57 protein-coding genes (2 of these 57 cut by a window edge) are annotated in these 55,466 nt (G+C 63.1%); 30 read left to right on the forward strand and 27 right to left on the reverse strand.

All coding sequences use genetic code 11. From position 1 onward, the window contains the following. The 5 genes from rsmG to hemJ form a co-directional block, all read right to left on the reverse strand. On the reverse strand, nt 1–99 hold the 5' end (the start) of the coding sequence (gene rsmG, locus KJQ96_RS10845) for a 16S rRNA (guanine(527)-N(7))-methyltransferase RsmG (protein WP_213286622.1). The gene continues 600 nt to the left of window position 1, outside the view; only the first 99 of its 699 coding nucleotides appear in the window; it begins with the start codon at nt 97–99; its stop codon lies off the left edge, out of view. A gap of 129 nt (nt 100–228) precedes the next feature. Further along, complete coding sequence (gene mnmG / locus KJQ96_RS10850) at nt 229–2,112, reverse strand: tRNA uridine-5-carboxymethylaminomethyl(34) synthesis enzyme MnmG (protein ID WP_213286623.1); 1,884 nt, start codon at nt 2,110–2,112, stop codon at nt 229–231. Nucleotides 2,113–2,243: 131 nt separating this feature from the next. Beyond that, the gene (gene mnmE / locus KJQ96_RS10855) at nt 2,244–3,575 is read right to left on the reverse strand and encodes a tRNA uridine-5-carboxymethylaminomethyl(34) synthesis GTPase MnmE (protein ID WP_213286624.1); all 1,332 of its coding nucleotides are present in this window, start codon (nt 3,573–3,575) and stop codon (nt 2,244–2,246) included. Between the two features lie 301 nt (nt 3,576–3,876). Then, nucleotides 3,877–5,142: a transcription termination factor Rho gene (gene rho, locus KJQ96_RS10860; protein ID WP_028348326.1), complete on the reverse strand. Its 1,266-nt coding sequence runs from the start codon at nt 5,140–5,142 to the stop codon at nt 3,877–3,879. Nucleotides 5,143–5,399: 257 nt separating this feature from the next. Further along, the gene (gene hemJ / locus KJQ96_RS10865) at nt 5,400–5,846 is read right to left on the reverse strand and encodes a protoporphyrinogen oxidase HemJ (protein WP_213286625.1); all 447 of its coding nucleotides are present in this window, start codon (nt 5,844–5,846) and stop codon (nt 5,400–5,402) included. Nucleotides 5,847–6,291: 445 nt separating this feature from the next. On the opposite strand from hemJ, the gene KJQ96_RS10870 reads away from it, so the two are divergent. From KJQ96_RS10870 to dnaQ, 4 genes are read left to right on the forward strand one after another with little or no spacing between them, the layout of a single operon-like run. Continuing rightward, on the forward strand, nt 6,292–7,131 hold the full coding sequence (locus KJQ96_RS10870) for a pyruvate, water dikinase regulatory protein (RefSeq protein ID WP_065746322.1): 840 nt from the start codon (nt 6,292–6,294) through the stop codon (nt 7,129–7,131). 10 nt (nt 7,132–7,141) lie between these two features. Further along, the gene (locus tag KJQ96_RS10875) at nt 7,142–7,750 is read left to right on the forward strand and encodes a Maf family protein (RefSeq protein WP_213286626.1); all 609 of its coding nucleotides are present in this window, start codon (nt 7,142–7,144) and stop codon (nt 7,748–7,750) included. Between the two features lie 27 nt (nt 7,751–7,777). Beyond that, a complete protein-coding gene (gene coaE / locus KJQ96_RS10880) occupies nt 7,778–8,377 on the forward strand; it encodes a dephospho-CoA kinase (protein ID WP_213286627.1) in 600 nt (199 codons plus the stop codon). Nucleotides 8,378–8,405: 28 nt separating this feature from the next. Beyond that, a complete protein-coding gene (gene dnaQ / locus KJQ96_RS10885; protein ID WP_213286628.1) occupies nt 8,406–9,107 on the forward strand; it encodes a DNA polymerase III subunit epsilon in 702 nt (233 codons plus the stop codon). 25 nt (nt 9,108–9,132) lie between these two features. On the opposite strand, the gene secB is transcribed toward dnaQ, so the two are convergent. Beyond that, entirely contained in the window at nt 9,133–9,621 is a 489-nt protein-coding gene (gene secB, locus KJQ96_RS10890) for a protein-export chaperone SecB (protein WP_213286629.1), read from the reverse strand. Between the two features lie 428 nt (nt 9,622–10,049). Here secB and KJQ96_RS10895 point away from each other — a divergent pair, with 428 nt between their 5' ends. The 3 genes from KJQ96_RS10895 to KJQ96_RS10905 are packed head-to-tail and all read left to right on the forward strand — an operon-like array spanning nt 10,050 to nt 12,920. Then, nucleotides 10,050–10,751 carry a Tim44/TimA family putative adaptor protein gene (locus KJQ96_RS10895; protein WP_213286630.1) on the forward strand — a complete coding sequence of 234 codons (702 nt, stop codon included), beginning with the start codon at nt 10,050–10,052 and terminating at the stop codon, nt 10,749–10,751. After that, nucleotides 10,729–12,327, forward strand: a complete 1,599-nt coding sequence (locus tag KJQ96_RS10900) for an MltA domain-containing protein (RefSeq protein ID WP_309142396.1) — start codon at nt 10,729–10,731, stop codon at nt 12,325–12,327. The genes KJQ96_RS10895 and KJQ96_RS10900 overlap by 23 nt, the downstream gene beginning before the upstream one ends. Further along, the gene (locus KJQ96_RS10905; protein ID WP_213286632.1) at nt 12,324–12,920 is read left to right on the forward strand and encodes a Smr/MutS family protein; all 597 of its coding nucleotides are present in this window, start codon (nt 12,324–12,326) and stop codon (nt 12,918–12,920) included. The genes KJQ96_RS10900 and KJQ96_RS10905 overlap by 4 nt, the downstream gene beginning before the upstream one ends. Nucleotides 12,921–13,023: 103 nt before the next feature. Here KJQ96_RS10905 and hslU read toward each other — a convergent pair whose 3' ends face one another. The 4 genes from hslU to hslV are packed head-to-tail and all read right to left on the reverse strand — an operon-like array spanning nt 13,024 to nt 16,031. Beyond that, nucleotides 13,024–14,325, reverse strand: coding sequence for an ATP-dependent protease ATPase subunit HslU (gene hslU, locus KJQ96_RS10910; protein WP_213286633.1), 1,302 nt, complete (start codon nt 14,323–14,325; stop codon nt 13,024–13,026). 51 nt (nt 14,326–14,376) lie between these two features. Beyond that, nucleotides 14,377–14,982 carry a DUF2585 domain-containing protein gene (locus KJQ96_RS10915; protein WP_213286634.1) on the reverse strand — a complete coding sequence of 202 codons (606 nt, stop codon included), beginning with the start codon at nt 14,980–14,982 and terminating at the stop codon, nt 14,377–14,379. Next, nucleotides 14,979–15,464, reverse strand: coding sequence for a GNAT family N-acetyltransferase (locus KJQ96_RS10920; protein WP_213286635.1), 486 nt, complete (start codon nt 15,462–15,464; stop codon nt 14,979–14,981). Before KJQ96_RS10920 ends, KJQ96_RS10915 begins: the two co-directional genes overlap by 4 nt. 15 nt (nt 15,465–15,479) lie before the next feature. Then, nucleotides 15,480–16,031: an ATP-dependent protease subunit HslV gene (gene hslV, locus KJQ96_RS10925; protein WP_028348313.1), complete on the reverse strand. Its 552-nt coding sequence runs from the start codon at nt 16,029–16,031 to the stop codon at nt 15,480–15,482. Between the two features lie 190 nt (nt 16,032–16,221). On the opposite strand from hslV, the gene hisB reads away from it, so the two are divergent. The 7 genes from hisB to coaA all read left to right on the forward strand — a co-directional run bounded on the left by hisB (nt 16,222) and on the right by coaA (nt 20,930). Beyond that, nucleotides 16,222–16,815 carry an imidazoleglycerol-phosphate dehydratase HisB gene (hisB, locus tag KJQ96_RS10930; RefSeq protein ID WP_213286636.1) on the forward strand — a complete coding sequence of 198 codons (594 nt, stop codon included), beginning with the start codon at nt 16,222–16,224 and terminating at the stop codon, nt 16,813–16,815. Nucleotides 16,816–16,852: 37 nt separating this feature from the next. Next, entirely contained in the window at nt 16,853–17,386 is a 534-nt protein-coding gene (locus KJQ96_RS10935) for a DUF2628 domain-containing protein (protein ID WP_213286637.1), read from the forward strand. Further along, on the forward strand, nt 17,383–18,033 hold the full coding sequence (gene hisH / locus KJQ96_RS10940) for an imidazole glycerol phosphate synthase subunit HisH (protein WP_213286638.1): 651 nt from the start codon (nt 17,383–17,385) through the stop codon (nt 18,031–18,033). The genes KJQ96_RS10935 and hisH overlap by 4 nt, the downstream gene beginning before the upstream one ends. Next, nucleotides 18,021–18,764 (forward strand): 1-(5-phosphoribosyl)-5-[(5-phosphoribosylamino)methylideneamino]imidazole-4-carboxamide isomerase, encoded by a 744-nt coding sequence (gene hisA / locus KJQ96_RS10945; protein WP_213286639.1) that lies wholly within the window; start codon nt 18,021–18,023, stop codon nt 18,762–18,764. Before hisH ends, hisA begins: the two co-directional genes overlap by 13 nt. 10 nt (nt 18,765–18,774) lie before the next feature. Then, complete coding sequence (gene hisF / locus KJQ96_RS10950) at nt 18,775–19,551, forward strand: imidazole glycerol phosphate synthase subunit HisF (protein WP_028348308.1); 777 nt, start codon at nt 18,775–18,777, stop codon at nt 19,549–19,551. Between the two features lie 83 nt (nt 19,552–19,634). After that, a complete protein-coding gene (locus KJQ96_RS10955; protein WP_213286640.1) occupies nt 19,635–19,958 on the forward strand; it encodes a phosphoribosyl-ATP diphosphatase in 324 nt (107 codons plus the stop codon). A 15-nt stretch (nt 19,959–19,973) separates the two neighbouring features. Next, nucleotides 19,974–20,930 (forward strand): type I pantothenate kinase, encoded by a 957-nt coding sequence (gene coaA / locus KJQ96_RS10960; RefSeq protein WP_213286641.1) that lies wholly within the window; start codon nt 19,974–19,976, stop codon nt 20,928–20,930. Nucleotides 20,931–21,070: 140 nt separating this feature from the next. On the opposite strand, the gene KJQ96_RS10965 is transcribed toward coaA, so the two are convergent. The 9 genes from KJQ96_RS10965 to rsmI form a co-directional block, all read right to left on the reverse strand. Beyond that, complete coding sequence (locus tag KJQ96_RS10965; protein WP_213286642.1) at nt 21,071–23,305, reverse strand: PAS domain-containing hybrid sensor histidine kinase/response regulator; 2,235 nt, start codon at nt 23,303–23,305, stop codon at nt 21,071–21,073. A 219-nt stretch (nt 23,306–23,524) separates the two neighbouring features. After that, nucleotides 23,525–23,992, reverse strand: coding sequence for a hypothetical protein (locus KJQ96_RS10970; protein WP_213286643.1), 468 nt, complete (start codon nt 23,990–23,992; stop codon nt 23,525–23,527). A 170-nt stretch (nt 23,993–24,162) separates the two neighbouring features. Continuing rightward, complete coding sequence (locus tag KJQ96_RS10975; protein WP_213286644.1) at nt 24,163–25,701, reverse strand: YifB family Mg chelatase-like AAA ATPase; 1,539 nt, start codon at nt 25,699–25,701, stop codon at nt 24,163–24,165. 147 nt (nt 25,702–25,848) lie between these two features. Further along, on the reverse strand, nt 25,849–26,031 hold the full coding sequence (locus KJQ96_RS10980; RefSeq protein ID WP_213286645.1) for a hypothetical protein: 183 nt from the start codon (nt 26,029–26,031) through the stop codon (nt 25,849–25,851). A gap of 190 nt (nt 26,032–26,221) precedes the next feature. Then, complete coding sequence (locus tag KJQ96_RS10985; RefSeq protein ID WP_213286646.1) at nt 26,222–27,193, reverse strand: MBL fold metallo-hydrolase; 972 nt, start codon at nt 27,191–27,193, stop codon at nt 26,222–26,224. A 193-nt stretch (nt 27,194–27,386) separates the two neighbouring features. Next, nucleotides 27,387–28,253 carry a hypothetical protein gene (locus tag KJQ96_RS10990; RefSeq protein ID WP_213286647.1) on the reverse strand — a complete coding sequence of 289 codons (867 nt, stop codon included), beginning with the start codon at nt 28,251–28,253 and terminating at the stop codon, nt 27,387–27,389. 232 nt (nt 28,254–28,485) lie between these two features. Next, entirely contained in the window at nt 28,486–29,433 is a 948-nt protein-coding gene (gene gshB, locus KJQ96_RS10995; RefSeq protein ID WP_213286648.1) for a glutathione synthase, read from the reverse strand. Between the two features lie 28 nt (nt 29,434–29,461). Continuing rightward, nucleotides 29,462–29,875: a YraN family protein gene (locus tag KJQ96_RS11000; RefSeq protein WP_213286649.1), complete on the reverse strand. Its 414-nt coding sequence runs from the start codon at nt 29,873–29,875 to the stop codon at nt 29,462–29,464. After that, nucleotides 29,862–30,815 carry a 16S rRNA (cytidine(1402)-2'-O)-methyltransferase gene (rsmI, locus tag KJQ96_RS11005; protein WP_213286650.1) on the reverse strand — a complete coding sequence of 318 codons (954 nt, stop codon included), beginning with the start codon at nt 30,813–30,815 and terminating at the stop codon, nt 29,862–29,864. The genes KJQ96_RS11000 and rsmI overlap by 14 nt, the downstream gene beginning before the upstream one ends. 229 nt (nt 30,816–31,044) lie before the next feature. Here rsmI and KJQ96_RS11010 point away from each other — a divergent pair, with 229 nt between their 5' ends. Beyond that, nucleotides 31,045–32,259 (forward strand): penicillin-binding protein activator, encoded by a 1,215-nt coding sequence (locus KJQ96_RS11010; protein WP_213286651.1) that lies wholly within the window; start codon nt 31,045–31,047, stop codon nt 32,257–32,259. Between the two features lie 38 nt (nt 32,260–32,297). Here KJQ96_RS11010 and hemW read toward each other — a convergent pair whose 3' ends face one another. From hemW to rph, 3 genes are read right to left on the reverse strand one after another with little or no spacing between them, the layout of a single operon-like run. Next, the gene (hemW, locus tag KJQ96_RS11015; protein ID WP_028348295.1) at nt 32,298–33,467 is read right to left on the reverse strand and encodes a radical SAM family heme chaperone HemW; all 1,170 of its coding nucleotides are present in this window, start codon (nt 33,465–33,467) and stop codon (nt 32,298–32,300) included. After that, the gene (gene rdgB, locus KJQ96_RS11020; protein ID WP_213286652.1) at nt 33,460–34,089 is read right to left on the reverse strand and encodes an RdgB/HAM1 family non-canonical purine NTP pyrophosphatase; all 630 of its coding nucleotides are present in this window, start codon (nt 34,087–34,089) and stop codon (nt 33,460–33,462) included. The genes hemW and rdgB overlap by 8 nt, the downstream gene beginning before the upstream one ends. A gap of 11 nt (nt 34,090–34,100) precedes the next feature. Next, a complete protein-coding gene (gene rph / locus KJQ96_RS11025; RefSeq protein WP_213286653.1) occupies nt 34,101–34,814 on the reverse strand; it encodes a ribonuclease PH in 714 nt (237 codons plus the stop codon). A 155-nt stretch (nt 34,815–34,969) separates the two neighbouring features. Between rph and hrcA the strand changes: the two genes are divergently transcribed. Beyond that, entirely contained in the window at nt 34,970–36,058 is a 1,089-nt protein-coding gene (gene hrcA, locus KJQ96_RS11030; RefSeq protein WP_213286654.1) for a heat-inducible transcriptional repressor HrcA, read from the forward strand. A 177-nt stretch (nt 36,059–36,235) separates the two neighbouring features. After that, a complete protein-coding gene (gene grpE, locus KJQ96_RS11035; protein ID WP_213286655.1) occupies nt 36,236–36,850 on the forward strand; it encodes a nucleotide exchange factor GrpE in 615 nt (204 codons plus the stop codon). A 138-nt stretch (nt 36,851–36,988) separates the two neighbouring features. Here grpE and KJQ96_RS11040 read toward each other — a convergent pair whose 3' ends face one another. The 4 genes from KJQ96_RS11040 to KJQ96_RS11055 all read right to left on the reverse strand — a co-directional run bounded on the left by KJQ96_RS11040 (nt 36,989) and on the right by KJQ96_RS11055 (nt 40,158). After that, the gene (locus KJQ96_RS11040) at nt 36,989–37,417 is read right to left on the reverse strand and encodes a VOC family protein (RefSeq protein ID WP_309142397.1); all 429 of its coding nucleotides are present in this window, start codon (nt 37,415–37,417) and stop codon (nt 36,989–36,991) included. Between the two features lie 79 nt (nt 37,418–37,496). After that, nucleotides 37,497–38,348 (reverse strand): AraC family transcriptional regulator, encoded by an 852-nt coding sequence (locus KJQ96_RS11045; protein WP_213286656.1) that lies wholly within the window; start codon nt 38,346–38,348, stop codon nt 37,497–37,499. A gap of 36 nt (nt 38,349–38,384) precedes the next feature. Then, a complete protein-coding gene (pncA, locus tag KJQ96_RS11050; RefSeq protein ID WP_213286657.1) occupies nt 38,385–39,098 on the reverse strand; it encodes a bifunctional nicotinamidase/pyrazinamidase in 714 nt (237 codons plus the stop codon). A 121-nt stretch (nt 39,099–39,219) separates the two neighbouring features. Beyond that, on the reverse strand, nt 39,220–40,158 hold the full coding sequence (locus tag KJQ96_RS11055; protein WP_213286658.1) for a hypothetical protein: 939 nt from the start codon (nt 40,156–40,158) through the stop codon (nt 39,220–39,222). Between the two features lie 557 nt (nt 40,159–40,715). Between KJQ96_RS11055 and dnaK the strand changes: the two genes are divergently transcribed. From dnaK to KJQ96_RS11120, 13 genes are all read left to right on the forward strand, one after another. Further along, nucleotides 40,716–42,617, forward strand: a complete 1,902-nt coding sequence (dnaK, locus tag KJQ96_RS11060; RefSeq protein WP_213286659.1) for a molecular chaperone DnaK — start codon at nt 40,716–40,718, stop codon at nt 42,615–42,617. A 145-nt stretch (nt 42,618–42,762) separates the two neighbouring features. Next, nucleotides 42,763–43,896 carry a molecular chaperone DnaJ gene (gene dnaJ, locus KJQ96_RS11065; RefSeq protein ID WP_213286660.1) on the forward strand — a complete coding sequence of 378 codons (1,134 nt, stop codon included), beginning with the start codon at nt 42,763–42,765 and terminating at the stop codon, nt 43,894–43,896. Nucleotides 43,897–44,105: 209 nt separating this feature from the next. Then, complete coding sequence (locus tag KJQ96_RS11070) at nt 44,106–44,705, forward strand: class I SAM-dependent methyltransferase (protein ID WP_213286661.1); 600 nt, start codon at nt 44,106–44,108, stop codon at nt 44,703–44,705. 49 nt (nt 44,706–44,754) lie between these two features. Next, complete coding sequence (locus KJQ96_RS11075; RefSeq protein WP_213286662.1) at nt 44,755–45,333, forward strand: NADPH-dependent FMN reductase; 579 nt, start codon at nt 44,755–44,757, stop codon at nt 45,331–45,333. A 6-nt stretch (nt 45,334–45,339) separates the two neighbouring features. Continuing rightward, on the forward strand, nt 45,340–46,050 hold the full coding sequence (pyrF, locus tag KJQ96_RS11080) for an orotidine-5'-phosphate decarboxylase (RefSeq protein ID WP_213286663.1): 711 nt from the start codon (nt 45,340–45,342) through the stop codon (nt 46,048–46,050). Between the two features lie 30 nt (nt 46,051–46,080). Next, entirely contained in the window at nt 46,081–46,383 is a 303-nt protein-coding gene (locus tag KJQ96_RS11085) for a DUF1330 domain-containing protein (protein ID WP_213286664.1), read from the forward strand. 406 nt (nt 46,384–46,789) lie between these two features. Continuing rightward, nucleotides 46,790–48,091 carry a calcium-binding protein gene (locus tag KJQ96_RS11090; protein WP_213286665.1) on the forward strand — a complete coding sequence of 434 codons (1,302 nt, stop codon included), beginning with the start codon at nt 46,790–46,792 and terminating at the stop codon, nt 48,089–48,091. A gap of 85 nt (nt 48,092–48,176) precedes the next feature. Continuing rightward, nucleotides 48,177–49,937: a type I secretion system permease/ATPase gene (locus KJQ96_RS11095; RefSeq protein ID WP_213286666.1), complete on the forward strand. Its 1,761-nt coding sequence runs from the start codon at nt 48,177–48,179 to the stop codon at nt 49,935–49,937. An 86-nt stretch (nt 49,938–50,023) separates the two neighbouring features. Beyond that, the gene (locus KJQ96_RS11100; protein ID WP_309142398.1) at nt 50,024–51,271 is read left to right on the forward strand and encodes an HlyD family type I secretion periplasmic adaptor subunit; all 1,248 of its coding nucleotides are present in this window, start codon (nt 50,024–50,026) and stop codon (nt 51,269–51,271) included. 44 nt (nt 51,272–51,315) lie between these two features. Further along, a complete protein-coding gene (locus KJQ96_RS11105; protein ID WP_309142399.1) occupies nt 51,316–52,524 on the forward strand; it encodes a helix-turn-helix transcriptional regulator in 1,209 nt (402 codons plus the stop codon). Between the two features lie 16 nt (nt 52,525–52,540). Continuing rightward, the gene (locus KJQ96_RS11110) at nt 52,541–53,551 is read left to right on the forward strand and encodes a M23 family metallopeptidase (RefSeq protein ID WP_249733939.1); all 1,011 of its coding nucleotides are present in this window, start codon (nt 52,541–52,543) and stop codon (nt 53,549–53,551) included. A 179-nt stretch (nt 53,552–53,730) separates the two neighbouring features. After that, on the forward strand, nt 53,731–54,546 hold the full coding sequence (dapB, locus tag KJQ96_RS11115; RefSeq protein ID WP_213286667.1) for a 4-hydroxy-tetrahydrodipicolinate reductase: 816 nt from the start codon (nt 53,731–53,733) through the stop codon (nt 54,544–54,546). A gap of 23 nt (nt 54,547–54,569) precedes the next feature. Further along, a complete protein-coding gene (locus KJQ96_RS11120) occupies nt 54,570–55,193 on the forward strand; it encodes a 2,3-bisphosphoglycerate-dependent phosphoglycerate mutase (protein WP_065746367.1) in 624 nt (207 codons plus the stop codon). A 110-nt stretch (nt 55,194–55,303) separates the two neighbouring features. On the opposite strand, the gene KJQ96_RS11125 is transcribed toward KJQ96_RS11120, so the two are convergent. Next, a protein-coding gene (locus tag KJQ96_RS11125) for a bifunctional helix-turn-helix domain-containing protein/methylated-DNA--[protein]-cysteine S-methyltransferase (RefSeq protein WP_213286838.1) crosses the window boundary here: on the reverse strand, nt 55,304–55,466 show its 3' portion. Its footprint extends 734 nt past the window's final position; only the last 163 of its 897 coding nucleotides appear in the window; its start codon lies off the right edge, out of view — the gene reads right to left on this strand; it ends in the stop codon at nt 55,304–55,306.

Here is a 55,466-nt window from a genome sequence, read left to right on the forward strand (position 1 = left end):
CCGCTTCTCCGTTTCACGTGAAACGGGAGTGAGGGCCAGAGCGGCGGCCTTGTCTGAGGGCAGGATTGGGGAGAGGCTGGGGGCGGCGGCCTTCGCCATATTGGTCTCGCTGAGCGCATCAATCGTAGGGTGAGGAGAGAAGCGATATCCATCAATCACGGGAGCACCCGGCGATGGGTATCGCTACGCTCCACCCATCCTATATCCTCGTTTCACGTGAAACAGCCTTTACGCGCTCGCCTTCGCATTCTTGCGCCGCGCCTCGCGCCGGAGATAGGCCGCCAGAATACCTAGCGCCGCGGGCGTCAAACCGTCGAGCCGACCCGCCTGCCCCACTGTCCGCGGCCGCGCCGCTACAAGCTTGGCGCGCGCTTCGTTGGAAAGTCCGGGGACGTCGGCATAGTCGATATCGGTCAGGACCAAACCCTCGTCGCGCCGAAAGGCATCAACGTCGGCGGTCTGGCGCTTGAGATAGACATCGTACTTGGCGTCGATCTCGAGATGCACGGCGATCGATGGATCGATGGCCGAGAGCTCCGGCCATATGCTGCGCAGGGCAGTCCACTCGATCTCCGGGTAGGCCAGCAACTCAAACGCCGAGCGCCGATGGCCGTCCCGGTTGAGTGCAAGACCATGCTTGGCCGCTTCGTTCGGAGTGATCATCAGTGACTTGGCCAAAGCCTTGGCGGCATCCAACGCTGCCATCTTGCCGCGATGCCGCTGCGAACGCGGCTGTCCTACGCAGCCCAAGGCAATGCCCTTGTCGGTCAGGCGCTGGTCGGCGTTGTCGGCTCGGAGCGTCAGGCGGTACTCGGCCCGCGAGGTGAACATCCGATATGGCTCGGTGATCCCGCGGGTCACGAGGTCGTCGATCATCACCCCGAGATAACCGTCAGCGCGATCGAACACGATCGGATCGGCCCCACCCGCCATCAACGCAGCGTTCAGACCGGCAACGATTCCCTGGGCCGCCGCCTCTTCATATCCCGTCGTCCCGTTGATCTGTCCGGCCAGGAAAAGACCCGGCAGGCGCTTGGTCTGCAGGGTCGGCTCCAGCTCACGCGGATCGACGTGATCGTATTCGATGGCATAACCCGGCCGAACCATCTTCACCCGTTCGAGCCCGCGAATGGTCGCGAGGATCGCGAGCTGGACTTCCTCCGGCAGCGAGGTCGAGATGCCGTTGGGGTAGACGGTCGCGTCGTCGAGCCCCTCCGGCTCCAGGAAGATCTGGTGGCCATCGCGATCGCCGAACCGGACAATCTTGTCCTCGATCGAGGGACAATAGCGCGGGCCGCTGCTCTTGATCTGCCCGGAATACATCGGCGAGCGATGCACATTGGCCCGGAGCACCTCGTGGGTCGCTGGGGTCGTCCGGGTGATCCCGCACTGGATCTGCGGCGTCGTGATACGATCGGTCATGACCGAGAACGGCTCAGGCGGATCGTCGCCGGGCTGCATTTCAACGGCGGCCCAGTCGATGGTCGTGCCATCGAGCCGCGGCGGCGTGCCGGTCTTCAGCCGTCCAAGCGTAAAGCCGGCGCGCTCGAACGAGGCCGACAGCCCCATCGCAGGCGCCTCCCCGACCCGGCCCGCCGGCCAGTTCTTTTCTCCGAGATGGATGAGACCGCGCAAAAAGGTCCCGGTCGTGATGACCACGGCTCCCGCCGAAAGCAGCCTTCCCTCGATCAAGCGGATTCCAGCGACCTGGCCGTTCGAGACGATCAGCTCGTCCGCTTCACCTTCGATCACGCTGAGATTAGTGGTCTCCCGGATCGCCGTCTGCATGGCCGCAGCATAAAGCTTGCGATCTGCCTGGGCGCGCGGTCCACGGACGGCCGGACCCTTGCGGCGATTCAACATCCGAAACTGGATCCCGCCGGCATCCGCCACCCGGCCCATTAGGCCATCGAGAGCATCGACTTCACGGACCAGATGACCCTTGCCGAGACCGCCGATAGCGGGATTGCAGGACATTGCCCCGACAGTCGCAAACCGATGAGTCACCAAGGCCGTCTTCGCATCCATCCGCGCAGCCGCGCTCGCGGCCTCACAGCCGGCGTGGCCGCCGCCAATAACAACGACGTCGAAGGAGTCTGCTTGGAAAATCATGCCGCGACTTCTATCGCGGAGTTTGAAAACGCGGAAGAAAGAATTGCTTGGATGTTGAGGTTCGGCTGTTTCACGTGAAACATTCCAAGTCCATGGAACTGTTTCACGTGAAACAGGGTGGTAGGGAAGGCTCACTTACCCACACAGAACTCCCGGAAGATAACATCCAGAATGTCCTCGACATCCACGCGCCCCAAGAGCCGCCCCAGCGAGCGGGCCGCCATGCGTAACTCTTCCGCCGCCAGCTCCTCGCCCCGCCCGACTACCTGCACGCAGCGCCGTAACGAGGCCGCCGTCTCCTGCAAAAGTAAGCGCTGCCGGGTTCGGCCGATCAGGCCAGCCTCGCTTCCGCCGAAGTAATTTTGCGCGAAACCAACCAGGGCCGCGATCAGCTCGGGCAAGCCATCGCCTCGGCTCGCCGAGATCTGAAAACCGCCCTGCCCTGACGCATCGGCCAATGGCCGACCTATCTGTTCGAGATCGATCTTGTTTCGCACGCGCCACACTGGCGCATCCCAATCGTGGTCGGTCGCTGCCCCGGGCGAGTCGGAGAGCCACAGCACGAGATCCGCATCCGCAGCCCGGGTTCTGGCGCGACGAACCCCCTCCTGCTCGACCGGGTCGTCCGTCTCGCGAATCCCGGCGGTATCGATCACCGTCACCGGATAGCCATCGAGATCGAGCTGCATCTCAATGACATCGCGCGTGGTGCCGGCGTGCGGCGAGACGATCGCGACCTCCCGGCGCGCGAGCTGATTCATCAGTGTCGACTTGCCGACATTCGGCGGCCCGGCGATCGCGACGACGAGGCCATCGCGAAGCCGCTCACTCCGCCCCTGCTCCGCCAGGACTTCCTCGATCTCAGCTGACAGCACTTCAACTTTCGCCAACGCCGGCGCGATCAATTCTGCCGGCACGTCGCCCTCGTCCGAAAAATCGATCCCAGCCTCGATCAGGGCGGACGCTTCGATGATCCGCGCACGCCAGTCGCGAGCTCGGTCGCCAAGCAGCCCCTTCAATTGGCGCAGCGCCTGACGTCGCTGCCGATCAGTATCGGCATGGATGAGATCGTCGAGTCCTTCGGCTTCGGTAAGGTCGAGTTTGCCGTTCTCGAAGGCGCGCCGGGTAAATTCACCGGGCTCGGCCGGACGCACATTTTCGAACGCAGAAAGTGCCGCGAACAGCGCGTCCAACACCGCACGCCCGCCATGGACATGAAATTCGGCGATGTCTTCCCCGGTCGCGCTGGCCGGACCCGGAAACCACAACACCACGGCATCGTCGATCGGCCGCTGGCCGACATCATGGAGGAGCGCCCGCGTGGCCATTCGCGGCGACGGCAATTTGCCAGCCAGCGCCGTCACGAGCTTCCCGGCCTGCGGACCCGAGACGCGCACCAAGGCAATCGCGCTCGGTGGCCGGCCCGACGATAGTGCAAAAATGGTCTGGTCCCGCGGATGCATAGCCTATTTGTGCGGGAGGTCCTGAAAAGGCAACGCAGTTTCGATATGAGGTCTGAGGATGCAGGGCCAACATTCCTGACCCTTATTGGAGCGAAGGTGCAGCAGCTATGCTGCAAAATCGCGAGGGGCGCCCTGCCCTGATCTCCAGATGGAAGAAACAATATAAAATTCAATACCTTAAATGGTTAACCACTCAATAACAGCAACTTTCCCGTACTGCATTGGCACCGCAACGGTGATCGCAGCATGAAAAAGGCGCCCCGCAGTGCGAGGCGCCCTCCCCTAAGCCTAGCTTGTCGGCTCAGGTATTCATGGAGTCGAAGAACTCGGCGTTGTTCTTGGTGTTGCGGAGCTTATCGAGCAGGAAGTCGATCGCATCCATCGTGCCCATCGGATTGAGGATCCGGCGCAGCACATACATCTTCTTCAGAAGCTGCGGATCAGTGATCAGCTCTTCCTTGCGTGTGCCCGAGCGCGAGATGTCGATCGCCGGGAAGGTCCGCTTATCCGAGACCTTGCGGTCGAGGATCAGTTCGGAGTTACCGGTGCCCTTAAATTCTTCGAAGATGACTTCGTCCATTCGGCTGCCGGTATCGACCAGAGCGGTGGCGATGATCGTCAGCGAACCGCCCTCCTCGATGTTGCGCGCGGCGCCGAAGAATCGCTTCGGCCGCTGCAGCGCGTTGGCGTCGACGCCGCCGGTCAGCACCTTGCCTGATGACGGCACCACGGTGTTGTAGGCGCGGCCGAGACGCGTGATCGAGTCGAGGAGGATCACGACGTCGCGGCCATGCTCGACCAGGCGCTTGGCTTTCTCGATCACCATTTCAGCGACCTGAACGTGACGCACCGCCGGCTCGTCGAACGTCGACGACACCACCTCGCCCTTCACCGAGCGCTGCATGTCCGTGACTTCTTCCGGACGCTCGTCGATCAGAAGCACGATCAGATAGCACTCCGGATGATTGGCCGTGATGGAGTGCGCAATGTTCTGCATCAGCACGGTTTTGCCGGTGCGCGGCGGCGCCACGATCAGCGCGCGCTGGCCCTTGCCGATCGGCGCGACGATATCAATCACCCGTGCAGAAAGGTCTTTTCGCGTCGGGTCTTCGAGCTCGAGACGGAAGCGCTGATCCGGAAACAGCGGCGTCAAATTATCGAAATTGACCTTGTGCTTGGACTTTTCCGGATCTTCGAAATTGAGCGTGTTGACTTTCAGCAGCGCGAAATAGCGTTCGCCTTCTTTCGGGCTGCGGATGTGGCCTTCGATGGTGTCGCCGGTGCGCAGTCCGAAGCGGCGGATCTGCGAGGGCGAGACGTAGATATCGTCGGGGCCGGGCAGGTAGTTGGCGTCTGGCGAGCGCAGGAAGCCGAAGCCGTCGGAGAGAACCTCGACGACGCCTTCACCGATAATGTCGATTTCCTGAATCGCGAGCTGCTTGAGAATGGCGAACATCAGCTCCTGCTTGCGCATGGTGCTGGCGTTCTCGACCCCGCTCTCTTCGGCGAACGTAACGAGCTCGGCCGGCGTTTTCGATTTGAGGTCTTGGAGTTTCATTTCCCGCATTGGGGTGGTCCTGTGGAGTGTCTTTTAAGAAGGATGCGAAGCTGGCTTTGGGGAAAGCCGGACACGAAAAATGGAAGGTCCGCAGGTCTAAGCAAGGAAAGCGCCGGTGAGGCTTCAAACCTGATGCGGCGGCCGGTCCAATGAAGGAGCCGGAACGCAGCCACATCCGCCTGCGTGGGGTGGGATTTCGACAATATAGAAAATCGGCCGCCGCTTCGCAAGCAGGCCAGAAACCGACCGATCCACGAATAGGTCCCCTAGAACGGCTTCACGATCACCAGAATAACGATAAAGATCATCAAGATGGTAGGTATCTCGTTGATAATACGATAGAATTTCTGGCTTCTGGTATTCCGGTCGGCGGCGAAATCCTTAACCCAGCGGGAAAAAAAGCCGTGGACACCCGACAGGATGATCACCAGCGTCAGCTTGGCGTGAAACCAGCCGGAAGTGTACCAATGTCCGCTCCAGGCCATATAGAGCCCGGCCAGCCACGTGATGATCATCGCGGGGTTGATGATCACCTTCAGCAGACGCCACTCCATCACTTTGAAGGTTTCGGACTGCTTCGATCCGACCTCGGCTTCGCAATGATAGACGAACAGCCGCGGCAGATAGAGCATGCCGGCCATCCACGAGATGACGGCAATCACATGCAGCGCTTTGATCCACGGGTAGGCCGTGATCGTGATCCACTCGTACATTGCAGCCGTCCTGATCTCCGGAACATTCCGATCTTCTCAAGCGTCGCAAAGAAGCTCCGCCAGCGTGGGACGCAAGGCATATCCGCAAAGCACCGCTTCCCTAAACTAATAATTTTAGAATCTTAGGTTTGAGTCTTAGTGACGGTGATTTGGACTCATACAAAACCGTCCAGTCTCTTTGCGAGGCTTGTTCACATTCATCACCACTTCGGGCCGAACACCGGATCGTCGTGATAACACCACGTGCATCAATCGCTTGCGATGTTTTGTGGCCAGCTTATGAAGAGACAAATCCACATCTTCTCACTATCATCGCCGCGAGGCGTTGGACTTGTCCTCGCGTGAGGCCCTGTGAAGAAACCAAGGGTTTTCCCGAGGGTGGCGATCCAGGGCCGGACATCTCGGTTATGCTCCACAGGATTCACAGGAATACACAGGGGTTCTGGTGCCCACGACCGGCAACTATTTTCATCTTCATCTGGTCTCGGACTCGACCGGCGAGACACTGATCACGGTGGCGCGCGCGGTCGCCGCGCAATACGCCAACGTGACGGCAGTCGAACATGTCTATCCGCTGGTGCGCAGCCAGAAGCAGCTCGACCGCGTGCTTGACGAGATCGAGGAAGCACCGGGCATCGTGCTCTTCACATTGCTGGAAAAGGATCTGGTCGCCCGGCTGGAAGCCAAGTGCAGGAACATCAACATACCGAGCCTTTCCATCATTGGTCCGGTGATGCAGTTGTTCGAGGCATATCTGGGCGCGGCGACGACGGGCAGGGTAGGCGCCCAGCACGTTCTGAACGCGGAATATTTCAAGCGCATCGACGCCCTGAACTACACCATGATGCATGACGACGGACAGCACGTCGAAGGCCTCGAAGAGGCGGATGTCGTTCTCGTCGGCGTATCCCGCACCTCGAAGACGCCGACTTCGATCTATCTCGCCAACCGCGGCGTCCGTACCGCGAACGTGCCGTTGGTCCCGGGCATTCCGCTGCCGCACCAACTGGAGACACTGAAAAAGCCGTTGGTCGTCAGCCTTCATGCGACGCCGGAGCGGCTGATCCAGGTCCGGCAAAATCGCTTGCTGAGCATGGGCGCCGATACTCCTAATGATGACTACATCGATCGCCAGGCAGTGGCCGATGAAGTAGCCTATGCCCGAAAACTGAGCGCCAGATTCAGTTGGGCGCAGCTCGACGTGACCCGGCGTTCGATCGAGGAAACCGCGGCGGCGGTGCTAAAACTGTTCACTGATCGCCAGCGGCAGCGGCTTCCGGAATGACGCAGCCGAGATGACCATTTGGCGTGGACAACACCCGCTGATTCTCGCCTCGCAGAGCCGCGCGCGGCAAATGCTGCTTGCCAATGCCGGCATTTCCTTCGACGCTGTTCCTGCCGATATCGACGAACGATCCGTGCAGAACAATTCAGGCCTTTCCGCGCCGGGTGAAATCGCCGGCCTCCTGGCGCGCGAGAAGGCGTGTTTCGTATCGTCGAAAAATCCCGGCCGTTATGTCGTCGGCGCCGATCAGACGCTGGCATTGGCAAGCCGCCTGTTCAGCAAGCCGGCTGGCCGCGCTCAGGCCGCGGAGCAATTGCGGCTGCTTGCCGGCCAGACGCACGAGCTGCACTCCGCCGTTGCGGTTGCCCGCGACGGCAAGCTAGTGTTTTCCGACGTCAGCATTGCCAGAATGACGATGCGGCGCTTGGGCGAGAGCGAGATCGAAGCCTATCTGGATCAGGCCGGGCAGGCGGTCACCACCAGCGTCGGTGCCTATCAGCTCGAAGGGCTAGGCGTGCATTTGTTCGAACAGATCGAAGGCGACCACTTCACCATTCTCGGCCTGCCGCTGTTGCCGTTAATGGCGTTCCTGCGCGGCGAGGGGTTGCTCAATGTCTAGAATCCTTACTTTGCCAACGGCGATCTGATGCGGATCCTGGGACTCACTGGCTCGATCGGGATGGGGAAATCCACCACCGCAAAACTGTTCACCGAGGCGGGCGTGCCGGTTTACGACGCCGACGCAGCTGTTCACAAAATCTATGAAGGCGAGGCGGCGCCCGCCATCGAGGCCGCGTTTCCCGGCACGACGGCGGACGGCAAGGTCGATCGCGCCAAATTGTCCGCCAAGGTGGTGCATGACCCTGCTGCCATCAAGCAGCTCGAGCAGATCGTTCACCCAATGCTCGGCGCGTCCCGCCAGAAATTCCTCGATGAGGCCGAGCGGTCCGGCGCGCCGGTTGTCGTCATGGACATCCCGTTGTTGTTCGAAACCGGCGGCGAGAAACGCGTCGATGCGGTGGTCGTGGTCACGACCGATCCGAAAACGCAGCGCGAGCGAATTTTGGCACGCGGCACCATGACATCAGAGGCCCTCGACGCCATTCTGGCGCGGCAATTGCCCGATGCCGAAAAGCGCAAGCGCGCGGATTTCGTGGTGGATACCTCGTATGGGCTGGACCTGGTGCGCGCGCGTATCCGCGACATTCTGGCCGAGGTTGTTAAGATGCCGCAGCGGCGGACCTGATTCGTCGAAACTTCGGCCTTTCACATCTATGCGCGAAATCGTTCTCGATACCGAAACCACTGGCCTCGATCCGCTGCGCGGCGATCGGCTGGTCGAAATCGGCTGCATCGAGATCTTCAACCGCATGCCGACGGGGCAGACGTTTCACCGCTACATTAATCCCGAGCGCGACATGCCGGCGGAAGCCTTTGCCGTGCACGGCCTGTCGACCGAGTTCCTCGCCAGCAAGCCGCTGTTCACCGAAGTGGTCGAGGAGTTCCTGGAATTCATCGGCGACGCACCGCTCGTCATCCACAACGCCTCGTTCGACATCAGCTTCATCAATGCCGAGCTCGACCGCATCAAGCGGCAGCCGATTCTGCGCGAACGGCTGGTGGATACGCTGTTACTGGCCCGCCGCAAGCATCCCGGCGTGTCGAATCGGCTGGACGATCTCTGCTCGCGCTATGCGATCGACAATTCCCGCCGCACCAAGCATGGCGCGCTGCTCGACGCCGAGCTCTTGGCCGAGGTCTATATCGACCTGATCGGCGCGCGGCAGTCGCAACTGATCCTGGCGTCGGAAACCCGCATCACGGTTACCAGCGGGATTGGTGATACGCCACGCCGGCAGCGCGAAATACCGCTGGCGCCGCGAATCACCGAGGCCGAACGCGAAGCCCATCGCGCCTTCATCGCCACCTTGGCCGACAAGCCGATCTGGAACGATTTTCTTCCGGCAATGGCCTAGCGGCAAACAAGCCGCCGCTCGCCTTTTAGCTCGGCTTGGCGCCCGAGGCGGCCTGTGCCGCGGCCTGCCGTTCCATGTTCTGGCGGTACAGGCCGACAAAATCGACGGGATCGAGCATCAAGGGCGGGAAGCCACCGTCGCGCACCGCGGTCGCGATGATCTCGCGCGCGAACGGGAACAACAGCCGCGGGCATTCGATCATAACCAGCGGATGAAGCTGTTCCTGCGGCACGTTGACGATGCGGAACACGCCCGCATAGGCGAGTTCGAAGCTGAACATCACTTTGCCGGCATTTTCAGCCTTGCCCTCGATCGAGAGCGTCACTTCGAACTCGTTTTGCGCGAGATTGTTCGCCGAAACATTGATCTGGATGTTGATCGCCGGCTGCTGCTGTTGCGGTGTCAGCGAGGAGGGCGCGTTCGGATTCTCGAACGACAGGTCCTTGGTGTACTGGGCCAGCACGTTGAGCTGGGGAGGGGCCTGTTCGGGAGGCGCGCCGTTGCCGTTGGTCATGAAAATTTCTCCTGAAGCGCTCGCGAGCGCGGCCCGGGTTCGTCTGAGAATGCGTTTTCCGGGCGAGTGGCTATCATAGCCCCGGCTCATTCCACAAGGACGACGGTTCGGCCGCAGACCAGCCCGGCCGTCAATTGTGGCGGATATGCCTAATACCGTCCCGCCGGCCGCGCAAATGTATCCTAAATAATTGAATGTGCGTGATTTCCGGCCATGATCGGGTTTCCCCTCGTCGCCAAAACGCGCTACAATTGACCCGCGCCAAAACGCGCCATTGGCCGGGCGCAGTTTCATGCCTACATGCTGCAGTCTCGATCGATGATGTAATCTCTGCCGTTCCCAGGGAAATCTCGTAAGAGAGCTTCTCACCAGGGAACGCTCGACCGCCGGAACCGTTGCCGGCGCTGGAACCAGAAAGCGAATACGACGTGGATATTTATACCATCATCTTCCTGGCGCTGGCGGTCTTTATCTTCCTGCGCCTGCGCAGCGTCCTCGGACAGCGCACAGGGAGCGAACGTCCGCCCTATGATCGCGCCGCTCCCAACGTCGTGCAGCGTACGCAGGACAACAACGTCGTTCCCTTGCCGGGTACCGTCATCGACCAGACGCCGCTGGCGCCGAATGCCGATGTTGCGCCGGCTGATCGTTGGAAAGGCATCGCCGAGCCGGGCACGCCGCTCGCCGCAGGCCTCGACGCCATCACCGCCCAGGACTCCTCATTCGATCCGCGGCACTTTCTCTCCGGCGCCCGCAGCGCCTACGAGATGATCGTGCTGGCCTTCGCCAATGGCGACCGCCGGGCGCTGAAGGATCTCCTGTCGAGCGAAGTCTATGAGAGCTTCGAGGCCGTGATCAAGGATCGCGAGAAGCACGAGCAGAAAACCGAAACGCGGTTTGTTTCGATCGACAAGGCCGAGCTGGTGAGTGCGGAAGCCCGCGACCGCGCGGCGCAACTGACGGTTCGCTTCGTGTCGCAGATGATTTCGGTCACACGCGACAAGACCGGCGCCATTGTCGATGGCAACCCCGATAAGGTCGCCGATATCACCGATGTCTGGACTTTCGCCCGCGACACGAGCTCTCGCGATCCGAACTGGAAGCTGGTTGGCACTGGAAGCGCGGGCTAAGACGCGAAGCCTTGCGGGGCTTGCGTTGGGCGTGCTCGCTTTGGCGTGCTCGATCGCACCATCGGATGCCGCAGCAGTGCGGCATTCACGCGCGCAAAGGCCTTCGCATCCGCAGCCCGTCCGCCACCTGCCATACCCACCGCTCGAATTCCCGTTTCAGATTAGCGGCGGCCAGTATGCGCCGGTCGCCTGGTCCGAGATCGCGGGCTGGCGCGAGGACGATCATCTCGCCGCCTACAAGGCATTTCGCACGAGCTGCAGGCCGATAGCGGCGCAGCAGAAGCCGCCTGCCGATCCAAAGGCACTCGGTATGTCGCTCCGCGATCCCTGCCGTATCGCCAAGGGTCTCGAACTATCAGATGGCGTGAAGGCGAGGGCTTTCTTCGAGGAGCACTTTCTTCCCTTACGCATTTCGCGGCTTGGTGAAGGCGAGGGTTTTGTTACCGGCTATTACGAACCCATCGTCGACGGCTCACGGACGGAGAACGAGGTCTACAAGGTGCCGGTCTATCGCCGGCCCTCGAACCTGTTCGTCCGGGGCACCACGCAGAGCTCGGCCGGCCTGCCCAACAAGGGCCAGGTGTTCCGCAAGATCGGCCGCCGCAAGCTAGTACCCTATTACGATCGCGCCGAGATCGAGGATGGCGTAATCGCCGGCCGCGGCCTGGAAATCTGCTGGCTGAAGGACCAGACCGACCTGCTGTTCTCGCAGATCCAAGGCTCGGCGCGGGTCAGCCTCGACGACGGCTCGACCGTTCGCATCAACTACGATGCGCATAATGGTTTTCCGTATACGCCGGTCGGCCGCATCCTGATCGAACGCAACATCATCCCCAAGGATCAGATGTCGATGCAGAAGATCCGGGAATGGATGGAACAGAATCCCAATGAGGCCGAGGAGGTGCGGCGGCAGAACAAGTCGTACGTCTTCTTCCGCGAGGTGCAGCTTTCCGACAAGGATGAGGCGGTTGGCGCCCAGGGCGTGCCGTTGACGCCGGGGCGGTCGATCGCGGTCGACAAATCGCTGCACGTCTATGGCACGCCGTTCTTCATCGAGGGCGAACTGCCGATCGAATCGGAGCGATCGAAGACACCGTTTCGCCGCCTGATGATTGCGCAGGACACCGGCTCCGCCATCGTCGGGCCCGCGCGCGCCGATCTCTACTTCGGCGCCGGCCTCGACGCCGGCAAGGTGTCCGGCCGCCTCCGCCACAATGCCCGCTTCGTGATCCTGGTGCCGAAGAGCCTTGATCCGGTGGCGCGTGGCCGCAAGATGCCGGTGCCGGACGAGCGACCGTCGGAGACGATCGCAAGACTATTCCCGCAAACCGATCCGTTGAAGGATCCGTCCAAGGATCCGAAGAGTGCCGGAAAGCCGTCCGATGTAACGGCGGCGACCAACGCCAAGCCTGCGATGCAGGCGACGACATCGTCCGCAAGCAGGCCCTCGCCGGCGCCGGCCGTCCAGGCCGCCGTAGCAGAGCCAATACCGCTTCCAGAACCGCGGCCGAACGTTGAAGCGGTTTCGGCAAAGCCGCAGCCGCGTCACCTGCGCCGATATCGCCATCGTCGATGAAGCGCCGGTCGTCGAGTTTTATTCCCGAATTGCCGGAGCCGCCGCGCCGCAAGCGCGGCCTGAGCGAAGAGGAGCGCGCGCTGTGGGAGAGCGTCGCCAAGCAGGTCAAGCCGCTGCGCAAGCGGCACCGCGTCTCGAAGCCGTCGGCTGCTCCGGCGGAAACCGAGCACAAGATCGCTCCGAAACCCGCCGCTTCACCGAGGCACGTCGCGCCGGCGCGACTGGTTGCGCCTTCAAAGCCGGAACCACCGCCGCTGGCGCCGATCGGCCGTCGCGAGCGGTCGCATCTGTCGCGCGGTCGCAAGGAGATCGATGCAAGGCTCGACCTGCATGGCATGACGCAGACGCGCGCGCATCGCGCGCTGTTAGGTTTCCTGCAGCGCGCCCATCATGACGGGCTGAGCTTCGTGCTCGTCATCACCGGCAAGGGCAAGGTGGGTACTGAGTCCGAGCGCGGCGTGCTGCGCCGTCAGGTGCCGCAATGGCTCGGACTACCGGAATTCCGCGCCCTGGTGGTCGGCTTCGAGGAAGCCCATATCGGCCATGGCGGCGAGGGTGCCCTGTACGTGCGCGTGCGGCGAGCGCGTTTCTAATCTCGCTTAGAGCGTTTTCAAGCGAAAGCCTGCCCGGGATTTGATCCGGGGTGGACACCGGTTCGCGTCAAGAAAACGCGTCAAAACAAGAAACCGTTGACGGCTACAAAATAAACCGGCTCAGATCCGAGTTCTTGGCGAGATCGCCGATGTGGTTCTGCACGTATTCGGCATCGACCTTGATGGTCTCACCATGACGATCCGGCGCGGCGAATGAAATCTCGTCGAGCACCCGCTCCATCACCGTTTGCAGCCGCCGCGCGCCGATGTTCTCGACCGCCGAGTTGACGGCGACGGCGATATCAGCCAGCGCGTCGATGGCGCCGTCGGTGATATCGAGCGTCACGCCCTCTGTCTGCATCAGCGCGACATATTGCTTGATCAGCGACGCTTCCGGCTCGGTCAGGATGCGGCGCATGTCGTCGCGGGTCAATGCCTCCAACTCGACGCGGATCGGCAGGCGGCCCTGCAATTCCGGCAGCAGATCCGAGGGCTTGGCAATATGAAACGCGCCGGAGGCGATGAACAGGATGTGGTCGGTCTTGACCGCGCCGTGCTTGGTCGTGACGGTGGTGCCTTCGATCAGCGGCAGCAGGTCGCGCTGCACGCCCTCCCGCGAGACGTCGCCGCCGAGGCGGTTTTCGCGCACGCAGATCTTGTCGATCTCGTCGAGGAACACGATGCCGTTGTTCTCGACCGCGGCGATCGCTTCCAGCACGACCTGGTCATTGTCGAGCAACTTGTCGGACTCTTCGTTGACGAGAATCTCGTGCGAGCCTTCAACCGTGAGCCGGCGGGTCTTGGTTCGCCCTCCAAGTTTGCCAAAAATGTCGCCGATCGAGATTGCGCCCATCTGCGCGCCCGGCATCCCCGGAATCTCGAACATCGGCATGCCGCCGGAGGATTGCGTCTCGATCTCGATTTCCTTGTCGTTGAGCTCGCCGGCGCGCAGCTTCTTGCGGAAGGAATCGCGGGTCGCCGGGCTGGAGGCCGGTCCGACCAGCGCGTCCAGCACGCGCTCCTCGGCGGCAAGTTGCGCGCGGGCCTGCACGTCCTTGCGCTTGCGCTCGCGCACCTGCACGATAGCGACCTCGACGAGATCGCGGATGATCTGCTCGACGTCGCGCCCGACATAGCCGACCTCGGTGAATTTCGTGGCCTCGACCTTGATGAAGGGTGCGCCGGCGAGCTTTGCCAGCCGCCGCGCGATCTCGGTCTTGCCGACGCCGGTCGGCCCGATCATCAGGATGTTTTTCGGCAGCACCTCTTCGCGAAGCGAGCCGGTGAGCTTCAGCCGCCGCCAGCGATTGCGCAGCGCGATCGATACCGCGCGCTTGGCGTCGGCCTGGCCGACGATGAAGCGGTCGAGTTCGGAGACGATTTCACGGGGAGAAAAGTCGGTCATGGGTCCTAGGTAGGTGTCCAATGTTGCGAGAGCAAGCGGTGCACGAGGCCGCTAAATGATCGGCGGGCCACCTTGCCAGAGTTTGATCGCCTCGAAGGGGTGAATCAGCATGATAATGTTGAGCGTCAGATTGTCGCGAATGTGGAGCGTCATCACCAGCTCGAACAACATTGCAAGAGCGACGGTGACTGCCACTGGAAGTTTCCTCGCCATCAAGAAGCCACCGATCATGAAGAGCATATCGGAAATCGAATTGACGATGGTATCGCCGAAATAATCCAGCGAGATCGTGCCGGCGCGGTAGCGATTGATGATCCAATCGGAATTCTCGACCAGTTCCCAGCCGCCTTCGACCAGGATGGCGAGTATCAGCCGGCCCTGCCAGGCCAGGCGCGGGAACGCAAGGAAGGCCGCGCCGTAGAACAGGAAGCCGTGCAGGATATGCGATAGCGAATACCAGTCGGCGATGTGCTGGGAGTTTTCCGAACTCTGCACGATGCCGTGCCAGAGCTTGACGTAGCCGCAGGCGCAGATCGGCAGGCGTCCCATCCCGTACAGGATCGCAGCTTGCGCCGCGAGGATGGCGGCTGCGAGTAATGTCCAGTGTAGGCCCGAAAGCGTGACTGGAGCTTTCTCGATACTGTTGGTGGAGGTCATGCGTTGCGGACCATCAATAGAGCGGGGCCATCAGGTGTATCGACCATGCCGACTTTTTCAAAGCCCGCCTTCTCATAGGCACGCACGGCCCGCGTATTGGCCGGATCTGGATCGGTCACAATGCGCGGCGCGCCGCGCTTCAACCGGTTCTCGACGAAGGCCCGGATGAGCGCCGAACCATGGCCGCGTCCGATCATGTCCGGCTCGCCGATGAAGAGGTCGATGCCGCGGGTGCCGCGCGGATGTTCGCCAAAGCCTGAATTCCACGCCGTCAGGTCGTAGCACTGCAGGTAGCCGAAATCGTTACTTCCCGCCGAGACGATGAACTGATCCATCGCCGGTTCATCGAGATCGCCGCTGACCAGTTCATATTGTTCAGAGGGGTCGCCCCACCATTCGCGCACATGCGGCCGCGCGAGCCACTGCCGGATCAACGGCAGGTCGGCCACAGCCATCGGGCGGAAGACATATTCCGGCGCCATGACCGGCGGCTCCCCTCAGAGCGTTTCGATCGTGACGTTCCGGTTGGTGTAGACGCAGATGTCGGCAGCGATATCGAGCGCCCGGCGCACGATGGTCTCGGCATCCTTGTCGGTATCGACCATGGCGCGGGCGGCCGCCAGGGCGTAGTTGCCGCCGGAGCCGATCGCCATCACGCCGGCTTCCGGCTCCAGCACGTCGCCGGTGCCGGTCAGGACCAGCGAGACGTCCTTGTCGGCGACGATCATCATCGCCTCCAGCCGGCGCAGATAGCGGTCGGTCCGCCAGTCCTTGGCGAGTTCGACCGCCGCACGGGTCAATTGCCCCGGATATTGCTCGAGCTTGCTCTCCAGCCGCTCGAACAGGGTGAAGGCATCAGCGGTCGCCCCGGCAAAACCGCCGATCACGTCGCCCTTGCCGATTTTCCGGACCTTTTTGGCGTTGGCCTTGATGACGGTCTGGCCGATCGAGACCTGGCCGTCGCCGCCGATTACCACCTTGCCGCCCTTGCGAACCGTCAAAATCGTGGTGCCGTGCCAGATCGGCAGGTTGTTCTCAGATGCTTGCATGGATCGCCCTCTTTCCAGTCAGATTTAGGGGTTGAGGGGAGGGGTTACAATCGCGCCGTTTCATCCCGAATCCGGTCACCATGGGCCGAAGTTCAGCCCTTCAAACGCCATCCCGCAGTAGCGAAGGTGACATCCGCCTGTTAAAAGGGCCGCGTTTTCGGCCCCAGGCGGCCCAAGGGAAGCAGTTTTCATGCGCACAGCGTCCATCAAGCGCAAGACCAAGGAAACCGACATTGAGGTCGCGGTGAACCTCGATGGCACGGGCGTGTCCAAGATTTCGACCGGCATCGGCTTTTTCGACCATATGCTCGATCTCTTGGCCCGGCATTCCCGCATCGACATCACCGTCAATGCGGATGGCGATCTGCATGTCGACCACCACCACACCACCGAGGACGTCGGCATCGCGCTGGGCCAGGCCGTCAAGCAGGCGCTCGGCACCATGGCCGGCATCACCCGCTATGCCTCGATCCACATGCCGATGGACGAAACGCTCTCGCGCGTCGTCATCGACATTTCGGGCCGGCCGGTACTGGTGTTCAAGGTCGATTTTCCGCGCGACAAGGTCGGTCAGTTCGATACCGAGCTGGTGCGCGAATGGTTCAACGCCTTCACCATCAACGCCGGCGTGACTTTGCACGTCGAGACCTTATATGGCGAGAACAGCCATCATATCGCCGAATCCTGTTTCAAGGGTCTGGCGAGGGCGCTTCGTGCCGCGGTTGCGATCGATCCGCGCGCGGCGGGCGAGGTGCCTTCCACCAAGGGTCAGCTCGGCGGCTGACGCTTGTTCGCGTTTTCGTTCGCGGCGGAGAGATTCGATGCCGGTCTACACAGTGCATGCTCCCATAGCCAATGGCGCCGATCTTCCGGCGACCGACAAATTCGTGTTTGTCCGTGACGGCTTCCATTTCTGGGCTGCGGTCGCGAGCGTGATCTGGCTATTGTGGCATCGGCTGTGGCTGGCGCTGATCGGCTGGATTGTTCTGATGACAGCCGTGCAGTTCGGTATGTGGGCGCTGGGCGCCAGCCGCGGCACGATCTTCGCTGTTGATGTCCTGCTCGCCATCCTGATGGGCCTCGAAGCGGCCAGCCTGCGGCGCTGGACGCTGTCGCGGCGCAAATGGCGCCAGCTCGATATCGTGGTTGCCGACGACGAGGAAGCTGCCGAACACCGCTTCTTCGAACGCTGGACCGGCCGGCAGCGCGGGCTGATCAACGACCAACGGTCGGTCGATCGCGGCGCGCCGCCGCCGACCCGCAACATTCCGGGCCAGTCGTTCTCCAAGCCGCCGCCGCCCTTGCCGCAAGGCGGAATCATCGGCTTGTTTCCGGAGCCGGGAGGGCCACGATGACCGTTGCGATCGTCGATTACGGCTCCGGCAATCTTCACTCTGCGGCAAAGGCCTTTGAGCGCGCCTCGCGGAGCATGGAAGATCCGCAGAAGGTCATGGTGACGCGCGATCCGGACGCCGTGTACCGCGCCGATCGCATCGTGCTGCCGGGCGTCGGTGCCTTCGCCGATTGCCGCCGTGGTCTCGACGCCGTGGACGGCATGCTGGAAGCGATGACGGAAGCGGTGCGCGTCAAGGCCCGGCCGTTCTTCGGCATTTGCGTCGGCATGCAGTTGATGGCGACGCGCGGCAAGGAGCACGTCACGACCGACGGCTTCAACTGGATCGAGGGCGACGTCGAGAGGATTTCGCCGCGCGAGGAAAATCTGAAAATTCCCCATATGGGCTGGAACACGCTCGACCTGGTCCGCGAGCACCCGGTGCTGGAGCGCCTGCCGCTCGGGCCGAAGGGCCGCCATGCCTATTTCGTGCACTCCTATCACCTCAATGCCTCCAATGAGGCCGATGTGCTGGCGCGTGCCGACTACGGCGGGCCGGTGACCGCGATCGTAGGCCGAGACACCGCCATCGGCACGCAGTTTCACCCCGAGAAGAGCCAACGTTTCGGCCTGGCCCTGATCTCGAATTTTTTGAAGTGGAAGCCGTGATCCTCTTTCCTGCCGTCGACCTGAAAAACGGCCAATGCGTGCGTCTCGAGCAGGGCGACATGGCGCGCGCGACCGTGTTCAACCTCGATCCCGCGGCGCAGGCGCGCGCTTTTGCCGAGCAGGGGTTTGAATATCTCCACGTCGTCGATCTCGATGGTGCCTTTGCCGGCAAGCCGATGAACGCGCTGGCGGTCGAGGCGATGCTCAAAGCGGTCACCATGCCGGTGCAGCTCGGCGGCGGCATCCGCGATCTCAAGACGGTGGAAGCCTGGCTCGACAAGGGCATCGCGCGGGTCATCATCGGCACGGCGGCGGTGCGCGATCCGGAGCTGGTGAAGGGCGCGGCGAAAAAATTTCCCGGCCGCGTCGCGGTCGGACTCGACGCGCGCGACGGCAAGGTTGCGGTGGAAGGCTGGGCCGAGACCTCGCAGGTGACCGCGCTCGAAATCGCGCAACGGTTCGAGGATGCCGGCGTCGCTGCCATCATTTTCACCGACATCGCGCGCGACGGCCTGTTGAAGGGCCTGAACCTCGATGCCACGGTCGCGCTCGCAGAGCGCATTTCCATTCCCGTGATCGCATCCGGCGGGTTTGCTTCCATTGAGGACGTCAAGGCGCTGCTCGAGCCGCGCGCCAAGAAGCTCGCCGGCGCCATTGCCGGCCGCGCGCTCTATGATGGGCGGCTGGATCCCGCCGCCGCTTTGACGTTGATCCGCAACGCGCGCGCCTAGGAGTTTTGTGATGTTCAAGGTCCGCGTCATCCCCTGTCTCGACGTCAAGGACGGCCGCGTGGTCAAGGGCGTCAACTTCGTCGACCTGCGCGACGCCGGTGATCCTGTCGAGGCGGCGATTGCATATGACGCGGCCGGCGCCGACGAATTGTGCTTCCTCGACATCACCGCCACCCACGAAAACCGTGGCATCATGCTCGATGTCGTGCGGCGCACGGCGGAAGCCTGCTTCATGCCGCTGACGGTCGGCGGCGGGGTCCGGACCATCGAGGACATCAAGACGCTGCTGCGTTCGGGCGCCGACAAGGTCTCGATCAACTCGGCCGCCGTCGCTAACCGCGAGTTCGTCAAGCAGGCGGCGGAAAAATTCGGCGAGCAGTGCATCGTGGTGGCGATCGACGCCAAGCGGGTCAAGCGCGGCGGTGGCTCGGACCGCTGGGAGATTTTTACCCATGGCGGGCGCAACTCCACCGGGATCGACGCCATCGAATACGCGCAGGAAGTTGTCTCGCTCGGCGCCGGCGAGATTCTGTTGACCTCGATGGATCGCGACGGCACCCGCCAAGGCTTCGACCTGCCGCTGACGCAGGCCATCGCCGACAGTGTCCCCGTACCGGTCATCGCCTCCGGCGGCGTCGGCAATCTCGACCACCTCGTCGATGGCATCCGCCAGGGCCACGCCACCGCAGTGCTGGCGGCCTCGATATTCCACTTCGGCGAATTTACCATACGCCAAGCCAAGGAGCACATGGTGCGCGCCGGGCTGCCGATGCGGCTCGATCCCTGACGACTCCCTGTCACAAAAGTGCTAAGCCCTGCATAGGGACAGCGACCCGGCCTTTGGGCGGGCGCGAGTGTTGAGTTCGGTTGATGTCGCGTTTCACGATCCATGATCTGGCCGCCACCATCGATGCACGGGCCGCATCGGGAGGAGAGGCGTCCTACACCCGCAAATTGCTCGACAGGGGGGCGGAGCACTGCGCCAAGAAGCTGGGCGAGGAAGCGGTCGAGACCGTGATCGCGGCGATCGAGAACGACCGCAGTCACCTGATTGCCGAAAGCGCTGACCTGCTGTTTCACCTGCTGGTGTTGTTGAAGTCGCGGGGCGTGAAGCTGGAGGACGTCGAAGCCGCGCTGGCGCAGCGGACCTCGATGTCCGGGCTTGAGGAGAAGGCGTCGCGCAAGCGCGACTGACCGAGAGGGCAACGCATGGATATCCGGGCTCCCGATCAGCAATACAATCCGTACCGCATCTTCACCCGCGAGCAGTGGGCGCGGCTGCGCGACGACACGCCGATGACGCTGGAGCCTGGCGAATTCGAGCGGCTGCGTTCGATGCATGACCGCCTCGATCTGCAGGAGGTCGAGGACATCTACCTGCCGCTGTCGCGCCTGTTGTCGATCTATGTCGATGCGACCGATCGGCTCTTCCGGGCGCAGCGCCAGTTTCTCGGCATCCGCGACCGCAAGGTCCCCTACATCATCGGCGTCGCCGGCTCGGTCGCGGCCGGCAAATCGACCACTGCGCGCGTGCTGCAGGCGCTGCTGGCGCGCTGGTCGCCGCGGCCGAAGGTCGACCTGGTGACGACCGACGGTTTCCTGTTTCCCAACGCCGTGCTCGAGCGGCAGGGGATGATGCAGAAAAAGGGCTTTCCCGAGAGCTACGATCTGCCGATGCTGCTGGCGTTTCTTTCCGACATCAAAGCCGGTCGCAGACCGGTGCGCGCGCCGGTCTACTCGCATCTGGTCTACGACATCGTGCCGAACGAGTGGATCGAGGTCGATCGTCCGGACATCCTGATCGTCGAGGGCGTCAACGTCCTGCAGACCGGCCGACTGCCGCGCGACGGCAAGGCGGTGCCCGTGGTGTCGGACTTCTTCGACTTCTCCGTCTATATCGACGCCGAGGAGCCGGTGCTGCGCGAATGGTATGTGCGGCGCTTCCTGGCGCTCAGGGATACCGCGTTCCACGATCCGAAATCATATTTTCATCGCTACGCGGTACTCTCCGACGAGGAGGCGACCGCGACCGCGATCGCGATCTGGGAGCGCACCAACCTCGCCAATCTCGAGGACAATATTTTGCCGACGCGTCCGCGCGCGACGCTGATCCTGAAAAAGCGCGCCGATCATCTGGTCGAGACGGTCGCTCTGCGGCGGCTGTGATTGCTGTCGTCCCTGCGAACGCAGGGACCCATACCCCGCGGCTTTTCTTTGGGCAGGTGGGTAGACGACTTTTGCTTATCACTAAGTCTTGGGGTTATGGGTCCTTGCGTTCGCAGGCACGACGTCGAGTTTGTTCGACCTCACGCCGCGATGTGCCGTGACGCGATCAGCCCGGCGAGCGCCTCGGCGAGTTTTTCGCGGTCGAGCGGCTTGATCAGGAATCCGTCCATGCCGGCCTCGAAGCAGGCGTAGCGATCTTCCACCAGCGTGTTGGCGGTGAGCGCGAGGATCGGCGTTCGGCTATTCGGCTCGCCGGATTCGAGGCTACGAATCCGTTTGGTGGTTTCGATGCCGTTGAGCTGCGGCATCTGGATGTCCATCAGGACGAGATCGTAGGGACTGCCCGCGGATTTCGCCGAGAGCCAGGACTCCAGCGCCTCGGCGCCGTCGGTGGTGATGACGGCATGATGGCCGAGCCGGCCGAGCAGCGATCGGATCAACAGCGCATTGATCTGGTTGTCCTCGGCAACCAGGATCGACAGGCCCTTGGCTGACGGCGCGGCGGGCGTCTCGCTCGGGTCGATGGCCGGATCCAGGCTCGGTGCGGCCACTTCCGGCGCGGCCGTCATGCGCGCCGCGAGCGAGGCTGCACGCAGCGGTTTGACCAGATAGCCGGTGAGGGCGGAAGTGGCGGATGGTTGCATTTCGTGCCGCGTCGCCGGCGTGAACATCACTATGCGCTGGGTGGCATGCAGGCGCGCAGCTTCGCCAAGCCGTTCGATTTCGGCGAGCCCCAGCGCGTGATCGATCAGCACGGCGTGCCAGGCGCGCTCGGGCAGCAGGGCCTCTGCGACGTTGGCGTCTGATACCATGCAGGTCTGCCCACCCCAGCGCTGCAGCCGCCGCGCGGTCAGCGAGGCCTCGATGCTCGCGGGCGAGACCAGCATGATCGAGTTGCCGGAAAGATCCGGCGCCGCAAAGGAGATTTGCTCACCGCCCGCGGCGGCAAGGGGCAGCGACACTTCGAATGTCGAGCCCATGCCCGGCGTGCTCTCCAGCGCGATGCAGCCGCCCATGCGCTTGACGATACGGTCGGAGATGCTCAAGCCGAGACCGGTGCCGCCGTAGCTGCGGGCGATCTTGTCGTCGGCCTGCTCGAACTCGCGAAAGATCCGCTCGCGTGCCTCGGGGGCGATGCCGATGCCGGTATCGCGGACCAGGAAACTGATCTCGTTGGGCCAGATGCCGGGTTCGACGATCAGGGCAACACCGCCGGTTGAGGTGAATTTTATCGCATTGCCGGCGAGATTGAGCAGCACCTGCCTCAAGCGAGCTGCATCGCCGATCACGTGCGTCGGCAGCCGCTCGTCGACATAGGCGGCCACCTCGATCTTCTTGGCCTCCGCGCGCGGCGCGAGCAATTCGGTGATGTCCTCGATCAGGCCCGACAAGGCGAACGGACGATGTTCGAGGTCGATCTTGCCGGCCTCGATCTTGGAATAATCCAGCAGTTCCTCGATCAGCGAGAGCAGCGCGTCGCCGGAAGTCTTCACCGCCTTGACATAGGTCGCCTGTTCCGGCGTCAGCGGCGTGTCCATCAACAGGCCGCTCATGCCGATGATGCCGTTGAGCGGTGTGCGGATCTCGTGGCTCGCCATCGCGAGGAAGCGCGACTTGGCGCGGCTTGCCGCGTCCGCCTGGTCGCGGGCCTCGGTCAGCGCGCGTTCGCTCTCGGTGCGGTCGGTAACGTCGCGGCCGACGCTTTGCATTTCCGCCCGCTCGCCGGCGTCGTTGCGGACGAACCCTTCGCGCCAGGCGATCCAGCGCGGGCCGAGCGGCCCCTCGATTTGCTGGTCGTGAACGCGGGTGCCGTTCGGCTCGAGCGCGGTATCGCCCTGTTCGAGAATGGTAAGCGCGAAACGGCTGCCGATCAGCGCGTCGCGCGGCATTTGCGCCAGCGCGCAATAGGCGTCGTTGGCGTAGGTGATGCGACCCTCGCCGTCGCGCAGCACGATCAGGTCACCCTGCGATTCGAACAGCCGCCGGGTACGCTGCTCGGCTTCCTGCAATTCCCAGTTCCGGTCGGCCAACGCTTCATTATGCAGCGCGACCTTGCGCATCTTCTTGCGCAGCAGGCGGAGCCGGACGCTGAAGGCGGCGAGCGCGACGCAGGCGACCGCAAACAGGAAGGCGACGCCAATCGCAAAAGAGTGCGGATCATAGCCGGAGTTTTCCGCCTTGGCTCCGGTGATGAAGCCAAAGGCCCCGCCGAACACGGCCGAGAAGATCATGACGGAGCGCAGCGCGAAGGTGAGCCAGGGATGACGGCGGCCGAAGCGGCGAAAGGCAAGTTTGATCCGGAAAGTCCGTCCCATCGCCAATGACCCTAAGCTTGCTGCTTGAATTGAACCGGCCTGCTTCGCCGCCTCTCTCGAAGATGCGTCGCCGATGTTGCAAAGTGCTTGAGGCTCCCAGCGCATGACGGCCGCGATGAGAACAGGGTGAATGAAAGGTTAACCGAGCATGGTCCGGACCCGGAGGGCCGCGTTCGCGCAAAGTGGGAACCGGTTTTCCGAAAACACGATGCCCCGAACCTAGAGCGATGCCGCTTCGATGCGGTGGCGCTCGCCGCGAGCGCCGACGATCAGGGCGGCGGCATCGAGCAGCGAAAAGCTCTTCGAGGACACGAAGATGCGGTGGTCGGCCGGTCCATCCCTGGAAAGGTAGATCACCGGATCGGAGCCTGAGGGATTGCGGGAGATCGCGACCAGAAGCGGTGGCGCGTTGCTCGCGCAGGCACCGGCTTCGGCCGTATCGATATCGTCGATCACGGTGAAGTCGGCCGCTTCCGCGTTGTCGGTAATCTGGACTCGCACCGTCGCGCGGCCTGGATCGCTGGTGAAACTGACGTGCCGGTGCGCCTGCCAGGAGAGGGCGGCGATCTGGACGGAAGTGCCTGATAGTTCGATGCAGGGCCGCGGGCCGGCCAAAAATTCGCCGCGCGCGAACAGGGCGACAATTGCCAGCGGAATCACCGAGGCCAGGATCTTCAAACGCAACATGACACGCTACTCGCTCACCATAAGTCCGCGACATGGGACCTATGGTTGGCAGAGGGTAAAGGAAACTAGTTACCGCCGCGTTGACGCTGGTTGTTCTTTCTGGCGGCAGCATCCTGGTCGCGAGAGAGACGAGAGATCCGACGTCGCTTGGCCGGCCGACGGCCGCAGTTCTACGCCGCCCGTCGCAGATCCTCCGCCAGCACGCGATACGATAGCGCCTCCGCCAGATGCAGCCGGCCGATCTTTTCTGCACGATCGAGGTCGGCGAGCGTGCGCGCGACGCGCAGCACGCGGTGATAGCCGCGCGCGGTCAGCTTCATGGTTTCGGCGGCGTCGCGCAGCAGCTTTTGGCCTTGTGCATCCGGCTGCGCGATCGTTTCCAGCAGCGAAGCCGGCGCTTCGGCATTGGTGCGGATATGCGGCATGCCGGCCGCTGCATAGCGCGCGAGCTGGATGTCGCGCGCCGCGGCGACGCGGGCTGCGACTTCGGCTGAGCCTTCGGAAGGCGGCGGCAGGATCAGGTCGGCGGCGGTGACCGCCGGCACCTCGATCCGCAGGTCGATGCGATCCATCAGCGGGCCGGAGATGCGCATCTGGTAATCCGCGGTGCAGCGGTCGACCGGCGCGCGCCTGCAGGAATAGCCGGGATCATAGGCCTGGCCACAGCGGCAGGGATTCATCGCCGCAACCAGCATGAAGCGCGCGGGGTAGGTGACGCGGTGGTTGGCGCGGGACACCGAGACCTCGCCGTTCTCCAGCGGCTGGCGCAGCGAGTCGAGCACGCGCGGATCGAACTCGGGCAGTTCGTCGAGGAACAGCACGCCCTGATGCGCCAGCGAAATCTCGCCAGGTTTTGCGCGCAGGCCGCCGCCGGTCAGCGCAGCCATGCTGGCGGAATGATGCGGTGCGCGGAACGGCCGCCGCGCGGTCAGCGCGCCGTCGCGGATTTCGCCGGCGACGGAGGCGATCATCGACACTTCCAAAAGTTCGGATGGCGACAGCGGCGGCAGGATCGAAGGCAGCCGCGCCGCCAGCATCGACTTGCCCGCACCGGGCGAGCCGATCATCAGCAAATGATGTCCGCCGGCCGCCGCGATCTCCAGCGCGCGCTTGGCACTCTCCTGGCCCTTGATATCGCGCAAGTCCAGATGCGTTGCTTCCGGCTCGTGCACTTTCGGCTGCGGCCGCGACAGCACCTGCGTGCCTTTAAAATGGTTGGCAATCTGGATCAGCGATTTGGCCGCGATGATCTGGATGTCCGGGCTCGCCCAAGCCGCTTCTGAGCCGCACGCCGCGGGACAGATCAGCCCCTCCTCGCGCGCGTTCGCGCCGATCGCTGCCGGCAACACGCCGGCAACGGCTGCAATCGAGCCATCGAGCCCGAGTTCGCCCAGCACGGTGAAGCCGTTGAGCGCATCCGGCGGGATCGCGCCGATCGCCGCCATCAGGCCGAGCGCGATCGGCAGATCGTAATGACTGCCTTCCTTCGGCAGATCGGCCGGCGCGAGATTGACGATGATCCGCCGCGCCGGCAGGGCCAGCCCCGAGGCGATCAGCGCCGAGCGCACCCGCTCACGCGCCTCCGACACCGCCTTGTCGGGCAGGCCGACAATCGCAAACGCCGGCAGCCCAGGCGCTACCTGCACCTGCACGTCGACCGCGCGAGCCTCGATCCCTTCAAAAGCTACGGTAGATACCCGCGCAACCATGCTGCCCCCCGCGACGCAATCGAAGGTAGCGTGGAACCGGGGAGCAAGTCAAGAACATTAAGAGAACATCATGCGCCTCGGGCCTGCCAATGCACTTCCTGCATCGACATGCCGGTGCTCAATCGATCGTCGACATTTCGACCCGCGTTAGCGCTCCGTTCGCATGTACGGGCTGTGCTCAGAAACAAGCTTCAGCGCCGGATCATCAGCGAGAACGCGCACCGCCTCTGTCCTTGCAGGGCTCTCATTCTCGGAGTTACCCCGGACGCTCCACACAGCGAGCCAGACGACGAGCATTCCGGCTCCGATAGCTACCATATCCTTGGTCATTTGCCGGGCCTCCAAACTGGCTGCCAAGCGCTGAGGAAAGACCAATTTCGGCGAAGCGGGATGGTTCCTAAGATGGGCCTTTCGATGAAGGCCCTCGACGAAGCATCTCAGCCGCACGCATGCAGGTGTGCGGCAGCACCTGGATGATCCAGGGCCGACCACCGGCCGACCCCAAAATCAAGCGTTCTTCTCAGAGCTGCATGTTCATCGGTTCGGGATAGTACCTAAAACCGTCGCCGTTCTTGGCGACATGGCCGTAGCCGGGCCAGGCGAAGTGATAGGACATAACCGGGATCTTCTGGGCGGCGAGCATGTCCAGCATCTTCACCCGCGAGGCGGCCGCCTGCTTTGGGTCGCTGTCGTAGGCGAATTCCATCCGCGGTTTCTCCAACAGCAGCACCGCGTGATGCGAGAGGTCGCCGAGGAAGCAGAAGGATTTGCCCTTCGAACTGACCATGAAGATGGTGTGGCCAACGGTGTGGCCGGGCGCTGCGAGCGCGGTGACGCCGGGCAAGAATTCCTGGTTGTCCTTGATGAAGACGATGCGGTCGCGCACCGGCATCAGGTTCTTGCGTGCGTGGATGATAAAATCCTTCAACGGACTGCCGAGCTTGCCTTCATCGGTCCAGAAATCGAAATCGCTCTGGGCGATATAGACCTGCGCGTTCGGGAATAGCGGCTTGTCGTCGGCGCCGACCAGGCCGCCGATGTGATCGATATGGGCGTGCGAGCACACCACGGCGTCGATGTCTCCAGGCTTGATGCCGGCCGCCATCATGTTCTTCTGCTGCTGGCCGGTGGTCGGGCCAAATGCCTTTGACGTGCCCATGCCGGTATCGAACAGGATCAGCTTGTCACCGGTGTTCACGATCGGCGAGTTCTGTTCGAGCACGACGTTGTCCGGATTGAGGAAATTGTCGGACAGCATCTTTTTCACTTCCTCCTTCGGCACGCCGGTAAATGTGCCGGAGGGATCGCCGAGCGGCAACGGGCCGTCCGAGACGACGGTGACTTCGGCGTCGCCGAGTATGAAGCGGTGCCAGTAGGGCGTCTGCGTGCCGAGTTTTGGCGCCTTGGCCAGAGCGCTGCCTCCGAGCATCGTTGTCGCACCGAACCCGGCGCTGAGCGCAAGCAAAGACCGTCGCGAAAGATTCGTCGTCATGCCTCTTCCTCCACTAATTTTATTGATTGCAGTACGTGCCCGGACGAAGTCATCCGTGGCTGCAGGCTGCTCCCGCTTCCCGAAATTGGCAAGTGGGACGAGGAGGCACGACAGGGATGCGAAAATGACGATGGCCCACCGTATCGCGTCGCAGCGATTTTGCAGGACAGATTTTGAAGATCAGCATCGACAGCTACCAATCGTAGTCGTCGTACATCCACTCCCTCGGGTATCGAGGCCGCGATCTCGCTTGCGGCGGCGACCGCTCTGGTTTGCGCAAGGTCGGAGCCGGCTGGGCCGGACGCGCTGACGTCTTGGGCGGGGTCTGCTCGGAGACCTTCGCGAGATCGCGTTTCATCTCTTCCTGGCTCGTCTTCAACTCCCCAATGGCTTTTGCGTTGTCGCTGGCCATTTGTTGCTGGTTCGCCTTGAGCTGCTCGATGTTTCGCTCCAGGTTCGCGAGATCGCGCGCGATCGTTTGCAGCAACTGAGTCTGGTCGGGAACAGCCGTTGTAGTTGGCGGCGGGGCGTCTTGTGGTGGTGCAGCCTGAGCCAAGGTTGGTGCTTGCGGTGGTGCTGCTTGCGGTGAGGACGCTTGCGGTGGTGCTGTCTCCGCGGCGGCCAGTTGAACGGTAGACGGAGCGGGCTGCGCGGGAATTGGTGGAGTTTCCGGCGGCAATGATGGAGATGAAACGGGCTGCGGCGCCCACCAAGCGACAACCTGCTTGGCTCCGCCGCTATAGGATGCCTGCAAAACCAGCGCAGCGACAATGATGCATGCCGCCAGGGGCAACGCGGCGAGGGTGCGGAGCGCCAGCGTTCTGGGTGATTGCGGACCAGGTCGCGGCGATGTCGGGTCGGGTCGCGCCGAAGACGGATGCGCGGCATCGCGCTCCATTTTTGCAACCTGTTCAGTTAAACGTGCGAGCTGCTCATCCGCGCGCTTGATCTGTTCGCGGGCGTGCGCGAGCTTCTCATCGGCGTGCGCGGCCACGGTATCGTGGGGTTCAGTTTCTTTCGGCGTAGGTGTGGAGTTCATTGGCGTTTCCTTTCCGTCCAATGTCATCCGAAGGTGGCCGGTTGAGCATCCGGCAGCGCTCCGTGCAGTTTTGCCCAAAGAATGGCCGCATGATGGTAGAACATGGGATCACATGGCGCGTCCTGCAATCCGGCGGGCCATTCCCGGCGGCGTAGCAGAACGGTGCCGCGGCTCTCCTCCTCGGTTCCAATCGAGCCGGCAGGAGGCGCACGCAATTCATGCGGTATAAGTCGCGTATGAACGCGCAGCGAAACTATTTCCCGGTGCGCTTCTTCTCGATGGTATCCCAGATCTTCCCGGCAACGTCCGGACCGTTGAGACGTTGGATCGCGCGGATGCCGGTCGGACAGGTCACGTTGATCTCGGTGAGGTTGCCGTCGATCACGTCGATGCCGACGAACAGCAGGCCGCTTTCGCGCAACTGCGGGCCCAGCGTGTCGCAAATCTCGCGCTCGCGCGGGGTAAGGTCGGTCGCCTGCGCTGCGCCGCCGCGCACCATATTGGAGCGGAGGTCGTCGGGAGCGGGGACGCGGTTGACGGCACCGGCGAACTCGCCGTCGACCAGGATGATGCGCTTGTCGCCGTGCTTCACCTCGGGGAGGAAGCGCTGGATCACCCAGGGCTCCCTGAAGGTGACGGAAAACATGTCGAACAGCGAGCCGAAATTCATGTCCTGAGGCATCACGCGAAACACCGCCGCGCCGCCATGGCCGTGCAGCGGCTTCATGACGACCGCGCCATGCTCGTCGCGGAACGAATTGATTTCATCGAGATCGCGCGAGATCAGCGTCGGCGGCATTAGCTGCGGAAAGTTCAGCACGAACATCTTTTCCGGCGCGTTGCGCACGCTGGCGGGATCGTTGACGACCAGCGTCCTTGGATGGATTCGTTCCAGCAAATGCGTCGAGGTGATATAGGCGATATCGAACGGCGGCTCCTGCCGCAACAGGATGACGTCGAAGGCTTCGAGCCGCTCGCGCTTTGGCTCTCCCAGTGTAAAGTGATCGCCGACCTCGTCGCGCACGGTGAGGTGCTGCACCGGCGCCACCAGCTCCTCGCCGCGCAGCGAAAGCTGGTCCGGCGTAAAATAGGAAAGGCTGTGGCCGCGCTTTTGCGCTTCCAGCATCAGGGCAAAGGTCGAATCGCCGCGGATGTTGATACGCGCGATGGGGTCCATCTGGACGGCGACATTCAGTTTCATGAGTGAGGTCCGGGTCTCTGGGGGGATCTTAAACGCTGGCGTCGAATGCCGCTAACAGATGGCGTGGCAGACGCCGGGGCGCAATCAGGACGGCGTCAAAACGGAGCTCGAATTCGGCATGCTCGGGATGCGCCATCAGCCAGGCTTGGGCGGCATCGATGATGCGGGCCTGCTGGCGCGGCGTGACGGCATAGGCGGCGTCATCGAGGCTGGCGCGCGCCTTGACCTCGATGAAGGCAATCAAACTGCGCTTCCTCGCCACCAGATCGATCTCGCCATAGGGGGTGCGGAAGCGCTTTGCGAGAATGCGGTAGCCTTTTGCCATCAGATAGGCCGCGGCGCGGCTTTCGGCGGAAAGCCCGGTGCGAAACGCCGCAACCCGCTCGGGCGCAGCGAGTTTCGTGGTCGCGTCAGGCGGCGCGGTGCCGTCAGTCTTCGCCATCGTCGCCCCTGACTTCTTTGGCGAGCTCCAGCGCGCGGGCATAGACTTCGCGGCGCGGCCGCCCCGAAAGCTCGACGGCGTGCGCCACGCTGTCCTTGACGCTTTCGCGCGCCAGCGACGATCGCAGCAGGTCGTCGAGGTCATGCTGGGTCATGACGTCGGCGTCCTTGCGCGGCGGGCCGACCACGAGCACGAACTCGCCGCGGGTTTCCAGCGTGGCGGCCGTCCTTGCCAGCTCGGCGATGGGGGCGCGCTTGATGTCCTCGTGCAGCTTTGTGAGTTCGCGGCAGATCGCGGCGTCGCGCCCGGCCATGATCTCGGCGAGGTCGGCGAGCGTTTCCTGCACGCGGTTGCCGGATTCGAACATCACCAGCGTGGCATCGATCCTTGCCAATTCGGCCAGCCGCGTCCGCCGCGAGACTTGCCGGGCCGGCAAAAATCCCTCGAAGTAAAACCGGTCGGTCGGGAGTGCTGCGACCGAAAGCGCCGTCAGCACCGAGGACGGACCGGGCACCGCGATCACGGCATGGCCGGAGGCAGAGACCTCGCGCACCAGCTTGAAGCCGGGGTCGGAGATTAGGGGCGTGCCGGCGTCCGACACCAGCGCGATCGAAGCGCCCTGCGCCAGCCGCTCCAGGATTTTCGGCCGCGCCATCGCCGCGTTGTGCTCGTGGTATGGCTTGAGTTCCGCCGAAATCGCATAGCGCTCGATCAGGCGGCGGGTGATGCGGGTGTCCTCGCAGGCGATGATGTCGACGCCAGCCAAGGTCTCCAGCGCGCGCAAAGTGATGTCGCCGAGATTGCCGATCGGGGTTGCCACCAGATAGAGGCCGGGAACCGGCTTCGGGGCATTCAGAAGGTGGCCGCCAATCAAAAATGTTCTGTTGGCCGAACCCGGTTCGGTATCGGAGCCGTAGCTTGAACTGGGTTTGGCGCGCATGACGGCAATCTAGAGGGGTCTTGGGGCAAGCGCCATATCTGGCGGGATGGCGGCAAGGGTGGAGTTCCCTGCGGGAAGACAATGCGCGGCGGGGTGTTAATCCTTTTGTTTTGGTTAACTAATCCTCGACAATATGCAGAATCCCAATTGGGTTCAGTAGCGGTTCAGGTGCCTCGGCCCAGAAGGCCGGAATCCTGGCCGACGGCGGTCGGTCAAGAGAAGAGACAGAATGGAAGGCCCGTTCAATCGCAAGCTTGGATCCCCGGACTCGCGGCCGTCAGGCCCGACCCGGCGGACGGCGGTCGGACTTATTCTAGGAGCGCCGCTGCTCGGTGCCTGCTCCGGCGGCGGTCAGATTTCCAACCCGTTCGGCCCGTCCGCGCCCGAGGGGCCCCCAGGCCCGCAGCAACAGCCGCTTGCGGTCGGCACCGGGCAGGTCAAGGTCGGCCTGATCCTGCCGCTTTCGGCCGCCGGCAATGCCGGCGTCGCCGCGCAATCGATGAAGAACGCGGCCGAGATGGCGCTGGCGGAATTCCAGAATCCGAACATCCAGCTTCTGATCAAGGACGACGGCGGCAGTCCGCAGGGCGCCCAGCAGGTCACCCAGGAGGCGCTCGGCGAAGGCGTGGAAATCGTTCTGGGCCCGCTGTTTGCGGCCTCGGTGCCGGCGACCGCGCAACTGACGCGCGCGCGCAACGTTCCAGTGATCGCGTTCTCGACCGATTCCAGCGTCGCCGGACGCGGGGTTTATCTGCTGAGCTTCCTGCCCGAATCAGACGTCAACCGGATCGTCGATTATTCCGCCGGCATCGGAAAGCGATCGTTTGCGGCGCTGTTGCCCGACAATGCCTATGGCAATGTGGTGGAAGCGGCGTTCAAGCAGGCGGTCGGCCGCAAAGGCCGTCTCGTCGCCTTCGAGAAATACACCGCCGATCGGGCCGGGGCAGCGCGGACGGTGGCGCAATCGCTCGGCTCGGCTGACGCACTGTTCATCGCCGACGACGGCGAATCCGTCGTGGCCGCGGCGGATGCCCTGACCGCGGCGGGCGCGAATTTGCGCAACATCCAGTTGCTCGGCACCGGGCTCTGGGACAATCCGCGAGTCTATGCCAGCGGGACGCTGCAGGGCGGGCTTTATGCGGCGCCGGATCCGTCGGGCTTCCGCGCCTTCTCCGGCCGGTACCGCGCCAAGTACGGCACGGACCCCGTGCGCACCGCAACGCTCGCTTACGATGCAGTCGCGCTGGTTGCTGCGCTGTCGAAGCAGCAGGGCGGCCAGCGCTTTGCGCCGGAGACGCTGACCAACCCGTCCGGCTTCGCCGGCATCGACGGGCTGTTCCGATTCCGCTCCGACGGCACCAACGAGCGCGGACTTGCGGTGATGAAGGTCGCAAGCGGCGGCAGCGCGCCGGTTGCCGGATCGCCGAAGAGTTTTGGGGCGTGATCTTTCGTCACCCCTGCGTTCCGCAGGAACGACGGCTGTTACGCAGCGAGATCCGCCACCACCGCGTCGAGCACCGGAAAACCGTCCTTCGTCACGCGCAATCTTCCGTCGGAGTCGACGGATATCGCGCCTTCGTTGCGCAAGATGGCGATCCGGTTCGGATCGAGCGCGCGGCCGGATAGCGCCGCATAACGGCGTGGGTCGATGCCTTCGGCGAGCCGCAAGCCCATCAGCAAGAATTCGTCGGCGCGTTCTTCGCTGTTGAGGTGGTCGTCGGTGACGACGCCGTGGCCGTTGGCCTCGACGCGCATCAGCCAGGCCTCCGGGCGCTTCTCAGTCGCGGTGGCGTGTCGCGCGCCGTCGATGTCGAGACGGCCATGTGCGCCGGGGCCGATGCCGGCATATTCCTCGCCGCGCCAATAGACGAGATTGTGCTGGCACTCCGCGCCTTCGCGCGCGTGATTGGAAATCTCATAGGCCGGCAAGCCATGGTGCGCGCAGACCTCCTGCGTTACGTCGTACAGCGCACGCGCCACCGCCTCGTCCGGCGTCTTGAGTTTGCCCGCGGCGTGAAGGCCGAAGAACGGCGTGCCTTCCTCGATGGTGAGTTGGTAGAGCGAGAGGTGCTCGGCGGCTTCGGAAATCGCGAGCTTCAGTTCATCCGCCCACATCCGCGGCGTCTGGTCGGGGCGGGCGTAGATCAGGTCGAATGAATAGCGATCGAACGCGGTGCGGGCGATTGCGACCGCGTCGAGCGCCTCGCGCGCAGTATGCAGCCGTCCGAGCGCTTTCAGCGAGGCGTCGTCGAGCGCCTGCACGCCGAGCGAGACGCGGTTGACGCCGGCTGCGCGATAGCCGCGAAACCGCGTCGCTTCTACGCTGGTCGGATTGGCTTCGAGCGTGACCTCGACATTGCCGGCGACGCGCCAATGCTTTCCGATCGCATCCAAAATCGCGCCGACGGTCTGCGGCTGCATCAAGGACGGCGTGCCGCCGCCGAGAAAGATCGATGTGACGGTCCGCCCTGGTGCGCGCGCCGCCGTGGTTTCGATCTCACGCGCAAACGCGCGCGCAAAACGTTTCTCGTCGATCGGTGCGTGGCGGACGTGGCTGTTGAAATCGCAATAGGGGCATTTCGACAGGCAGAACGGCCAGTGCACGTAGACGCCGAAGGCATCTTTGGGGCGGGGTCGCTCGCGACTAGCCAAGGCAGATCTCCGCCAGTTTCACGAAGGCCCGTGCCCGGTGCGACAGGCCAAGCCCGAGCGGCGGCAGGCCGTGCTTTTCGATGGAAGTCATCTCGCCAAAGGTCCGCGTGTGCCCGTCGGGCAGGAATACCGGATCATAGCCAAAACCGGCGGTGCCGCGCGGCGGCCAGACCAAGGTTCCATCGGTGCGGGCCTCGACCTCCTCGAGATGGCCATCGGGCCAGGCGACGCACAGGGCCGAGACGAAATGCGCACTTCGCTTGTCCGGCGTGGTCGCGCCGCGCTCCTGCAACAGGCGCTCGATCCTGGTCATCGCCGCCAGGAAATCCTTGCCATTGCCGGCCCAGCGCGCCGAATAGATTCCGGGCGCGCCGTCGAGCGCATCGACGAGGAGGCCGGAATCATCGGCAAAGGCTGGCAACTGCGCGGCTTTCGCCGCCGCGATCGCCTTGATCGCGGCATTGGCCCGAAACGTCTGGCCGGTTTCCTCGGGCTCGCCGAGACCCAGCTCGCCTGCGGAAATCGCCTCGATGCCGTGCGGCGCGAGCAATTCCTGCATCTCGGCGAGCTTGCCGGGATTGTGGGTCGCGATCACGAGCCGGCCGGTGATTCGACGGTGCATGTACGATCAGACTACGCCAAAGCCAGCTTCTGCAAGTCCACCAGACGCGCGACACCCCTGCGCGCCAGTTCCATCAGCGCCAGGAACTCGTCTTGTGAAAACGGTGTCTTCTCGGCGGTGCCCTGCACCTCGATGATGCGGCCGTCGCCGGTCATGACGAAATTGGCATCGGTCTCGGCCTCGGAATCCTCGGCATAATCGAGGTCGAGCACCGGTGTGCCCTGATAGATGCCGCAGGAGATCGCGGCGACATTGTCGCGCAGCACGTTGGCTTTCAGCATGTTGCGGTTCTTCATCCAACCGATGCAGTCGGCTAGCGCCACCCAGGCGCCGGTGATCGAGGCCGTGCGGGTGCCGCCATCGGCCTGGATCACATCGCAATCGACCGTAATCTGGCGCTCGCCGAGCGCTTCGAGATCGACGGCTGCGCGCAAGGAGCGGCCGATCAGCCGCTGGATTTCGACGGTGCGGCCGCCCTGCTTGCCGGCCGCGGCCTCGCGGCGGGTACGCTCCAAGGTGGCGCGCGGCAGCATGCCGTATTCGGCGGTGACCCAGCCGCGGCCCTGGCCCTTCAACCAGGGCGGCAGCCGTTCTTCCAGGGTGGCCGTGACCAGCACTTGGGTGTCGCCGAACTTCACCATGCAGGAACCTTCGGCATATTTGACCACGCCGCGTTCCAGCGACACGGGGCGCAACTGATCGGGCGCACGGCGGCTCGGCCGCATGGGGAATCCTTCCAAAAATCGAGCGAAAATTCGTTCGCGGTGCTTGTAGGAGGGGGAGCGGGCAGCGGCAAGGGTTTTTGCCTTGTTTCGGGGTAGAGCGGACGCTTGTCATCGGCCCACCGGATCGACAAATTAGGGGTATCAGGGAGTTAACAGTGGCCCACCACGATCCGATTGGCCTGATCGCGCCGCATGCGGGGCTCGCCCAGCTCAACGAACGCTCGCGCGATATTTTTCGTCAAATCGTCGAGAGCTATCTCGCGACCGGCGAACCCGTCGGTTCGCGCAATGTATCCCGCTTGATCGCAGTGCCGCTGTCGCCGGCTTCCGTCCGCAATGTGATGTCGGACCTCGAAGCGCTCGGCCTGATCTACGCGCCGCATACCTCCGCCGGCCGCCTGCCCACCGAACTCGGCCTGCGCTTCTTCGTCGATGCCCTGATGCAAGTCGGCGACCTCACCGAACCCGAACGGGAATCGATCCAGAACCAGCTTGCCTCCGTCGGCCGGGCGCAATCGGTCGAGGCCGCGCTCGGCGAGGCGCTGACGCGGCTGTCCGGCCTGACGCGTGCGGCCGCGGTTGTGCTGACCGCCAAATCCAATTCACGGCTAAAGCACATCGAATTCGTGCGGCTGGAGCCGGAGCGCGCGCTGGTGGTGCTGGTCGGCGAAGATGGCCAGGTCGAAAACCGCGTGCTGACGCTGCCGCCCGGCGTACCTTCCTCGGCGCTGACTGAGGCGAGCAATTTTCTCAATGCGCGGATTCGCGGCCGTACGCTCGCCGAAGCGCGGCTCGAACTCGAAACCGCGATGGCGCAGAGCCGCATCGAGCTCGACCAACTGACGCAGAAAGTGATCGAGGCGGGCATTGCGAGCTGGTCGGGCGGCGAAAACGAAGACCGGCAGTTGATCGTGCGCGGCCACGCCAACCTGCTGGAAGATTTGCACGCGCTGGAAGATCTCGAACGCGTCAAGTCGCTGTTCGACGATCTCGAGACCAAGCGAGGCGTGATCGACCTGTTGGGCCGGGCCGAGCGCGCCGAAGGCGTGCGGATCTTCATCGGATCGGAGAACAAGCTGTTCTCGCTGTCCGGTTCCTCCACCATCATCGCCCCCTATGGCGACGCGTCGGGCCGTATCGTCGGCGTTCTCGGCGTGATCGGGCCGACAAGGCTGAACTATGCGCGGGTGATTCCGACGGTGGATTACGCCGCCCGCATTGTTAGCCGGATGCTGGGCGGCTAGTCCGCCACGAATCGACCCCGATCAGGACTTTGTCGTTTTGACGCGTTTTCTTCACGCGAACCGGTGCCCACTTCGCTCGATAACGCTATGGACCGCTTGATTTTCGGCCCCTAAAGCACGATATCCCGCTCAGCAAATCCCCATCCAACCAGAACCGTTTTTTGAGAAGGCAGTCTTATGACCGATCCCAACCGGCCGAGTGACGACGGGGCACAACCCGCCAACCAGACCGGCGAGCCCGTGGTCTCAAAACCTTACATCATGCCCGACGATCCCGAGGAAGGATCGACCGAGGCGTTGACCAAGGAAGCAGCGGAAGCGCGCGACAAGATGCTGCGCACGCTGGCGGAGATGGAAAACCTGCGCAAGCGCACCGCCAAGGAAGTCGCCGACGCGCGCGCCTACGGCATCACCGGCTTTGCCCGCGACATTCTCGAAATCGCCGACAATCTGCAGCGCGCGCTCGATGCCATGCCGGCCGAGACCAAGGCCAGCGCCGATCCGGCGCTGAAGGCTTTCATCGAAGGCGTCGAGCTGACCGAGCGCTCGCTGCTCAACACGCTGGAGAAGAACGGCGTCAAGAAATTCGATCCGTCGGGCGAGAAGTTCGATCCCAATTTCCAGCAGGCGATGTACGAAGTGCCCGACCCGTCCGTTCCGGCTGGGACAGTGGTTCAGGTCGTGCAGGCCGGCTTCATGATCGGCGAGCGCGTGCTGCGCCCGGCACTGGTCGGCGTGTCGAAGGGCGGCGCCAAGGCCGCGCCGGCGGCGGCTCCTTCAGAGCAGAGCTAAAATCTCGTGTCCCTGACGCGGTGCAGCCTAGGCGATGCGAAGCATCGTCCGGTAACGCTGCTCCGCAGAGCCGGGACCTAACACAGCAATTCGCACCGTGTCGCAATATCACTTGCGTGAACGAGTGTCGGCTTACACTTACAGCGGCTTCTCGTCCGCCGTCGGCCGGTAGGTGCCAAAGCTCCAGAGATTGCCTTCCGGGTCGCGGCACGCGAAGTCGCGGCTGCCATAGTCGGTATCGCGCAGTTCCATTTCGATCTTGCCGCCGGCGGCCTTCACTTTGGCATACAGCGCGTCGGGATTGTCGACCGCGACATAGAGCGCGTCGGTGCGGCGGCCGCCGATATCACCGACGAGTTTGCCATATTCATCGTCGCGGCTCTGGCCGAGCATTAGGAGCGAGGGTCCGTAGGCAAGCTCGGCATGTTGAACCGCGCCACCGTCGCGGTAGACGACGCGCTCGGTGAAGCCGACGACCTCCTTGAGCCAGCGGATCATTGCTTCAGCATCCCGGCAGCGCATCGTCGGATAAAGGCGCGGCGCTTCGCTTTTGCTTGGACTGGTCACGGGCAACTCCTCGCATTGCGTTACCTTACTAATATCGCGAGGCGAGGGCGGTCGGCTTGAAGATTTGTTACCTGACCGGCTACGCGTCCAGTGCGTCCAGCGGGCGCAGCAGGCGGCTGTCAGTCAGCGCCAGCCGGTGGGCCCACGACGTTGGCGTTTCGCCGGCAAGGATTGAAAATTCGCGGGCGAGGTGCGCCTGATCGGCATAGCCGCTCTCGGCCGCAATCCCGGCCCAGCCGTGCGCCTCTCCTGTATGTGCGAGCCGGCAGGCTTGATGAAAGCGCATGATGCGGGCGACCGGCTTCGGCGCGAGACCGAGTTCGGATCGAAAACGGTTCACCAGGTGCTTGCGGCTCCAGCCTATCTCTTTCGCGAGCGCGGTGATCCGCGCGCCGCCCGCAGTGCGCGCCAATCGTCGATAGGCAAATTCGATCTCCGGGGACGGCAGGTGGTTGGCGCGAACAGCAACAAAATCCTCGACCAGATCGAAGCGATCCTGCCAGCGGGATATAGCGCCGAGCCGGTCGCGCAGCTCGCGGCCCTCGCGGCCCAGTACGTCGCCGATGTCGACCATGCGCGCGGTGAGATCGGCGACGGCCCCGCCAAAGAAGCGATAGGCGCCGAGCGGCGTGAAGTCCACCTGCACGCATTCGGCGCCGCCGTCGGACTCGATATGGACCGGGCCGGCATAAAGCCCGGCGGCGAAGCTCGGCTGCCGGTCGGCGGCATCAGGCTCGCGCCCGAGCGCGATCAGGAACGGCGTGCCAAAACTGATGATCAGCGGTACCACCAGCGACGCGGTTTCGCGCTGGGAAAACCGGCCGCGCGCGGTTTCGCGATAACCCGTCATCCCGGAAATGAGACCAGCCGTGCGCTGTGACGGCGCACGACGGGCCAGTTCGAACGCAAACGGAGCCGCCGGATCGGACATCCTCGCTTCTCCAATTGGCCTCCGAAGAGGAGGACTTTAAACCGCGATATCGCTCGACTGAATGCGCTTGACGCCGGCCTTGGTCATATCGGCCCAGGCTTTTGCGAGCGAGCCCTGGGTGTCGATGCCGCGGCAGGCGTCCTCGATCACGTAAGTCTCGAAACCTGCCTTGCGCGCATCCAGCGCGCTCCATGCCACGCAGAAATCGGTCGCAAGGCCGGCGAGGAAAACCCGCTTCACCTTGCGCGCCTTCAGGTACGCCGCGAGCCCCGTCGTGGTCTTGCCGTCGGCCTCGGTGAAGGCCGAATAGCTGTCGACGTTCTTGTTGAAACCCTTGCGGATGACGAGCCCGGCGTGCGGGATTGCGAGGTCCTTTGACAGCGATGCGCCCTCGGTCCCCTGCACGCAGTGATCCGGCCACAGCACCTGTTTGCCGTAGGGAAGATCGACCGTCTCGAACGGCTTCTTGCCGGAATGGGTGGAGGCGAACGAGACGTGGCCCGCGGTGTGCCAGTCCTGCGTCATCACTACATTGGCAAAGGCCTTGGCGATGCGGTTGATGACGGGCACCACTTGATCGCCGTCTTTTACGGCGAGGCTGCCGCCCGGCAGGAAGCAGTTTTGCACGTCGATGACGAGGAGCGCGGAGGCGTCGTCGGGTTTCATCGGTGCAGCCCATGGCGTCGTTGGAACGAGGGCGAGGAGGGATGCCGCGCCAAAGCCTGTCAGAACCAGCCTGCGAGAAAGCATAGCGCGTCTCCCCTGTCATGAACCCGGCAGGGGGAAGGCTAGTTCCATTGGTGTGCGAACGAAAGCCCGAAATTTCGGCGCGTCCTGAATATCAGGGCGCGCACTTTTTTCGAATTCGCAATCAGGCTCGCGGCCGGATTCCGTCACGCACGGCGCGGAAGCGCGGAAACGCCTTGGTCCAATCGTCGCGCGGCGAAGAGCCGATGATGCGCATCGAGGTCTGGGAGCCGAACCGCAGCCATTGCACGATCGTCACCGGCGTATTGTCCTTGCCGCTGATGGCGTCGATCCGCGTCTCGTAGCCGGGCTGGCCATCGATGCGGACCGGCTCCGACATCGTGATCCTGCCGTCGCGTACGCCGGGAATGGTGGTCGCGATCTGCTGGGCAAAGCGGCCGCGATCGTCAGGCGATGCCGCCGTCGAGCCGATCAGGCCGATGATCATGAAGGGCGCGACCTCGAAGCCTTTCTTTTCGTCGCTGTCGGAGAGAATGAGGGCGGCGCCTGGCGCCAGCGTACGGACGTTCTTGAAGCTCGAGAGCTCGCCGATCTTGAACGGCATCATCCCGAGCTGTTCCTCGACAGGAACCTCAACGCGGATCACGGCAGATGCGAACATCTGGCGCACGGCATCGTCGGTATAGATCTTCGAGGCGTTCTCCGGCACCTGTACGACGATGTAGCCGGAGAAGGTAGGGCCGGGCAGGATCATGGAGTAACGGCGCACGTTGGTGGCGCCGTCCTTGGCGTTTTCGACGGTGTAGTAGGCGAGCCCCGCTTTGGTCTCGATGCTCTCCGGCTTGATGCCGCCAGTGCCGCCGGGATTGGCTTTGAAGGCATTGGCGACCTCGCCATAAGCCTCGGCGGGCAGGTCGGCGACCAGGACCTTGACGCCCTGGTCTTCGGTCTCGAATCCCGTGAACGCCCTGGCCTTGTTGAGGCCGACCAGCGGCGTCATGCCGACCCTGGCGCCCGGCGGGAAAACCGGGTCCGCGGCGAACGCGGAGGAGGTGGCGGCAACGAGGAGGGCAACCGCAGCAAAATATCTAAGTAGCTTCATGGATGGTCTACCGGGTTTGCATGGAGGCCGTTCAAAGATCGGACGGTGGAGCTGGTGGAATCTGGGCCTCGGGGCGCGACTGGGTCGTTCCGTTCGGCCCGCTTTTAGCGGTTTTGGTGTCCCTGCAACAGGGCAGGGCGGGCGTCCGTTCCCGTGTCACGCTCCTATATGTTGGCCTTTCGCGGCATTCTGCCCAGTCTCGGAGCGCTTTTTTTGGGCGCTTCCAGCGGCCAAATACCGCGTCCGCTCAACTGGCGGCGGTCCACGCCGTGAGGATGCTGCCGTATCGCTCTGCAACGCTTCGGGGTGTGAGTGATAAAGGAGTTGCCGATTTCTTAACGCCGGTCACGGCACCGGGGCCCGGCCCCAGGCGGCACAATCTTTCAAACGCCAGCCTTTTCAGGCCCTAAGCTTGCGCTCGGTCCTTGCAGGCACAACCCCCCCTCCTATATGAGGCTCACCGTCGCAATATCGCGAGTATTTGAACGTTGGGGGTTCGGTTAGGTGCGCCGTCCAGGGCCCAGCCAACCTGCCGCAAAAAGAAGGATATGAGGACCATGGGAAAGGTCATTGGGATCGATCTCGGCACCACGAATTCGTGTGTCGCCGTAATGGATGGCAAGACTGCAAAAGTCATCGAGAACGCGGAGGGCATGCGCACCACGCCTTCGATCGTTGCCGTCACCGATGACGGCGAGCGCCTCGTCGGCCAGCCTGCCAAGCGCCAGGCGGTGACCAATCCCGAGCGGACGTTCTTCGCGGTGAAGCGCCTGATCGGCCGCCGCCATGAGGACCCGATGGTCGAGAAGGACAAAAAGCTCGTTCCCTACAAGATCGTCAAGGCATCGAACGGCGACGCCTGGGTCGAGGCCGACGGCAAGACCTATTCGCCCTCGCAGGTCTCCGCCTTCATCCTGCAGAAGATGAAGGAGACCGCGGAAGCCCATCTCGGCCAGAAGGTCGACCAGGCCGTCATCACGGTTCCCGCCTACTTCAACGACGCGCAGCGCCAGGCTACTAAGGATGCCGGCAAGATCGCCGGTCTCGAAGTGCTGCGCATCATCAACGAGCCGACGGCGGCAGCGCTCGCCTACGGTCTCGACAAATCGAAATCCGGCACCATCGCGGTTTACGACCTCGGCGGCGGCACCTTCGACGTCTCGATTCTCGAAATCGGCGACGGCGTGTTCGAGGTGAAGTCGACCAACGGCGATACCTTCCTCGGCGGTGAAGATTTCGACATGCGCCTGGTCGGTTATCTCGCCGACGAATTCCAGAAGGAGCAGGGCATCAACCTGCGCAACGACAAACTCGCCCTGCAGCGCCTGAAGGAGGCGGCTGAAAAGGCCAAGATCGAGCTGTCTTCGACGACGCAGACCGAAATCAACCTGCCGTTCATCACGGCCGACCAGACCGGGCCGAAGCATCTGACGATGAAGCTGACGCGCGCCAAGTTCGAGGCTCTCGTCGACGATCTCGTTCAGAAGACCATCGAGCCCTGCCGCAAGGCCTTGAAGGACGCAGGCCTGACCGCCGCCGAAATCGGCGAAGTGGTGCTGGTCGGCGGCATGACCCGCATGCCGAAGGTCCAGGAGGTCGTGAAACAGTTGTTCGGCAAGGAGCCGCACAAGGGCGTCAACCCGGACGAAGTCGTCGCCATCGGTGCGGCCATTCAAGCGGGCGTGCTGCAGGGCGACGTCAAGGACGTGCTGCTGCTCGACGTGACGCCGCTGTCGCTCGGCATCGAGACGCTGGGTGGCGTGTTCACCCGCATCATCGACCGCAACACCACGATCCCGACCAAGAAGAGTCAGGTGTTCTCGACCGCCGAGGACAACCAGAATGCCGTCACCATCCGCGTCTTCCAGGGCGAGCGTGAAATGGCGGCCGACAACAAGGTTCTCGGTCAGTTCGACCTGATGGGCATTCCGCCGGCGCCGCGCGGCATGCCGCAGATCGAGGTCACCTTCGACATCGACGCCAACGGTATCGTCAACGTCTCGGCCAGGGACAAGGCGACCGGCAAGGAGCAGCAGATCCGGATTCAGGCATCCGGCGGCCTCTCCGAAGCCGACATCCAGAAGATGGTCAAGGACGCCGAGGCCAACGCGGCCGAGGACAAGAAGCGACGCGAGGCGGTCGACGCCAAGAACCATGCCGACGCGCTGGTGCATTCCACCGAGAAGGCGCTGGCCGAGCACGGTTCGAAGGTGGAAGACTCCGAGCGCCGCGCCATCGAGGACGCCGTCAGCGATTTGAAGGAAGCGCTGAAGGGCGACGACGCCGAGGCAATCAAGGCCAAGACCAACACGCTGGCGCAGGCTTCGATGAAGCTCGGCGAGGCCATGTACAAGCAGCAGGCCGAGGCGGACGCCAAGCGGGATGCTGCTAAGGATGACGTTGTCGACGCGGAGTTCACCGAGGTCGACGACGACAAGAACAACAAGAAGTCAGCATAAGCGGGCTTTCGATCATGACCCTCCTCCAAAGAGCGCGAGCGCTGCGTTCGATGGGTGGGGGTCATTTTTCTTTAAGCCGATGGCTGCATCTTTTTTCGATCGAGGGTGCCTTCGGCATGAAGACGAATTCGGGCGGGTTTGACTGATGTCCACCAAGCGCTGCTATTACGAAACCCTGGAAGTCGATCGGAACGCGGACGAGTCGAAGCTCAAGTCGGCCTTCCGCAAGCTGGCGATGAAATGGCATCCGGACAGGAATCCGGGCGATGCCGCCAGCGAAATGAAGTTCAAGGAAATCAACGAGGCCTACGAAGTCCTCAAAGACGGCGACAAGCGCGCCGCCTATGATCGCTATGGCCATGCCGCGTTCGAGCAAGGCATGGGCGGCGGCGGTCCCGGCTTCGGCGCCGGCTTTGCCTCGTCGTTTTCAGATATTTTCGAGGACCTGTTCGGCATGGCCGGGCAGCGCGGGCGCGGTGGCGGACGCGAGCGCGGCGCCGATCTGCGCTACAACATGGAAATCACGCTCGAGGAAGCCTACCTCGGCAAGACCGCGCAGATCGAAATTCCGGTTTCGGTCACCTGCGAGCCCTGTTCGGGCACCGGCGCCAAGGCCGGCACCAAGCCGAAGACCTGCGCGATGTGCGGTGGCGCCGGCCGCGTCCGTCAGGCTCAGGGCTTCTTCACGCTGGAGCGGACCTGCCCCGGCTGTCAGGGCCGCGGTCAGATGATCGAAGACGCCTGCCCGAATTGCTCGGGCACGGGACGGGTGACGCGCGACCGGACGTTGTCGGTCAACATTCCGCCGGGTGTCGAGGACGGCACGCGTATCCGGCTGGCCGGCGAAGGCGAGGCCGGTGTCCGCGGCGGCCCGCCCGGCGACCTCTACATTTTCCTGTCGCTGGCCACCCACGAATTCTTCCAGCGCGACGGCGCCGATTTGCACTGCCGGGTTCCGATCTCGATGGTCGCGGCCGCGCTCGGCGGCGAATTCGAAGTGCCCACCATCGACAAGGGCAAGACCAAGGTGAAGGTGCCGGCGGGAACGCAGTCCGGCCGCCGTTTCCGCATTGCATCAAAGGGCATGCCGGTGCTCCGCTCGCGCCAGACCGGCGACATGTATGTCCAGGTCATGGTCGAAACGCCGCAGAATCTGACCAAGAAGCAGCAGGAACTGCTCGCCGAGTTCGAAAAGCTGTCCTCCGGGGCAACCCAGCCGGAGGCGGTGGGCTTCTTCACCAAGGTCAAGGACTTCTTCGGCAGCCGCGCGGCCTCCTGAACCGCATGCACGTCGCCTGGGCGAGCGCCGTTCTCTCGCCCGGCAGTCATGATTCATTCAGCTTGCACAGGGTGTTATCGACGGATCGCGGGCACGTTGGCGCCGCTCGCGTATCACCGTTTGGCTTGACCATATCCCCGTCGACCTATACGTGTTCATGACTGTTTTTTGACATTCCCGCCTGTCAGCGGGTCCCGCCTGGTAGCGACATGCCTTTGCAATCGTCCGTGCGTGCGTTGAAGAAGCCTCGTCTCGACGACGAGGTGCGCTTCCTTCGTTCATGGATTGAAAAGCCGCTGCACATGGGCGCGGTGATGCCATCGAGCAAGGTGCTCGCCCGCACCATGGCGCAATATGTCGATGTCGATTCCGAAGGGCCGGTCATCGAACTTGGGCCCGGGACCGGCGCGATCACCAACGCGCTGATCGAACACGGCGTAGATCAGAAGCGGCTCGTGCTGGTCGAATATAATCCGGGTTTCTGCGCTCTGCTGCGCGATCGCTATCCTCAGGCCAAGGTCGTACAGGGCGATGCCTACACGCTTCGCGCTTCGCTGGGAGATGCGCTGGATGCGCCGGCGTCTGCCGTGATCTCGGGCCTGCCGCTCGTGACAAAACCGATGCTGACCCGCTTGAAGCTGATCCGCGACGCGTTCCTGGCACTGGCCCCGGGCGCGCCCTTCGTGCAGTTCACCTATTCGGTGGCGCCGCCGATTCCGAAATCGCTGCCGGGCGTGTCCACAGAGGCCTCCGAGCGGATCTGGATGAACCTTCCGCCCGCGCGGGTCTGGGTGTATCGCAAGGGCTGAGCCGTGCGCTGTCGCGCGGCCGGTCAGCCCCGAGTGCGATTTCTAAGAAATGTCCGCGCTGAAAATCCTCGTGATCCCGGGATCGCTCCGCACCGGCTCGCTCAATGCGAGGCTGGCGGCGGTGGCCGCGCATGAGCTGGCGCAAGCCGGCGCCGAGGTCACCCGCATCTCGCTGGTTGATTTCCCGCTGCCGATCTATGACGGCGACCTGCAGGCGAAATCCGGCGTGCCGAAACACGCGGTCAACCTGAAGCGGATGATGGCGGCCCATCATGGCGTGCTGATCGTGACGCCAGAATACAATTCCTCGGTGCCGGCGCTGGTGAAAAACACCATCGACTGGGTGAGCCGGGTGCAAGACGCGCACGAGACCCGCGGCCAGGTGTTTCGCGATCGGGTGTTTGCGATTGCGTCGGCCTCCGGCAACCGGCTCGGCGGCGCCCGCGCGCTGGCCGCGCTGCGGCTGATCCTGTCGGCGTGTCATGCAACCGTGATACCAAACCAGTTAGCGCTGGCGTTCGCCGACGATGCCTATGACGAGATGGACCGCCTGAAGAATGCCGCTGATGCCGAGGGGCTGAAAGCGCTGGTGCGGCAATTGATCGAAGTTTCCCAACGCATGATGTGAGGTGACATGCAGCCAGCCAGTATCGCGCCGAGAGATCGGCTGATCGTCGCGCTCGACCTGCCCGGGGTGAGTGAAGCGGAAGCGTTGATCGCGCGGCTCGGCGACAGCGTGAGCTTCTACAAGATCGGCTATCAGCTCGCCTATGCCGGCGGATTGCCGCTGGCGCAGCAACTGGCGAAGTCGGGCAAGAAGGTTTTTATCGATCTCAAGCTGCACGACATCGGCAATACGGTGGCGCGCGGCGTTGAGAGCGTCGCCAAACTCGGCGCGACCTTCCTCACCGTGCACGCCTATCCGCAGACCATGAAGGCCGCGGTCGAGGCGCGCCAAGGCTCGGGTCTGAAAATTCTCGCCGTCACCGTGCTGACCTCTTATGACGATGGAGACCTGCATGCCGCCGGCTATCGGCTCAACGTCTCCGACCTGGTGGAAGCGCGCGCCCAGCAAGCGCAGGTGCTCGGCGTCGACGGCCTCGTCAGCTCGCCGGAAGAGGCGGCCGCGTTGCGCAAGATCGTCGGCCACCAGATGCATCTGGTGACGCCGGGTATCCGCCCGGCGGGCGCTGCGACCGGCGACCAGAAGCGCATCATGACACCGGCGCGGGCAATCGGTGCCGGCGCCGACTATCTGGTGGTCGGACGTCCCATCACGGAAGCCGCCGATCCCAGGCTTGCTGCGGATGCCATTCAGGTGGAAATCAAACAGGCATTGGCGTAGTTCGGCGAAACAAGAAAACGGAGAAGTGAAATGGCCAAGGGTTACTGGATCGGTCGCGTCGATGTCAGCAATGACGAGGGCTACAAGCCCTATGCGGCGGCCAATCTCGCGATTTTCAAGAAATTCGGCGGGCGCTATGTCGTGCGCGGCGGCCAGTTCACCGCAGTCGAAGGCCAATGCCGCTCGCGCAACGTGGTGATCGAATTCGACAGCTATGAGAAAGCGCTGGCCTGCTACAATTCGCCGGAATATCAGGCCAACATCAAGGTCCGTCAGCCGCACTCGATTGCGGACCTCATCGTCATCGAGGGCTATGACGGCCCGCAGCCCTGAACGCCCATTACTTCGCGATCTACGTCTGCGCTCCTCAGGGGCCAACGCAAAAGTGCGGGAGGTCCGGTAGAAGCGGCTATTTTCGCGCCGCTTCGCGGGACCTCATCGCAATCAAGAAATATGTGCGAATGTTTCCGATCGTGCCTAGCCGATCGGCTCCCGTCGAAAAATAGCAAATAGCTGATCGTTATTCCAAGCGAACGCGGGGTCTGCGGGCCAAACGTGCGCTATCAGACATTTCTTTTGTCCCCATATGGGGATTGTGACGCCGCCCCGCCTTCATCAAGTTGCGCGCCATCGAAGTCCACATCGATCGGGATGGAAATCGAGCCAACACAAAATCGCTAGTGCATGACGGGCCGCGGCCGACCCGCATGCGAATGCGCGGGCGCAAGGAGTAGAAACCATGGCAATTATCCCCGGAACACCAGGCGACGACACGTTGGTTGGCACGCCAGATCCCGATGAGATCAACGGTCTGGCCGGCAACGATACGATTACCGGATTGGAAGGCGATGACCTCGTCAATGGCGGCGCGGGCGACGACGATATCGATGGCGGAGCCGGCAACGACACGTTGAACGGCAATGCCGGCAACGACACGATCGCCGGCGGTGAAGGCGATGACACCGTCAGTGGCGGTGCGGGCGATGACGATATTGATGGCGGAGCCGGCAACGACACGCTGAACGGCAACGCCGGCATCGACACGATCGTCGGCGGTGAAGGCGATGACACCGTCAATGGCGGCGCGGGCGACGACAATATCGATGGCGGAGCCGGTATGGATACGTTGAACGGCAATGCCGGCAACGATACGATCGCCGGCGGTGCCGATAGTGACATCATCAACGGCGGCGCCGGTGATGACGTCCTGTCGGGCAACGGGGGCGATGACACGCTCAGCGGCGGGGTCGGTGACGATACCCTGAACGGCAATGCGGGCATGGACGCGCTGAATGGCGGTCTCGGGAACGACACGCTGAATGGCGGCGCCGATGACGACACGCTGAACGGCGGTGCCGGCAACGATACGCTCAACGGCCAAGGCGGCAATGACACGATGAGCGGTGGCGACGACGCCGACGACATGGCCGGCGGTGGCGGCGACGATACCATGTCCGGCGACGACGGCGACGACACCATGACCGGTGGTGCTGGCAACGACATAATGTCCGGCGGCGAAGGCGCGGACGAGCTCAGCGGCGGAGCTGGCGACGATACGTTGGACGGCGACGCCGGAGATGACATGCTTGTCGGCGGTGCCGATGTCGATGTGCTCAATGGCGGAGATGGAGACGATATCCTCTCCGGTAACGCCGGCGACGACACCCTCAACGGCGGCGCGGGCGACGATGAGTTGAACGGCGGCAATGGCGCCGATGTCCTCGACGGTGGCGTCGGCAACGATGTGCTGACAGGCGGTGCAGGCTCCGACGACCACAATTTCGGCGACAATACTGCCACCAACTTCGGCGACGATGAAGTCACCGACCTGAACTTTGGTGCTGGCGATGAAGTTAATGTCGATGCCGATCCGGCGTTTGATCCGGCCACCATCGTGGTGGATGACGACGGCACCAACACGGTGCTCGATTTCGGCTTCGGCACCATCACGCTCACCGGCGTTTCGGGCGGCGCGACCCCATTCGAGTCGATCGAAGACATCAACGACGCGGCGGGTTACGAGGCCATCGAGATCGTTTAACCCCACAACTTCAGCGGGCCGGCTGCCGTGCCGCCCCGCTCCTGCCTCTCTGCAATACGTCAGTCAGTGGTAGTGCCGGCCAGTCATGTATTCGCGTCGTGAGATCCCAGCGTCCGTTGCACGATCGCTGCTTGGATTGATTCCGGGACGATCCGCATTCGTGTGGGTCGTGGCCTTTAGCGTGTCATTGAACATACTTCTCCTTGTCGTTCCCTTCTACGCCATCGAAGTGTTCGATCGGGTCATCAGCAGCGGTAGCGTTGAAACCCTTGTTGGCCTCACCATCATCGCCGCAATTGCTCTTGTTTTCAGCGCCGCGTTCGACACCCTGCGCAGCCGGCTGCTCAGTCGCTTTGCGGTTAGATTTGAGCGCTACCTCGCTCCCATCGTGCTTGAAAGCATGATCGTTGATGCCACCAATCGGGGTGACAGCAGGGCGCAAGATCTTGCAAAGGTGCGCGAGCTGAGGACGTTCCTATCCAGCGCAACGATTGCATCGCTGCTCGATGCTCCCTTTCTTCCGGCGTTTATTTTCATCCTGTTCTTTCTGCACCCCTGGTACGGCCTGATTGCGCTGGTCGGAACGGCGGTCCTCCTCACCATGGGCATCGTGAGCCGCTGGATCGCGCGCAGCGAAATCGCGCAGGCGTCCCAGGCCGCGCAGAAGACCCAGATCACACTTGACGGAATTGTCCGGCATTCCGCCCTGGTGCGTGCGATGGGCTGGACCAGAGGTGCCATCCGCGAATTCATGGACCTCAACGACCAGGCCTTGTCCCCCGTGGTTCGAGCCAGCGAGCGCGTCTATGCGATCGGCGCCGCGGCGCGCATGGTAAGAACGACGTTGCAGGTTGCCGCGATCGGCGCAGGCGCCTGGCTCGTGCTCCAGAGCGAGGTGCTGGCAGGCAGTCTGATTGCGAGTTCGATCCTGATCGCCCGTACGCTGCAGCCGATGGAAGGTCTGATCTCGGCGCGGCGCGCCCTTACTGCCGCGCACGAGGCCTGGAAGCAAGTTCAGACGGCCGCAGCGCCGGTTCTTGCTCGCGAGAAACGTACGCTGCTTCCGTCCCCGTCCGGCAGAATTGCAGTCGAGCGAGTGTCGCATCGGACACCTACGACGCCGCGCCCGATACTCGCAGGCATAGATTTTGAATGTCCGCCTTCCGGGATCATCGTCGTGATCGGCCCGACCGGCGCCGGAAAATCGACCTTGCTGCGCCTGATGGCGGGACTGGAACGACCAAGCGGCGGCACCATCCGGTTGGACGACGCAGCCCTGAATAACTGGGACCCTGACCAGCTTGGGCAGTTTGTCGGTTATCTTCCTCAGGAGGTGCAGCTTCTGGGCGGCACAGTGGCCGAAGCAATCGCCGGCTTTGACGAACATGCGCGCGACGAGGACATCGTTGCCGCGGCCATGCTTGCACAGGCGCATGAGATGATCCTGTCCCTGCCAGCCGGCTATCAGACTGAGATAGGGCGCGACGGCAACAGACTTTCCGGTGGTCAGCGCCAGAGGATCGGTCTCGCCCGTGCCTTTTTCGGGGATCGCAAACTGATCCTGCTGGACGAACCAAATGCCAATCTTGACCCGGACGGGGAGCATGCATTGTGTTCCGCCATTCAGCGGGCGAAGGCGCGCGGCGCGACACTGGTGATCGTCACCCACCGGCCCCAACTGCTGACCATCGCAGATGCCGTACTGCTTTTGAGGGATGGCGCGCAGCTCGCTTTCGGATCGCCTGCTGAAGTCCTTCGCCTGCCTGTCACCCCTGTCGCGAAGCCGCATGTCGTCCGGCAAGGTACGGAATCTCAGAGATTGGCCGCGGGGAGGACCGCTCGATGACGGAAGGAGGTCGAGATCGTGCAGTCGTCGTTTCCCGCAAGGAACGACCACGATCCGATATGCGGCGGATTATTGGATGGGGATGCGTGCTGCTGGTTCTGCAATTTTGCTGCTTCGGCGTGTGGGCGATGACAGTTCCGCTTCGTGGCGCGGTTGTGGCGCAAGGTGTCATAAAGGTTCATTCGAAGCGCAAGGCAGTCCAGCATCTTGAGGGAGGAATAGTAAAGTCGGTTCACGTCAGGGAAAACGATCAGGTCACGGCCGGCCAACTGATCGCCCGGCTCGATACCACCCAGATCGAAGCAGCCCTCGGCTCGCTTGAGACGAAATACTTTGCAGTTCTGGCGATGGAGGCGCGGCTGGCGGCGGAAGAGGCCGGCGCGAAATCGATCACCTTTCCCGACGAACTGAAGAGAAGCGCGAGCCATGCGTCCGCGCGCATTGCCATGCAAACCCAGGAGGGCGAGTTTGCGGCGCGGCTGGCCGCAATCGAGAATGAACGCAAAATGATCGATCAGCAGATGCTGCAGTTGACGGACTCTATCCGAGGCCTCGAAAGCAGCACCAAGGGTGTCGAGCAACAACTTGCGCTATTACGAGAGGAGATAGCTGACACAAGCTACCTCCTTACAAAGGGCCTCGCCCGAAAGCCACGCCTGTTAGCCTTGAAACGAGCCGAGGCCGAGTCGAGCGGACAGATTGACCGCAACGCAGCGTCGGTTGCGGAGAAGCGGGGCAAAATGGCGGAACTTGAGGACAGGCGCCGACAGTTGGGCTTCAACCAGAATCAGGAAATCGCGAAGCAGCGTCATGCGGCGAGCGAGGAGATCGGTGATCTCCGACATCGAATTGCCGCTCTGCGCAATCAACTTGGACGGTCTGAATTGCGTGCCCCCGAGAGCGGAAAGATCGTGGGCCTCAACAGCCGGGACCTTAGAGCCGTGCTTGCACCCCGCGAAACGTTCCTCGAAATCGTTCCGACGGAGGACCGGCTTGTCATCGAGGCAGCATTGAAACCAATCGATCGGGAAGAGGTCCATGCCGGACAGGCTGCGCGCGTCCGGGTTCACGCATTGAACATCCGTCGTCGGCCCATGCTCGACGGAAAGGTCGTCGCTGTAGCGGCAGACGCACTGACCGACGCCAAGAGTGGCATTACGTCTTACATGGCGGAACTGGAACTTGACATCAACGCGCCGACCGCCTCGTATTTCTCTTCGTTACTGCCGGGAATGCCCGTTGAGATATTTATCGAGACGGGAGAAAGAACCTTTGCGGAATATTTACTGCAGCCAATGGAACTGCGTATCAACCGCGCGTTTAAGGAGCACTAAGCCGTCGGCATGAGCTCGACGGCATCTTGTTGCGGGAGGCGCCCGTGCATGAGAATGGCAAAACGCTACCCTCCAGGCAGGGTGGATTTCGCTTCAATGACGCTGAGCGCGGCGAGCCTCTTCAGTACGCCGAAGGTCATCAGATAGGAGGGCCTGCGGAGCAAGGCCCAGACCAGCGCGCGATGGAATATTTCGGCAAGGCTGTTGCCGAACTTTTCGAGTGCAGCAGTTGCTACGTCGCGGCCATGTCTCACACCGGATCGGAGCTTAAAGAGGTCCGAATCGGACACGCCGCAATCGATCCCTCATGCACCATGACCGTCGCCCGAATTGCCCGCAAGGGCGCCGGGACAGATTGCGCCTTTCTCGAACCTGTCAACGCACGCACCACGTTTGTGCGGAAACTGATCGGCTCCGAGCCAGGAACAAACGGTCATTCCGTCATCGGCAGATTTGCCTCTCGCGACAGATCTACCGTAGTGTTTGTCGCGGGATGGCGGCAGGCTGCGCTAGTTCGGGCCGAAATTCCGTGTCTCGCGCGTGCCGTACGTGCGGTTTGGGGGACGGCTCATTCCCTCGTGCAGCGTTCACCCAATCGATATCCGGACGCAGAAATCTGGCTGGAAAACCTGGCATTCCCTGCGTTCATCGTGGACGAAGGCCTGCATATTCACGAGGTCAATCGCTGTGGTCGAGCGCTATCTGCAAAGGGCGAACTGCTCAGGGTGGATGGTGACCGGCTCGCAGGGTCCAGCAGACTGGTAACCGAGCGTTTGAGGATGGCAGTCCGCGAGGCGTTGATTCCCAGGCCCGGGCAGGTTTGGCTGAACACAACTGTGCCTCTTTCTACGGAGCGTCAGCAGTTTGCCTTCGCCAAGATCGGGGCCGCGCCAACACATTGCGACATGGGGAAAGCATTGGTCATCGTGCCGCAATTCGATGAAGTGCTGGGAGCACACCGTATTGCAACCGCCTTCGGCTTGAACTGGGCCGAAGAGAGAATCATCGCTCGGATCCTTCAATTCCAGTGTCCACGTGATATCGGCGCCGACCTTCGATTGACCGAGGCGACTGTAAGAACCTACACCAAGCGCATCATGCTCAAGTTGGGGATCAATCGACAGGCCGAGTTCTTTCTGCTCTATAATCTCACGCAGTCCCCATTCGGGGCCGGCAGGCGCGAAAAGGCCGTCGCGCCGACGTCACCGGATTGCCAGTTGCTTTGTGCGGCTGATAAGCGGCCCCCGAACTGATGCGCCGGCTATTGCCATGGTCCAGGACTTCATGCGCCGTGTGACTTCTTATCGAGCCTTTGCCATGGCGGCGGCACTGGGTTTTTCTTCCAATGCGATCGCCGAGAGCATTCAGTTGAGTATGCCAATCGCGTGCGAACCCGGCCGGACCTGCTACATCCAGAATTACACCGATGTCGATCCGTCGGGGTCAGCGCGAGACTATAAATGCGGCACCCTGACGTATGACCGCCACAACGGGACGGACTTTCGCTTGCCGTCGCTGGCGTCGCAAAAGGCCGGCGTGGAAGTGCTGGCTGCCGCAAGTGGCCGCGTGCTTCGCACGCGAGACGGCGCGCCAGACGGCGCCCTTGGCAAGTCTGCGCCCGAAACTGTTCGCGACGTCGAATGTGGCAACGGCGTTGTGATCGAACACCCGGAACATTGGGAAACCCAATATTGTCACATGGCTCGGGGCAGCCTCGTGGTAAAGCCCGGAGAGGCAGTCAAAGCTGGGCAGCCGCTTGGCCGGGTCGGTCTCTCGGGGCTGACCGAATATCCTCATCTGCATTTCACGGTCAGGCATAAGGGAGCGGTCGTAGATCCCTTCGCATATGGTGCTGCTTCCGGCTCCTGCGGGGGCGGCGAACTGCTGTGGCATCCGGCACTTCACGCGCAACTTGCTTATCAGGAGCGAACTATTCTGAACGCCGGCTTCGCGAACGGTCCGGTGACAATGGAGCTTGTCGAGGATGGAAGCGCGGGCATGGAAAAGCCGTCTGCCAGCGCGGCGGCAATTGTCGCTTTCGTTCGCGTCATTGGCCTGAAGGCGGGCGACGTACAACGGCTCGTCATCGAGAATCCAACCGGAAAGGCCATCGCCGAAAATCGAGCCGCGCAACTTGAGAGCAACAAGGCGCAATTCATGCTGTTTACCGGCAGAAAGCGTCCGGCGACGGGCTGGGAGCGCGGCACTTACAAGGCCACATATGTCGTGGAGCGCGACGGTCGGATCGTTCTGGAGAGAGAACTGGAACTTACCCTCTAGGGACCAGTCTTCGGAGCATCTGGTTTGAGTCGGCGGACACGACGCCGACAATCCCGAGCACCCTGATTGCCGTCTTGCCTTCGCCCGGCCGGATCGCCTGGCGGCCGGGAGCATCAAAAGCGCCTGGTTGGTTGCCGGAACGGCCTCATCCCGCTATAGGGCGTGCAGAGGTAAAAGCCATGGCCGATATGCGATTGATCGTAGCGGGGGCCGGCGGCCGGATGGGCCGCGCGCTGGTGCGCGTCATTTCGGAAACGCCGGGTGCGGTGCTGGCCGGGGCGCTGGAAGCGCCGGGCTCGGAACTTCTGGGCAAGGATGCCGGCGTGCTCGCCGGCGTGCCAGCCAACGGGGTCGAATTGTCGGCGGACCTCTGGACACTGTCCGCCAATGCCGACGGCATTCTGGACTTCACCGTGCCCGCCGCCACCATCGCCAATGTTGCGATCGCCGCCCAACGCGGCCTGATCCACATCGTCGGAACCACCGGCCTGTCAGTATCAGACATGGCGGTCATCAAGAGCGTCACCTCGCGTGCGGTGGTGGTGCAGTCCGGCAATATGAGCCTCGGCGTCAATCTGCTCGCCGCGCTGGTCAAGCGTGTCGCGCAGTCGCTGGACGAAAGCTTTGACATCGAAATCGTCGAGATGCACCACAAGGCCAAGATCGACGCGCCCTCGGGCACGGCCTTCCTGCTCGGTGAAGCTGCCGCCGCCGGTCGCGGCGTCGACCTGCACGCCCGCTCCGCGCGTGGCCGCGACGGCCATACCGGCGCCCGCCGACCCGGCGATATCGGCTTCGCTTCGCTTCGCGGCGGCACCGTCACCGGCGATCACTCCGTGATCTTCGCAGGTCCGATGGAGCGGATCGAACTGACCCACCGCGCCGAGGACCGGACCATGTTCGCGCAGGGCGCGATCAAGGCGGCGCTGTGGGCGCGGGGCAAGGCGCCCGGCTTCTACACGATGACCGACGTGCTGGGGCTCGCCGACTTCTAACCATCGAAAAACGGAATCTTGGAATGAGCGATCGTCTTCTCGTGCTCGTGCGGCACGGCCAGAGCGACTGGAATTTGAAGAACCTGTTCACCGGCTGGAAGGATCCCGACCTCTCCGAACTCGGTGTATCGGAAGCGAAAGAGGCCGGCCGCAAGCTGAAGGCGCAGGGACTGACGTTCGATGTCGCCTTTACCTCGGTGCTGAAGCGGGCGCAGCGCACGCTCGACCTGGCGCTGGCCGAGATCGGCCAGACCGGATTGCCGACCAAATGCGATCTGGCGCTCAACGAACGCGATTACGGCGATCTTTCGGGACTCAACAAGGATGACGCCCGCAAGAAATGGGGCGAGGAGCAGGTCTTGATCTGGCGCCGTTCCTATGACGTGCCGCCGCCCGGCGGTGAAAGCCTCAAGGACACACTGGCGCGCGCGCTGCCGTATTACGTGCAGGAGATTCTGCCTGGCGTGCTGCGCGGCGAGCGCACGCTGGTCGCCGCCCACGGCAACTCGTTGCGCGCGCTCATCATGGTGCTGGAGAAGTTGACGCCCGAGCAGATCTTGAAGCGCGAACTCGCGACCGGCGCGCCGGTGATCTACCGGCTCAATGCCGATTCGACGGTGGCGTCGAAGCTCGATCTGGCGGCGTGAGTTAAGATTGTAGGGTGGGCAAAGCGAAGCGTGCCCACCACTTCAGTCGCCGTCGAGAATAGATGGTGGGCACGTCGCTACGCTCCTTTGCCCACCTACGGATTTCGGGATTAGTGCAATCCTACCTGCCCCGCTTCCCAGCCGAGCATCGCCTGCTTGCGGGTGATGCCCCAGTGATAGCCGGTGAGCGCGCCGCCTTTGCCGAGGGCGCGATGGCAGGGCACCACGAACGACACCGGGTTGCGGCCGACCGCGGCGCCGACCGCGCGCGAG

It is taken from the genome of Bradyrhizobium sp. sGM-13, from assembly GCF_018398875.1.
Taxonomy (GTDB): Bacteria; Pseudomonadota; Alphaproteobacteria; order Rhizobiales; family Xanthobacteraceae; genus Bradyrhizobium.

Excerpts from the sequence above, each read along its gene's own strand:
- KJQ96_RS11000 (WP_213286649.1), bottom strand. The coding sequence starts at position 29,875 with ATGGCGAAGACTGACGGCACCGCGCCGCCTGACGCGACCACGAAACTC.
- rdgB (WP_213286652.1), bottom strand. The coding sequence starts at position 34,089 with ATGCACCGTCGAATCACCGGCCGGCTCGTGATCGCGACCCACAATCCC.
- KJQ96_RS11010 (WP_213286651.1), top strand. The coding sequence starts at position 31,045 with ATGGAAGGCCCGTTCAATCGCAAGCTTGGATCCCCGGACTCGCGGCCG.
- gshB (WP_213286648.1), bottom strand. The coding sequence starts at position 29,433 with ATGAAACTGAATGTCGCCGTCCAGATGGACCCCATCGCGCGTATCAAC.
- hisF (WP_028348308.1), top strand. The coding sequence starts at position 18,775 with ATGTTCAAGGTCCGCGTCATCCCCTGTCTCGACGTCAAGGACGGCCGC.
- rsmI (WP_213286650.1), bottom strand. The coding sequence starts at position 30,815 with ATGCGCGCCAAACCCAGTTCAAGCTACGGCTCCGATACCGAACCGGGT.
- grpE (WP_213286655.1), top strand. The coding sequence starts at position 36,236 with ATGACCGATCCCAACCGGCCGAGTGACGACGGGGCACAACCCGCCAAC.
- KJQ96_RS11075 (WP_213286662.1), top strand. The coding sequence starts at position 44,755 with ATGTCCGCGCTGAAAATCCTCGTGATCCCGGGATCGCTCCGCACCGGC.
- KJQ96_RS11070 (WP_213286661.1), top strand. The coding sequence starts at position 44,106 with ATGCCTTTGCAATCGTCCGTGCGTGCGTTGAAGAAGCCTCGTCTCGAC.
- rho (WP_028348326.1), bottom strand. The coding sequence starts at position 5,142 with ATGCGGGAAATGAAACTCCAAGACCTCAAATCGAAAACGCCGGCCGAG.
- coaE (WP_213286627.1), top strand. The coding sequence starts at position 7,778 with ATGCGGATCCTGGGACTCACTGGCTCGATCGGGATGGGGAAATCCACC.
- KJQ96_RS10980 (WP_213286645.1), bottom strand. The coding sequence starts at position 26,031 with ATGACCAAGGATATGGTAGCTATCGGAGCCGGAATGCTCGTCGTCTGG.
- mnmE (WP_213286624.1), bottom strand. The coding sequence starts at position 3,575 with ATGCATCCGCGGGACCAGACCATTTTTGCACTATCGTCGGGCCGGCCA.
- KJQ96_RS10975 (WP_213286644.1), bottom strand. The coding sequence starts at position 25,701 with ATGGTTGCGCGGGTATCTACCGTAGCTTTTGAAGGGATCGAGGCTCGC.
- KJQ96_RS10955 (WP_213286640.1), top strand. The coding sequence starts at position 19,635 with ATGTCGCGTTTCACGATCCATGATCTGGCCGCCACCATCGATGCACGG.
- KJQ96_RS11110 (WP_249733939.1), top strand. The coding sequence starts at position 52,541 with ATGGTCCAGGACTTCATGCGCCGTGTGACTTCTTATCGAGCCTTTGCC.
- pncA (WP_213286657.1), bottom strand. The coding sequence starts at position 39,098 with ATGCTTTCTCGCAGGCTGGTTCTGACAGGCTTTGGCGCGGCATCCCTC.
- pyrF (WP_213286663.1), top strand. The coding sequence starts at position 45,340 with ATGCAGCCAGCCAGTATCGCGCCGAGAGATCGGCTGATCGTCGCGCTC.
- KJQ96_RS11095 (WP_213286666.1), top strand. The coding sequence starts at position 48,177 with ATGTATTCGCGTCGTGAGATCCCAGCGTCCGTTGCACGATCGCTGCTT.
- KJQ96_RS10920 (WP_213286635.1), bottom strand. The coding sequence starts at position 15,464 with ATGGCGCCGGAATATGTCTTCCGCCCGATGGCTGTGGCCGACCTGCCG.
- KJQ96_RS10915 (WP_213286634.1), bottom strand. The coding sequence starts at position 14,982 with ATGACCTCCACCAACAGTATCGAGAAAGCTCCAGTCACGCTTTCGGGC.
- KJQ96_RS11120 (WP_065746367.1), top strand. The coding sequence starts at position 54,570 with ATGAGCGATCGTCTTCTCGTGCTCGTGCGGCACGGCCAGAGCGACTGG.
- secB (WP_213286629.1), bottom strand. The coding sequence starts at position 9,621 with ATGACCAACGGCAACGGCGCGCCTCCCGAACAGGCCCCTCCCCAGCTC.
- KJQ96_RS11055 (WP_213286658.1), bottom strand. The coding sequence starts at position 40,158 with ATGAAGCTACTTAGATATTTTGCTGCGGTTGCCCTCCTCGTTGCCGCC.
- KJQ96_RS10875 (WP_213286626.1), top strand. The coding sequence starts at position 7,142 with ATGACCATTTGGCGTGGACAACACCCGCTGATTCTCGCCTCGCAGAGC.
- dapB (WP_213286667.1), top strand. The coding sequence starts at position 53,731 with ATGGCCGATATGCGATTGATCGTAGCGGGGGCCGGCGGCCGGATGGGC.
- dnaQ (WP_213286628.1), top strand. The coding sequence starts at position 8,406 with ATGCGCGAAATCGTTCTCGATACCGAAACCACTGGCCTCGATCCGCTG.
- hemJ (WP_213286625.1), bottom strand. The coding sequence starts at position 5,846 with ATGTACGAGTGGATCACGATCACGGCCTACCCGTGGATCAAAGCGCTG.
- dnaK (WP_213286659.1), top strand. The coding sequence starts at position 40,716 with ATGGGAAAGGTCATTGGGATCGATCTCGGCACCACGAATTCGTGTGTC.
- KJQ96_RS10970 (WP_213286643.1), bottom strand. The coding sequence starts at position 23,992 with ATGTTGCGTTTGAAGATCCTGGCCTCGGTGATTCCGCTGGCAATTGTC.
- KJQ96_RS11090 (WP_213286665.1), top strand. The coding sequence starts at position 46,790 with ATGGCAATTATCCCCGGAACACCAGGCGACGACACGTTGGTTGGCACG.
- coaA (WP_213286641.1), top strand. The coding sequence starts at position 19,974 with ATGGATATCCGGGCTCCCGATCAGCAATACAATCCGTACCGCATCTTC.
- hisH (WP_213286638.1), top strand. The coding sequence starts at position 17,383 with ATGACCGTTGCGATCGTCGATTACGGCTCCGGCAATCTTCACTCTGCG.
- KJQ96_RS10965 (WP_213286642.1), bottom strand. The coding sequence starts at position 23,305 with ATGGGACGGACTTTCCGGATCAAACTTGCCTTTCGCCGCTTCGGCCGC.
- dnaJ (WP_213286660.1), top strand. The coding sequence starts at position 42,763 with ATGTCCACCAAGCGCTGCTATTACGAAACCCTGGAAGTCGATCGGAAC.
- rph (WP_213286653.1), bottom strand. The coding sequence starts at position 34,814 with ATGCGGCCGAGCCGCCGTGCGCCCGATCAGTTGCGCCCCGTGTCGCTG.
- KJQ96_RS10985 (WP_213286646.1), bottom strand. The coding sequence starts at position 27,193 with ATGACGACGAATCTTTCGCGACGGTCTTTGCTTGCGCTCAGCGCCGGG.
- KJQ96_RS11045 (WP_213286656.1), bottom strand. The coding sequence starts at position 38,348 with ATGTCCGATCCGGCGGCTCCGTTTGCGTTCGAACTGGCCCGTCGTGCG.
- KJQ96_RS11085 (WP_213286664.1), top strand. The coding sequence starts at position 46,081 with ATGGCCAAGGGTTACTGGATCGGTCGCGTCGATGTCAGCAATGACGAG.
- KJQ96_RS10905 (WP_213286632.1), top strand. The coding sequence starts at position 12,324 with ATGAAGCGCCGGTCGTCGAGTTTTATTCCCGAATTGCCGGAGCCGCCG.
- mnmG (WP_213286623.1), bottom strand. The coding sequence starts at position 2,112 with ATGATTTTCCAAGCAGACTCCTTCGACGTCGTTGTTATTGGCGGCGGC.
- hslV (WP_028348313.1), bottom strand. The coding sequence starts at position 16,031 with ATGCAAGCATCTGAGAACAACCTGCCGATCTGGCACGGCACCACGATT.
- KJQ96_RS10935 (WP_213286637.1), top strand. The coding sequence starts at position 16,853 with ATGCCGGTCTACACAGTGCATGCTCCCATAGCCAATGGCGCCGATCTT.
- hisB (WP_213286636.1), top strand. The coding sequence starts at position 16,222 with ATGCGCACAGCGTCCATCAAGCGCAAGACCAAGGAAACCGACATTGAG.
- hslU (WP_213286633.1), bottom strand. The coding sequence starts at position 14,325 with ATGACCGACTTTTCTCCCCGTGAAATCGTCTCCGAACTCGACCGCTTC.